This window comes from Paracoccus sp. (in: a-proteobacteria) (assembly GCF_030538655.1).
Lineage (GTDB): Bacteria > Pseudomonadota > Alphaproteobacteria > Rhodobacterales > Rhodobacteraceae > Paracoccus.
Window position 1 is genome coordinate 112,495 of sequence record NZ_JAUNTO010000002.1, and the last position, 53,735, is coordinate 166,229.

The 53,735-nt window shown below is 63.8% G+C and carries 63 protein-coding genes and 1 pseudogene (2 of these 64 only partly in view); 34 read left to right on the plus strand and 30 right to left on the minus strand.

Annotated elements, in window-relative coordinates; all coding sequences use genetic code 11:
• Positions 1-28, plus strand: partial view of a septum formation initiator family protein gene (locus tag Q4G22_RS02260; protein WP_303384268.1) — the 3' end only. The gene continues 266 nt to the left of window position 1, outside the view; only the last 28 of its 294 coding nucleotides appear in the window; the start codon falls outside the window, past its left edge; it ends in the stop codon at positions 26-28.
• Here Q4G22_RS02260 and Q4G22_RS02265 read toward each other — a convergent pair.
• On the minus strand, positions 25-369 hold the full coding sequence (locus tag Q4G22_RS02265) for a TfoX/Sxy family protein (protein WP_303384269.1): 345 nt from the start codon (positions 367-369) through the stop codon (positions 25-27). The genes Q4G22_RS02260 and Q4G22_RS02265 overlap by 4 nt on opposite strands.
• Before the next feature lie 164 nt (positions 370-533).
• Here Q4G22_RS02265 and pdhA point away from each other — a divergent pair, with 164 nt between their 5' ends.
• Genes pdhA through Q4G22_RS02280 form a run of 3 tightly spaced genes read left to right on the plus strand, consistent with a single transcriptional unit; the run spans position 534 to position 4,266 of the window.
• The gene (gene pdhA, locus Q4G22_RS02270; RefSeq protein ID WP_303384270.1) at positions 534-1,568 is read left to right on the plus strand and encodes a pyruvate dehydrogenase (acetyl-transferring) E1 component subunit alpha; all 1,035 of its coding nucleotides are present in this window, start codon (positions 534-536) and stop codon (positions 1,566-1,568) included.
• Positions 1,569-1,584: 16 nt separating this feature from the next.
• Entirely contained in the window at positions 1,585-2,967 is a 1,383-nt protein-coding gene (locus Q4G22_RS02275; RefSeq protein WP_303384271.1) for a pyruvate dehydrogenase complex E1 component subunit beta, read from the plus strand.
• A gap of 12 nt (positions 2,968-2,979) precedes the next feature.
• Positions 2,980-4,266, plus strand: a complete 1,287-nt coding sequence (locus Q4G22_RS02280) for a pyruvate dehydrogenase complex dihydrolipoamide acetyltransferase (RefSeq protein WP_303384272.1) — start codon at positions 2,980-2,982, stop codon at positions 4,264-4,266.
• Positions 4,267-4,447: 181 nt separating this feature from the next.
• On the opposite strand, the gene Q4G22_RS02285 is transcribed toward Q4G22_RS02280, so the two are convergent.
• Complete coding sequence (locus tag Q4G22_RS02285; RefSeq protein ID WP_303384273.1) at positions 4,448-5,218, minus strand: division plane positioning ATPase MipZ; 771 nt, start codon at positions 5,216-5,218, stop codon at positions 4,448-4,450.
• Between the two features lie 127 nt (positions 5,219-5,345).
• On the opposite strand from Q4G22_RS02285, the gene Q4G22_RS02290 reads away from it, so the two are divergent.
• Positions 5,346-5,810, plus strand: coding sequence for an Rrf2 family transcriptional regulator (locus Q4G22_RS02290; RefSeq protein ID WP_303384274.1), 465 nt, complete (start codon positions 5,346-5,348; stop codon positions 5,808-5,810).
• A gap of 127 nt (positions 5,811-5,937) precedes the next feature.
• Here the strand turns inward: Q4G22_RS02290 and Q4G22_RS02295 are convergent, their stop codons facing one another.
• Positions 5,938-6,108, minus strand: coding sequence for a hypothetical protein (locus Q4G22_RS02295; RefSeq protein WP_303384275.1), 171 nt, complete (start codon positions 6,106-6,108; stop codon positions 5,938-5,940).
• Between the two features lie 231 nt (positions 6,109-6,339).
• Between Q4G22_RS02295 and Q4G22_RS02300 the strand changes: the two genes are divergently transcribed.
• Positions 6,340-6,561: a hypothetical protein gene (locus Q4G22_RS02300; RefSeq protein ID WP_303384276.1), complete on the plus strand. Its 222-nt coding sequence runs from the start codon at positions 6,340-6,342 to the stop codon at positions 6,559-6,561.
• Positions 6,562-6,642: 81 nt separating this feature from the next.
• Positions 6,643-6,912 (plus strand): hypothetical protein, encoded by a 270-nt coding sequence (locus Q4G22_RS02305; RefSeq protein WP_303384277.1) that lies wholly within the window; start codon positions 6,643-6,645, stop codon positions 6,910-6,912.
• A 57-nt stretch (positions 6,913-6,969) separates the two neighbouring features.
• On the opposite strand, the pseudogene Q4G22_RS15675 reads toward Q4G22_RS02305, so the two are convergent.
• From Q4G22_RS15675 to Q4G22_RS02375, 13 genes and pseudogenes are all read right to left on the minus strand, one after another.
• Positions 6,970-7,844 (minus strand): annotated as a pseudogene (locus tag Q4G22_RS15675) (ABC transporter six-transmembrane domain-containing protein).
• A gap of 78 nt (positions 7,845-7,922) precedes the next feature.
• Complete coding sequence (rpmE, locus tag Q4G22_RS02320) at positions 7,923-8,144, minus strand: 50S ribosomal protein L31 (protein ID WP_303384280.1); 222 nt, start codon at positions 8,142-8,144, stop codon at positions 7,923-7,925.
• A gap of 11 nt (positions 8,145-8,155) precedes the next feature.
• A complete protein-coding gene (gene rplS, locus Q4G22_RS02325; RefSeq protein ID WP_303384281.1) occupies positions 8,156-8,533 on the minus strand; it encodes a 50S ribosomal protein L19 in 378 nt (125 codons plus the stop codon).
• 11 nt (positions 8,534-8,544) lie between these two features.
• Positions 8,545-9,372 carry a tRNA (guanosine(37)-N1)-methyltransferase TrmD gene (gene trmD, locus Q4G22_RS02330; protein ID WP_303384282.1) on the minus strand — a complete coding sequence of 276 codons (828 nt, stop codon included), beginning with the start codon at positions 9,370-9,372 and terminating at the stop codon, positions 8,545-8,547.
• Positions 9,369-10,166 (minus strand): hypothetical protein, encoded by a 798-nt coding sequence (locus Q4G22_RS02335; RefSeq protein ID WP_303384283.1) that lies wholly within the window; start codon positions 10,164-10,166, stop codon positions 9,369-9,371. Before Q4G22_RS02335 ends, trmD begins: the two co-directional genes overlap by 4 nt.
• Entirely contained in the window at positions 10,163-10,657 is a 495-nt protein-coding gene (gene rimM, locus Q4G22_RS02340) for a ribosome maturation factor RimM (protein WP_303384284.1), read from the minus strand. Before rimM ends, Q4G22_RS02335 begins: the two co-directional genes overlap by 4 nt.
• Positions 10,654-10,791: a hypothetical protein gene (locus Q4G22_RS02345; RefSeq protein WP_303384285.1), complete on the minus strand. Its 138-nt coding sequence runs from the start codon at positions 10,789-10,791 to the stop codon at positions 10,654-10,656. Before Q4G22_RS02345 ends, rimM begins: the two co-directional genes overlap by 4 nt.
• Positions 10,792-10,844: 53 nt before the next feature.
• Positions 10,845-11,207 (minus strand): 30S ribosomal protein S16, encoded by a 363-nt coding sequence (gene rpsP, locus Q4G22_RS02350; protein WP_303384286.1) that lies wholly within the window; start codon positions 11,205-11,207, stop codon positions 10,845-10,847.
• A 40-nt stretch (positions 11,208-11,247) separates the two neighbouring features.
• A complete protein-coding gene (locus tag Q4G22_RS02355) occupies positions 11,248-11,544 on the minus strand; it encodes a chorismate mutase (RefSeq protein ID WP_303384287.1) in 297 nt (98 codons plus the stop codon).
• Positions 11,545-11,626: 82 nt separating this feature from the next.
• Positions 11,627-12,145, minus strand: coding sequence for a GNAT family N-acetyltransferase (locus Q4G22_RS02360; RefSeq protein ID WP_303384288.1), 519 nt, complete (start codon positions 12,143-12,145; stop codon positions 11,627-11,629).
• On the minus strand, positions 12,142-12,663 hold the full coding sequence (locus tag Q4G22_RS02365) for a GNAT family N-acetyltransferase (protein WP_303384289.1): 522 nt from the start codon (positions 12,661-12,663) through the stop codon (positions 12,142-12,144). The genes Q4G22_RS02360 and Q4G22_RS02365 overlap by 4 nt, the downstream gene beginning before the upstream one ends.
• Positions 12,660-14,153 carry a signal recognition particle protein gene (ffh, locus tag Q4G22_RS02370; RefSeq protein WP_303384290.1) on the minus strand — a complete coding sequence of 498 codons (1,494 nt, stop codon included), beginning with the start codon at positions 14,151-14,153 and terminating at the stop codon, positions 12,660-12,662. Before ffh ends, Q4G22_RS02365 begins: the two co-directional genes overlap by 4 nt.
• Positions 14,154-14,327: 174 nt before the next feature.
• Positions 14,328-14,915: an FMN-dependent NADH-azoreductase gene (locus Q4G22_RS02375; RefSeq protein WP_303384291.1), complete on the minus strand. Its 588-nt coding sequence runs from the start codon at positions 14,913-14,915 to the stop codon at positions 14,328-14,330.
• Between the two features lie 93 nt (positions 14,916-15,008).
• Between Q4G22_RS02375 and Q4G22_RS02380 the strand changes: the two genes are divergently transcribed.
• The 3 genes from Q4G22_RS02380 (at position 15,009) to Q4G22_RS02390 (ending at position 16,786) form a co-directional block, all read left to right on the plus strand.
• Positions 15,009-15,839 carry a LysR family transcriptional regulator gene (locus Q4G22_RS02380; RefSeq protein ID WP_303384292.1) on the plus strand — a complete coding sequence of 277 codons (831 nt, stop codon included), beginning with the start codon at positions 15,009-15,011 and terminating at the stop codon, positions 15,837-15,839.
• Between the two features lie 23 nt (positions 15,840-15,862).
• Positions 15,863-16,432 carry a peroxidase-related enzyme gene (locus Q4G22_RS02385; RefSeq protein ID WP_303384293.1) on the plus strand — a complete coding sequence of 190 codons (570 nt, stop codon included), beginning with the start codon at positions 15,863-15,865 and terminating at the stop codon, positions 16,430-16,432.
• A 141-nt stretch (positions 16,433-16,573) separates the two neighbouring features.
• A complete protein-coding gene (locus Q4G22_RS02390) occupies positions 16,574-16,786 on the plus strand; it encodes a hypothetical protein (protein WP_303384294.1) in 213 nt (70 codons plus the stop codon).
• Positions 16,787-16,855: 69 nt separating this feature from the next.
• Here the strand turns inward: Q4G22_RS02390 and Q4G22_RS02395 are convergent, their stop codons facing one another.
• Entirely contained in the window at positions 16,856-18,814 is a 1,959-nt protein-coding gene (locus tag Q4G22_RS02395; RefSeq protein WP_303384295.1) for a protein meaA, read from the minus strand.
• A 183-nt stretch (positions 18,815-18,997) separates the two neighbouring features.
• On the opposite strand from Q4G22_RS02395, the gene Q4G22_RS02400 reads away from it, so the two are divergent.
• From Q4G22_RS02400 to Q4G22_RS02410, 3 genes are all read left to right on the plus strand, one after another.
• Positions 18,998-20,047 (plus strand): acyltransferase family protein, encoded by a 1,050-nt coding sequence (locus Q4G22_RS02400; protein ID WP_303384296.1) that lies wholly within the window; start codon positions 18,998-19,000, stop codon positions 20,045-20,047.
• 127 nt (positions 20,048-20,174) lie between these two features.
• Positions 20,175-21,467: a crotonyl-CoA carboxylase/reductase gene (gene ccrA / locus Q4G22_RS02405; RefSeq protein WP_303384297.1), complete on the plus strand. Its 1,293-nt coding sequence runs from the start codon at positions 20,175-20,177 to the stop codon at positions 21,465-21,467.
• A gap of 115 nt (positions 21,468-21,582) precedes the next feature.
• Entirely contained in the window at positions 21,583-22,488 is a 906-nt protein-coding gene (locus tag Q4G22_RS02410) for an esterase-like activity of phytase family protein (RefSeq protein ID WP_303384298.1), read from the plus strand.
• 93 nt (positions 22,489-22,581) lie between these two features.
• Here Q4G22_RS02410 and Q4G22_RS02415 read toward each other — a convergent pair whose 3' ends face one another.
• On the minus strand, positions 22,582-23,031 hold the full coding sequence (locus Q4G22_RS02415) for a hypothetical protein (RefSeq protein WP_303384299.1): 450 nt from the start codon (positions 23,029-23,031) through the stop codon (positions 22,582-22,584).
• Positions 23,032-23,223: 192 nt separating this feature from the next.
• Entirely contained in the window at positions 23,224-24,477 is a 1,254-nt protein-coding gene (locus Q4G22_RS02420; protein ID WP_303384300.1) for an acetylornithine deacetylase/succinyl-diaminopimelate desuccinylase family protein, read from the minus strand.
• 56 nt (positions 24,478-24,533) lie between these two features.
• Here Q4G22_RS02420 and Q4G22_RS02425 point away from each other — a divergent pair, with 56 nt between their 5' ends.
• The 5 genes from Q4G22_RS02425 to Q4G22_RS02445 all read left to right on the plus strand — a co-directional run bounded on the left by Q4G22_RS02425 (position 24,534) and on the right by Q4G22_RS02445 (position 29,220).
• Positions 24,534-24,821: a hypothetical protein gene (locus Q4G22_RS02425; protein WP_303384301.1), complete on the plus strand. Its 288-nt coding sequence runs from the start codon at positions 24,534-24,536 to the stop codon at positions 24,819-24,821.
• A 191-nt stretch (positions 24,822-25,012) separates the two neighbouring features.
• Positions 25,013-25,294, plus strand: a complete 282-nt coding sequence (locus tag Q4G22_RS02430) for a hypothetical protein (protein WP_303360074.1) — start codon at positions 25,013-25,015, stop codon at positions 25,292-25,294.
• Positions 25,295-25,302: 8 nt separating this feature from the next.
• Positions 25,303-25,923: a DUF1523 family protein gene (locus Q4G22_RS02435; protein ID WP_303384302.1), complete on the plus strand. Its 621-nt coding sequence runs from the start codon at positions 25,303-25,305 to the stop codon at positions 25,921-25,923.
• Complete coding sequence (deoC, locus tag Q4G22_RS02440; protein ID WP_303384303.1) at positions 25,868-26,878, plus strand: deoxyribose-phosphate aldolase; 1,011 nt, start codon at positions 25,868-25,870, stop codon at positions 26,876-26,878. Before Q4G22_RS02435 ends, deoC begins: the two co-directional genes overlap by 56 nt.
• A gap of 8 nt (positions 26,879-26,886) precedes the next feature.
• Entirely contained in the window at positions 26,887-29,220 is a 2,334-nt protein-coding gene (locus tag Q4G22_RS02445; RefSeq protein WP_303384304.1) for an aldehyde dehydrogenase family protein, read from the plus strand.
• A 285-nt stretch (positions 29,221-29,505) separates the two neighbouring features.
• Here the strand turns inward: Q4G22_RS02445 and Q4G22_RS02450 are convergent, their stop codons facing one another.
• Positions 29,506-30,147 carry a ribonuclease T2 gene (locus Q4G22_RS02450; protein ID WP_303384305.1) on the minus strand — a complete coding sequence of 214 codons (642 nt, stop codon included), beginning with the start codon at positions 30,145-30,147 and terminating at the stop codon, positions 29,506-29,508.
• Positions 30,148-30,291: 144 nt separating this feature from the next.
• Between Q4G22_RS02450 and Q4G22_RS02455 the strand changes: the two genes are divergently transcribed.
• The 3 genes from Q4G22_RS02455 to Q4G22_RS02465 are packed head-to-tail and all read left to right on the plus strand — an operon-like array spanning position 30,292 to position 33,181.
• Complete coding sequence (locus Q4G22_RS02455; RefSeq protein ID WP_303384306.1) at positions 30,292-31,206, plus strand: MBL fold metallo-hydrolase; 915 nt, start codon at positions 30,292-30,294, stop codon at positions 31,204-31,206.
• A gap of 14 nt (positions 31,207-31,220) precedes the next feature.
• Positions 31,221-31,964, plus strand: a complete 744-nt coding sequence (locus Q4G22_RS02460; RefSeq protein ID WP_303384307.1) for a DUF1013 domain-containing protein — start codon at positions 31,221-31,223, stop codon at positions 31,962-31,964.
• On the plus strand, positions 31,964-33,181 hold the full coding sequence (locus tag Q4G22_RS02465; protein WP_303384308.1) for a glutathionylspermidine synthase family protein: 1,218 nt from the start codon (positions 31,964-31,966) through the stop codon (positions 33,179-33,181). Before Q4G22_RS02460 ends, Q4G22_RS02465 begins: the two co-directional genes overlap by 1 nt.
• Positions 33,182-33,190: 9 nt before the next feature.
• Here the strand turns inward: Q4G22_RS02465 and Q4G22_RS02470 are convergent, their stop codons facing one another.
• The gene (locus Q4G22_RS02470) at positions 33,191-33,505 is read right to left on the minus strand and encodes a cupin (protein WP_303384309.1); all 315 of its coding nucleotides are present in this window, start codon (positions 33,503-33,505) and stop codon (positions 33,191-33,193) included.
• 97 nt (positions 33,506-33,602) lie between these two features.
• Here Q4G22_RS02470 and Q4G22_RS02475 point away from each other — a divergent pair, with 97 nt between their 5' ends.
• From Q4G22_RS02475 to Q4G22_RS02485, 3 genes are all read left to right on the plus strand, one after another.
• Positions 33,603-34,028, plus strand: coding sequence for an Lrp/AsnC family transcriptional regulator (locus tag Q4G22_RS02475; protein WP_303384310.1), 426 nt, complete (start codon positions 33,603-33,605; stop codon positions 34,026-34,028).
• 79 nt (positions 34,029-34,107) lie between these two features.
• Entirely contained in the window at positions 34,108-34,701 is a 594-nt protein-coding gene (locus Q4G22_RS02480; protein WP_303384311.1) for a DUF1190 domain-containing protein, read from the plus strand.
• A gap of 61 nt (positions 34,702-34,762) precedes the next feature.
• A complete protein-coding gene (locus Q4G22_RS02485) occupies positions 34,763-36,091 on the plus strand; it encodes a metallophosphoesterase (RefSeq protein ID WP_303384312.1) in 1,329 nt (442 codons plus the stop codon).
• Positions 36,092-36,298: 207 nt separating this feature from the next.
• On the opposite strand, the gene Q4G22_RS02490 is transcribed toward Q4G22_RS02485, so the two are convergent.
• Entirely contained in the window at positions 36,299-37,771 is a 1,473-nt protein-coding gene (locus Q4G22_RS02490) for an NAD-dependent succinate-semialdehyde dehydrogenase (protein ID WP_303384313.1), read from the minus strand.
• A gap of 177 nt (positions 37,772-37,948) precedes the next feature.
• Here Q4G22_RS02490 and Q4G22_RS02495 point away from each other — a divergent pair, with 177 nt between their 5' ends.
• Complete coding sequence (locus Q4G22_RS02495) at positions 37,949-38,611, plus strand: DUF1236 domain-containing protein (protein WP_303384314.1); 663 nt, start codon at positions 37,949-37,951, stop codon at positions 38,609-38,611.
• 108 nt (positions 38,612-38,719) lie between these two features.
• Here the strand turns inward: Q4G22_RS02495 and Q4G22_RS02500 are convergent, their stop codons facing one another.
• The 3 genes from Q4G22_RS02500 to Q4G22_RS02510 form a co-directional block, all read right to left on the minus strand.
• Positions 38,720-39,703, minus strand: a complete 984-nt coding sequence (locus Q4G22_RS02500) for a P1 family peptidase (protein ID WP_303384315.1) — start codon at positions 39,701-39,703, stop codon at positions 38,720-38,722.
• Between the two features lie 60 nt (positions 39,704-39,763).
• Positions 39,764-39,895, minus strand: coding sequence for a hypothetical protein (locus tag Q4G22_RS02505; protein WP_303384316.1), 132 nt, complete (start codon positions 39,893-39,895; stop codon positions 39,764-39,766).
• 138 nt (positions 39,896-40,033) lie between these two features.
• Complete coding sequence (locus Q4G22_RS02510; RefSeq protein ID WP_303384317.1) at positions 40,034-41,692, minus strand: thiamine pyrophosphate-binding protein; 1,659 nt, start codon at positions 41,690-41,692, stop codon at positions 40,034-40,036.
• Positions 41,693-41,737: 45 nt separating this feature from the next.
• Here Q4G22_RS02510 and Q4G22_RS02515 point away from each other — a divergent pair, with 45 nt between their 5' ends.
• From Q4G22_RS02515 to Q4G22_RS02530, 4 genes are all read left to right on the plus strand, one after another.
• Positions 41,738-42,514: a MaoC family dehydratase N-terminal domain-containing protein gene (locus Q4G22_RS02515; RefSeq protein ID WP_303384318.1), complete on the plus strand. Its 777-nt coding sequence runs from the start codon at positions 41,738-41,740 to the stop codon at positions 42,512-42,514.
• 117 nt (positions 42,515-42,631) lie between these two features.
• Positions 42,632-43,108: an SsrA-binding protein SmpB gene (smpB, locus tag Q4G22_RS02520; RefSeq protein WP_303359668.1), complete on the plus strand. Its 477-nt coding sequence runs from the start codon at positions 42,632-42,634 to the stop codon at positions 43,106-43,108.
• A gap of 154 nt (positions 43,109-43,262) precedes the next feature.
• Complete coding sequence (locus tag Q4G22_RS02525) at positions 43,263-44,951, plus strand: Pycsar system effector family protein (protein ID WP_303384319.1); 1,689 nt, start codon at positions 43,263-43,265, stop codon at positions 44,949-44,951.
• Positions 44,952-45,003: 52 nt separating this feature from the next.
• Positions 45,004-45,240, plus strand: coding sequence for a DUF1289 domain-containing protein (locus Q4G22_RS02530; RefSeq protein WP_303384320.1), 237 nt, complete (start codon positions 45,004-45,006; stop codon positions 45,238-45,240).
• A gap of 313 nt (positions 45,241-45,553) precedes the next feature.
• Here the strand turns inward: Q4G22_RS02530 and Q4G22_RS02535 are convergent, their stop codons facing one another.
• From Q4G22_RS02535 to ccmI, 5 genes are all read right to left on the minus strand, one after another.
• Positions 45,554-45,889 (minus strand): MerR family transcriptional regulator, encoded by a 336-nt coding sequence (locus Q4G22_RS02535; RefSeq protein ID WP_303384321.1) that lies wholly within the window; start codon positions 45,887-45,889, stop codon positions 45,554-45,556.
• Position 45,890: 1 nt separating this feature from the next.
• Entirely contained in the window at positions 45,891-46,817 is a 927-nt protein-coding gene (locus Q4G22_RS02540) for a DnaJ C-terminal domain-containing protein (protein WP_303384322.1), read from the minus strand.
• A 53-nt stretch (positions 46,818-46,870) separates the two neighbouring features.
• Positions 46,871-47,929: an aldo/keto reductase gene (locus tag Q4G22_RS02545; RefSeq protein WP_303384323.1), complete on the minus strand. Its 1,059-nt coding sequence runs from the start codon at positions 47,927-47,929 to the stop codon at positions 46,871-46,873.
• Positions 47,930-48,089: 160 nt separating this feature from the next.
• The gene (gene ruvX, locus Q4G22_RS02550; RefSeq protein ID WP_303384324.1) at positions 48,090-48,563 is read right to left on the minus strand and encodes a Holliday junction resolvase RuvX; all 474 of its coding nucleotides are present in this window, start codon (positions 48,561-48,563) and stop codon (positions 48,090-48,092) included.
• Positions 48,560-50,113 (minus strand): c-type cytochrome biogenesis protein CcmI, encoded by a 1,554-nt coding sequence (ccmI, locus tag Q4G22_RS02555; protein WP_303384325.1) that lies wholly within the window; start codon positions 50,111-50,113, stop codon positions 48,560-48,562. The genes ruvX and ccmI overlap by 4 nt, the downstream gene beginning before the upstream one ends.
• 178 nt (positions 50,114-50,291) lie before the next feature.
• On the opposite strand from ccmI, the gene Q4G22_RS02560 reads away from it, so the two are divergent.
• The 5 genes from Q4G22_RS02560 to Q4G22_RS02580 form a co-directional block, all read left to right on the plus strand.
• Positions 50,292-51,548 carry a sarcosine oxidase subunit beta family protein gene (locus Q4G22_RS02560; protein WP_303384326.1) on the plus strand — a complete coding sequence of 419 codons (1,257 nt, stop codon included), beginning with the start codon at positions 50,292-50,294 and terminating at the stop codon, positions 51,546-51,548.
• A gap of 93 nt (positions 51,549-51,641) precedes the next feature.
• Positions 51,642-51,863, plus strand: coding sequence for a hypothetical protein (locus Q4G22_RS02565; RefSeq protein ID WP_303384327.1), 222 nt, complete (start codon positions 51,642-51,644; stop codon positions 51,861-51,863).
• Between the two features lie 142 nt (positions 51,864-52,005).
• Positions 52,006-52,284, plus strand: coding sequence for a hypothetical protein (locus Q4G22_RS02570; protein WP_303384328.1), 279 nt, complete (start codon positions 52,006-52,008; stop codon positions 52,282-52,284).
• A complete protein-coding gene (locus tag Q4G22_RS02575) occupies positions 52,278-52,601 on the plus strand; it encodes a sarcosine oxidase subunit delta (protein ID WP_303384329.1) in 324 nt (107 codons plus the stop codon). The genes Q4G22_RS02570 and Q4G22_RS02575 overlap by 7 nt, the downstream gene beginning before the upstream one ends.
• Positions 52,598-53,735: the start of a sarcosine oxidase subunit alpha family protein gene (locus Q4G22_RS02580; protein ID WP_303384330.1), read on the plus strand. The gene runs 1,802 nt beyond the window's last position; only the first 1,138 of its 2,940 coding nucleotides appear in the window; it begins with the start codon at positions 52,598-52,600; the stop codon falls past the right edge of the window. Before Q4G22_RS02575 ends, Q4G22_RS02580 begins: the two co-directional genes overlap by 4 nt.

Here is a 53,735-nt window from a genome sequence, read left to right on the forward strand (position 1 = left end):
ACGCGGCGACGAGGCGGTGATCCGCTAGACCCCGGCGATTGCCGCCTGCCACGCGCGTTCGGCCCAGAGGATCAGCCGCTCGTCATCGTCGGCGATATGGGCGGGAATGGCCCAAAAGGATTTCAGTGCCTGTTCCTTGCCCCGGCTGACATAGTGCAGCGGCTGCGACCCGGCGGCTTCGTAATCGGGCCGCGAGGCATCATCGACCTTGAAATACAACTCGCCCTGCCAAGCAATGGCGAATACATGCGCCCCGCGCCAGATACCGATGCCACCAAACAGCGGGCGGCAGGTCAGGGCGGCCCAATCCGACAGGCGGTCCCTGTATTCATCGGCCAATGCCCGTGCCAGTTGCATCTGTTGTGACATGACCACCTTGCCCCTTGCCCCGTGGATAGGTGATTTGTGCCACCCCGGCCATCCTGGCGCAATGCGACCTTGCGCACGCACAACCCGGATTGCACGAGCTTTTGTGATGCGTTAACCAATGGTTTAACGCTGAACTATTCCGCCAGCCCTAAGGAGGAGCCTGCATGGCCCGGAAACCCGCCGCCGCAAAGACAGCGCAATCCAACACATCCGCAGAAGAATTGCTGACCTATTACCGCGATATGCTTTTGATCCGCCGATTCGAGGAAAAGGCGGGCCAGTTGTATGGCATGGGCCTGATCGGGGGGTTCTGCCATCTGTATATCGGGCAGGAAGCCGTCGTCGTCGGTCTTGAGGCCACCACGAAAGAGGGCGATAAGCGCATTACCAGCTATCGCGACCATGGTCATATGCTGGCCTGTGGCATGTCCGCGCGCGGCGTTATGGCCGAACTGACCGGCCGCGAGGGCGGTTATTCCAAAGGCAAGGGCGGCTCGATGCACATGTTCAGCCGCGAAAAGCATTTCTACGGCGGCCATGGTATCGTTGCCGCTCAGGTGCCACTGGGGGCGGGGCTGGCCTTTGCCGATAAATATCTGGGCAATGACAACGTGACCTTCGCCTATTTCGGCGACGGGGCGGCGAACCAGGGGCAGGTCTATGAAACCTATAACATGGCCGAACTGTGGGATCTGCCGGTGATTTTCGTCATCGAAAACAACCAGTATGCCATGGGCACCAGTGTCAAACGCTCGACCAAATCGACGACGCTGTTCGGTCGCGGCGAGGCGTTCGGCATCCCCGGCGAACAGGTCGATGGCATGGACGTGCTGGCCGTCAAGGCGGCGGGCGAAAAGGCCGTGGCGCACTGCCGCGCGGGCAAGGGGCCGTATATCCTTGAGGTGATGACCTATCGCTATCGCGGGCATTCGATGTCGGACCCGGCGAAATACCGCACCCGCGAAGAGGTGCAAAAGATGCGCGACGAACGCGACGCCATCGAGCATGTGCGCACCATGTTGCTGGACGGTGGCCATGCATCCGAAGATGACCTGAAGGCCATCGATAAGGAAATCAAGGACATCGTGAACGATTCCGCCGAATTCGCCAAGGAAAGCCCGGAACCGGCCGAAAGCGAATTGTGGACTGACATTTATGCCAGCGATCTGCCGCAAGGCAGCGCCGAAGAAAACGCCTGAGGGGAGGGCTGAACACATGGCAACCGAAATCCTGATGCCCGCCCTGTCGCCGACCATGGAGGAAGGCACGCTGGCCAAATGGCTGAAGAAAGAGGGCGACACGATCAAGGCCGGCGACATCATCGCCGAAATCGAAACCGACAAGGCCACGATGGAATTCGAGGCGGTCGATGAAGGTATTCTGGGCAAGATCCTTGTGGCCGAAGGGTCGCAAGGCGTGGCCGTGAATACCCCCATCGCCGTCATGGTCGAAGAAGGCGAGTCGGTGGAAGACGCCGCCCCCCGCGCCAGCGCACCCGCGCAGGCCAAATCCTCGGACGAGGAAAAAAAGGCCGACGATCAGCCTGCGGCTTCGGCGGTCGAGCAGGTGAAAACCCCGCAGCCCGACGACAGCCCCGACTGGCCCGAAGGCACGCCGATGAAAACCATGACCGTCCGCGAAGCCCTGCGCGAGGCGATGGCCGAAGAAATGGAGCGCGATGACACCGTGTTCCTGATGGGCGAGGAAGTGGGCGAATATCAGGGTGCCTACAAAATCTCGCAGGGGCTGCTGGACAAGTTCGGCCCGCGCCGCGTGGTCGATACCCCGATCAGTGAAATCGGCTTTGCCGGGATCGGCACCGGGGCCGCTCTGGCCGGTCTGCGCCCGATTGTCGAGTTCATGACCTTCAACTTTGCCATGCAGGCGATGGACCACATCATCAACTCGGCCGCCAAGACGCTGTATATGTCGGGCGGTCAGATGGGCTGTCCTATCGTGTTCCGTGGCCCGAACGGCGCGGCGGCCCGTGTGGCGGCGCAGCACAGCCAGGATTACGCGGCGTGGTTCGCACAGGTTCCCGGCCTGAAGGTCGTGCAGCCCTATTCCGCGGCCGACGCCAAGGGCCTGCTGAAAACCGCGATCCGCGACCCGAACCCGGTGATCTTCCTTGAGAACGAGATCCTTTACGGACGTTCGTTCGAGGTGCCGGATCTGGAAGATTTCACCATTCCCTTCGGCAAGGCGCGCATCGCCCGCAAGGGCAGCGATGTGACCATCGTCAGCTTTGGCATCGGTATGGCGCACGCGCTGGCCGCCGCCGACAGGCTGGCCGAAGATGGCATCGACGCCGAGGTGATCGATCTGCGCACGCTACGCCCGATCGATTATGACACGGTGATCGCCTCGGTGATGAAAACCAACCGCTGCGTAACCGTGGAGGAAGGCTTCCCGGTGGCCAGTATCGGCAACCATCTGTCGGCCTATATCATGGAAAACGCCTTCGATTACCTTGATGCTCCGGTCATCAACTGCACCGGCAAGGACGTGCCCATGCCCTATGCCGCCAACCTTGAAAAACTGGCGCTGGTGACGGCTGATGAAGTCGTGGCAGCGGTCAAAAAAGTCACCTATCGGTAAGGGGGAACGACCATGGCAACCGAAATCCTGATGCCCGCCTTGTCCCCCACGATGGAGGAAGGCACGCTGGCCAAATGGCTGGTGAAAGAGGGTGATACCGTCAAATCCGGCGATATTCTGGCCGAGATCGAAACCGACAAGGCCACGATGGAATTCGAGGCGGTCGATGAAGGCATCGTCGGCAAAATTCTGGTGGCCGAAGGCTCTGCCGGGGTCAAGGTGAACACCGCCATCGCTGTGCTGATCGAGGAAGGCGAAAGCATGGATGCGGTGCCCGCACCCAAGGCGCAGACCGACGCCCCCGCACCCAAGGCTGAAGCCGCACCCGCTGCTGCCCCTGCGGCGACGCCCGCACCTGCCGCCCCCAGCCGGGACGGCAACCGCGTCTTCGCTTCGCCCCTGGCGCGGCGGATTGCGGCGGAAAAGGGCATCGACCTGTCGGCGTTGAAAGGCACGGGCCCGCATGGCCGGATCGTCAAGGCCGATGTCGAAGGCGCCAAACCCGGCGCTGCCGCACCTGCCCCGGCACAGGCAGTTGCCCCTGCCGCCGCGCCCGCCAAACCGGCGGCTGGTCCCTCGGCTGAAGCCATCCTCAAGATGTATGAAGGCCGCGAGATCGAGGAAGTCGCCCTCGACGGGATGCGCCGCACCATCGCTGCCCGTCTGGGCGAGGCCAAACAGACCATCCCGCATTTCTACCTGCGCCGGTCGGCCAAGCTGGACGAATTGATGAAATTCCGCGCCACGCTGAACAAACAGCTGGAATCGCGCGGGGTGAAACTGTCGGTCAACGACTTCATCATCAAGGCTTGCGCGCTGGCCCTGCAAGAGGTGCCCGACGCCAATGCCATCTGGGCCGGCGACCGGATCGTGAAACTGAAACCCTCGGATGTGGCTGTGGCGGTCGCGGTCGAAGGCGGGTTGTTCACGCCGGTGCTGAAAGATGCACAGCAGAAAACCCTGTCGGCGCTGTCATCAGAGATGAAAGACCTCGCCAACCGCGCCAAGAACAAAAAGCTGGCCCCGCACGAATATCAGGGCGGCAGCTTTGCGATTTCCAACCTTGGCATGTTTGGTATCGAAAACTTCGATGCGGTCATTAACCCGCCGCATGGCGCAATCCTTGCCGTGGGCGCGGGCATCCAGACCCCGGTGGTGGAAAACGGCGAAGTCGTGGTGCGCAATGTCATGTCGATGACGCTGTCGGTCGATCACCGCGTCATCGACGGTGCCCTTGGTGCGCAACTGCTGCAAGCCATCGTCGCCCATCTGGAAAACCCGATGGGAATGCTGGCCTAAGACCCGGACATATAAAACGAAAAGGGGCCTTGCAGCCCCTTTTTTATGCCTTTTTGGTATCTTCTGTCCCTAAATATCCCACGGGGTGAGGAGGATCAGAAAAAGGTCCGGTTGACCTTTTTTCGACGAACGCCCGGCCCCCTTCCTGGACCGGGCTGGGGGGAACCCCCGGCTTTGGGCGTCAAAAATTCACCACCACGCCCGGCAGATTCAGCGTCGTAATCAGGTCGCGCAATTCCTGCCGCCCGGCGATGTTCGACATCGACAACTGTTCGGTCCCGATGTCGCGCAGATCCAGCAGGGTCAGTCCGCGCGGGAACAGTTCGCGGAAAATCACCCGTTCGGAAAAACCCGGCGCGACACGGAAACCAATGCGTTTCGACAGGCTGGCCAGCGCGCCGCCGACCTTGCGCTTGTTATGCATGGCTTGCGTGCCCAGACGGTTGCGCAGCACCAGCCAGTCGATCGCCCCCGCCCCCGCCTGCGCCCGCATCTGCCGTGCTGCCCAGACCATTTCGGCATAGATCGAGGGACCAAGCACTTTGCCCTCGGGCGACATATGTGCCAGCAGGTCAAAGTCGATGAAGCTGTCATTCATCGGCGTTATCAGCGTATCGGCCAGCGTATGGGCCATCTGGCTCAGCTTGGTGTGCGATCCGGGGCAATCCAGCAGGATGAAATCGCAATCCGGCTCAAGTTCGGTCAGCGCCGGGGACAGCGGATCAGGGCCATCGGCCAGCACGCCCAGCCGGGGTGTGGGCAGGTCCAGCCCCTCGCGTTTCAGGAAATGCGCACGGTTTTCCAGATAACGGCCAAAGCTGCGCTGGCGCACGTCCAGATCCAGCGCGCCGATGCGATGCCCCATCCGTGCCAATGCGGTGGCAACATGCATTGAGGTGGTCGATTTCCCCGACCCGCCCTTTTCATTTCCAACGACGATGATATGCGCCAAAGGTCTGCCCCAAATGAACCGGGGCGACCCTAGCGGCCATACCCGTTGTTGAAAAGCCGGGCAGGGCGTGAAAGCTGTGGACAAGCCCGCAACCTGATGCGCAGGATGCGGGACGGCAGGAAAAGTGATGATTACGCAAAAGACAAAATACGCGCTGAAGGCACTGTCGGTGCTGACAGATGAATACGATGGCGACCGTAAACCGTTGCAGATCGAGGAAATCGCCCGCCGATCGGGTGCGCCCAAGCGGTTTTTGGAACATATCCTGCTGGAAATCCGCAACACCGGCATTCTGCGGTCTGTGAGGGGGCGCAATGGCGGCTATGCACTGGCGCGCGATCCGGCGCAGGTGCCGCTGTCTGACCTGCTGCGCCGGATCGACGGGCCGCTGGCACCGCTGCCCTGCCTGTCCACGAAATCCTATCAGCGGTGCGAGGATTGCGCCGACGAAGAAAGCTGCCGCGTCCGCCGCCTGTTCGCCGAAGTGTTCTGGTCTTACCTGCTGCTGCTGGAATCGCTGACACTGGCCGACCTGCGCCGCAGCAAAATCGCCGATCTGCCTGCTTTGCCCGAAGGGCAGCAGGCCGAATGACCGGCGTGGCCCGCCCTTTAGGGGCGCGCCTTGCTCCCCCTCAGACGGCGCGACGCCACTAACCCGCCCAGAGCCGTCACAGGCGGGGTGCCGGTGTGTCGCGTCGTCCGCCCGCCACCCCGTCGCGTCAAACGTGCCGATCATCAGCGCCGGTTCGTCCGTCTGTCTGTATCAGGGTGATGCCCAGATCGGTCCAGAACCCGAGTGAATCGTCCATATTGGGTGGCGCAAAGGCGCGGATGTCAGGCTGCGTCGGGTCGGTGTGCAGCCTGGTCGCCGATGCGATGCCAGTGTCCAAGGCCAGACCTGTCGCGATCGCAAAAGATGCGGTGCAGGTAGGTGTTCGTTATCAAGAGAACGGCGCGGTGGTCTTGATGATCTCGGGTGATGAAGAAACGGGCATGACCCGGCTACCCTTGGGGTGTGTAACAATATCTACCACAGGGGTCGTCTTTTTTCTTGATTAACACGACGAATCATGTCGTAATTAAATCATCGCAAGAGACCACAACCAGAAGGAGGAGATGCGATGACGATGTTTACGCGACTTTCGGCCCTGTTCGTGAACGCGCGTTGTGTCCCGGATATGGTCTCGGTGCGGTTGGTCGATTTGTCCACCGGCCAGCCACACCGGATCAATGGTCTTAGCCTGTCGATGCGCACCGACACCCCGGATGAGGTGATGGCGCAATTGATGCGAGGCCGTGATCCGGCGCGATGGCGGGCAGAGGTGGTCGGCAGTCCGGTCTGACCACGCCCGCGCCCTGAACCGGCTGGCACCCGTGCGGGTGCCAGCACAGATCAACACAATGTTGTCAGCGGAGGAACTGAAATGCACCATTTTGCTATGTCGGGCTTTTCACCTTATGCGATGCCGATCCCTTACGATGAATATGATGATCTGATCCGGCGCGAGGGCGGGGAACTGGCCACCATCACGGTTGCAGGCACGCAAACTGCCCAAGGCACGGTGTTGCGCCGATACTGGGATGGACGTGTCACCATCGACGCCGGTGGTCGCCATCTGACCGGCTATCCGGTCGGGGTTGCCCCTGCGGTTCGGGGCGATGGCTGGCTGGGCCGTCTGCTGGGGCGCGCCTGACCTATGGCCGCGCAAGGGCAGACGCCGCCCGCATATGGGCGGCGTCTGCTGGCAGTGTTAAGCGCTGTTGTCGGATTCCGGCAGGCGGCTGATCCGCTCGGTTATTTCGCGCAGGCGTGTCAACGCCTGTAAAGCCACCGGCAGTTGCACGGCGGATTGCAGGAACTCTTGCGAATAAGCGATAACGGAAAAGATCGTGCCGGGGCTGCCGCCAAGGCGGGTTGCGGCGAACCAGATATTGAAGGCCAGCATCGACAGCAGCACCAGAAAAATCAGCCCATAGACGATGCTTTCGGTGTCGGACAACCGCACCTCTTGCCGACGCAGCCGCAGGAAATGCGCGGCGATCCGGCGCGGGCTGTGGCTGTCCAGCGCGCTGATCTGCCCTTCGGCGGCCTCGTTCAAAGCACCGTTCAGGCGGAAAAGCGTGGTGCGGCGACGGCATAGATCAGCAGCATGACGACCAGCGCCCCGGCGGAACTGGCCGCCAGATAGCCGTGAAAGAACAACAGAACCACCGCCGCGACGATGACCTGCACCAGCGATGTCATGGCCTCGGGCGCGGTGTTTTCCAGAAAGTCCACCAGCTCAAGCCCCATCAGAACCCGTGCGTTTCTGACGCTGACCGGATCGCTGGCCGACCGGGCAGCCTGCACTTTGCCCAGCTCAACCCGGATCGTTCCGTAAACCCGCGTATCATACAGCCGCCGCATGGTCGCAATGGCCAGCAGGCTGAACAGCATCAGCAACAGGTGCCGGAACGAGGTCCAGTCGTTTTTCACCAGCCCGTCAATCGACCAGCCAATAAGCAGGGGCATCAGCGCGAAAAGCGCCGTTTCCAGCAGCGTCAGCACCCATGTGATGCCGACCTGCCACCAGAACACACGAAACAATCTGCCAACCGACAGCCGATCCTGCATTCCCAGTGACATGAGTGCCCCTTTCCGAATGAAAACGCCGCCCCAAGGGGCGACGTTTCCGTGTTCGCGCGTTTTCCGTGCAGGTCGGGATCAGAAGCCCAGACCGGCGTATTTGTTTTTGAACTTGGACACACGGCCGCCGGTGTCCATCAGGCGGGACGAACCGCCCGTCCATGCCGGGTGCGAGGTCGGGTCGATGTCCAGCGCCATGGTGTCGCCTTCCTTGCCCCAGGTCGAACGCACCTGATAGGTGGTGCCATCGGTCATCTTGACTTCGATCAGGTGATAGTCGGGGTGAATATCGTTGCGCATCGCCGATCTCCTTATGCGTCAGCTTTGGGCTTGTAGTTGGTTTTTTCGGCGATCCGGGCCGATTTACCGCGACGGTCGCGCAGGTAATACAGCTTGGCGCGGCGCACACGGCCACGACGCACAACCTCGATCGAGGCGACGTTGGTGGCATAGAGCGGGAACACACGTTCCACACCTTCACCGAACGAGATCTTGCGCACGGTGAACGAGGCGCCGATGCCATTGCCGCCCTTGCGGCTGATGCAGACGCCTTCATAGTTCTGAACGCGGGTGCGGGTGCCCTCGGTCACTTTGTAACCGACGCGGATGGTGTCACCGGCCTTGAAATCGGGGATGTTTTTGCCAAGCTCGGCGATTTGCTCGGCTTCCAGTTGGGCGATCAGGTTCATCGCAATTCCTTTCATGTCTCGCGGCGGTCCCGCGATTGGTCTGATGCGCCCGAGAGCTGTCGGTCCTTTGTCGGGTCCATACGGGTTTCGTATGCCCGCCACAGGTCGGGGCGGCGTTCCTTGGTCAGCCTTTCGGCCTGCGATGCCCGCCAACTGGCAATGGCCGCGTGATTGCCGGACAACAGAACATCCGGTATCGCACGGCCTTCCCATTCAGCGGGCTTCGTATACTGCGGATGCTCAAGCAGACCTTCGGAAAAGGATTCCTCGGTCAGCGACGCCTGATTCCCCAGCACGCGCGGTATAAGCCGAACCGTCGCGTCGATCAAGACCTGAGCGGCCAGTTCGCCGCCGGTCAGAACATAGTCTCCGATGCTGATTTCCTCGATCCGGCGAGCGTCCAGAACGCGCTGGTCCACGCCCTCGAACCGGCCGCAGATCAGCGTCATACCCGGCCCCAGGGCCAGATCGCGCGCGCGGGCCTGCGTGAATGGCGCGCCGCGCGGCGACAGGTAAATCACCGGCAGGCCGGGGTCGGCGCAGTCCAGCGCGGCGGCCATCACATCGGGGCGGATCACCATGCCCGCTCCGCCGCCCGCGGGTGTGTCATCGACATTGCGGTGCCGCCCGATGCCATGGTCGCGCAAGGGGATGGTGCGCAGGTTCCACAGACCTTCGGCCAGCGCGCGTCCGGTCAATGACAGGCCAAGGATGCCGGGAAACGCCTCGGGGAGCAGAGTGACGATGTTCGCCGTCCATGCGCCGCGCACCTGTGGTTCGGCCATCAGGTCGCGCGGGGTGGCGCTGGTGCGGATCGACAGGCGGCCATGGGATTTCATGCGGACATCTTTCCGGTGGGGGACAACAGCGCGCGTTTGGACTGCGCCAGCGCATCGGCGTCAAGCAGCGAGCGGTTCAGTTCCAGCATCCGGTCCGTCAGCGCGTGGTCCGAGCGGTGCAGATGCGGCACCGGCGTCAGTTGGTCCAGTGCGGCGGCAGGCAGGTGCAGGAAATCGACGAAGGGCTGCGCGATACCCCAGCGTTCACCGGCCAGCGTGGCGATGTCGGTTGCCGTGACGGTCGCACCGGGAATGGTCAGTGCCGCCCGCTGCGCCAGCGGCCAGCGGGCCAGTTCAGTGGCCAGATCGGCGGCGCTGGCGGTCATGCGCGGGCCGTTCAGCCGCCTTGCGTGATGGGCGTGGATGCTGCGCGCCCATGCCGTCTGATCGCGCAGCGACAGGTGGATCGTGACCTCGGTTGCGTCGATGGTCTCGCGCAGCGCGGCGACCAGTTCCGTCAGGATCAGGGCGGTGGCGGGGTAGGGCGGGCCGTCGCCGCGCGGCATCGGGCCGATCAGGTTTTCGGCGCTGATGATGACATCGCGCGGTGTCTTGCCGGGACGGGCCAGCGACAGCCCGCCGATGAACTGCCGCATCTCGTCGCCAAGGGCGGCCAGATTGTGGGGCGAAGGTGCGCGGGTCTGGGCAAAGGCCAGCCGCGTCAGTTCAGTGATGCGGGCAGGCAGGATCAGCGCCGTATGGGGCCAGATCAGCGGGCCATTGGCCCACAGGAACTGCTGCACGCTTTTGGTGCCGGTCTTGTGAAAACCGGGGTGCAGCAGGACGCGGCTCATTCGTCGCTGTCCGGTGGGTCGGCAACGATGCGGCGCGCGGTCAGATCGACGGTTGGCACGGCGGCACGGGTGAAGGGGATCAGCATCGGATATGGGCCGTGAATGTCCAGAATGTCGCCTGCGCCATGGTCAAAGATGGCGCGCACGCGGCCCAGAACGCGTCCGCCGGTGTCCACCACCTCTAGCCCGATCAGGTCGGTATGATAGAATTCGTCGTCAGGCAGGCTGGGCAGCGCATCGCGCGCGGCCCACAGCGTCACACCCTTTAGCCGTTCGGCGTCCTCGCGGGTCGTAACGCCCGACAGCCGTGCACCAAGCCCGCCGGTGACGGGGCGCGTCAGCCGCACGGTAAAGGACCGCGCGCCATCCTCGGTCGTCAGAGGGCCATAGGTGGCGATGTCGGGCGGGTTGGCGCAGAAACTTTTCAACCGCACCTCGCCCTTGACGCCAAAGGCCCCCGCGATGGCGCCGATACAGATGCGATCACTCATGACAGCCCCCGGCACAGGTTGCCCCGTATCGCGCCACCCGCGTCAAGGCAGGCGTCCTTGGCCAGCCAGCGTTCGGCACCACGTCCGGCGATAAAACCAGCGGTAAAGATGATGGCCAATAACAGCACGCGCATGGGGCTTTCGTCCGATAAGGAAAGGCCCGCCCGATGGGGGCGGGCCAGAGCATTTATTCCGAGGCTGCCTCGGCCGGGGCGGCGTTACGCTCGGCCTTTTTGGCGGCGCGTTCCTGGGCGGCTTTGCCCGGCTCGCCTTTTTTCAGATTCTTGCGCTCGGCCTTGGGGCGGGCGCCGGCGGCTTCGAGAAAGCGGGCCACGCGGTCAGTCGGCTGCGCGCCCTGATCCAGCCAGTGCTGAACGCGCGTCATGTCCATTTTCACGCGCTCTTCGCTGTCTTTAGGCAGCAAGGGGTTATAGGTGCCCAGCTTTTCGATGAAACGACCGTCGCGCGGCATCCGGCTGTCGGTTGCGACGATGGCGTAGTGCGGGCGTTTCTTGCTGCCACCACGGGCAAGACGGATCTTCATGGCCATTGGTTTTCTCCTTTGAATGGCGGTGTGGGGCGTGGCCCCGTCAGGATTGGAAGCTTTCGTGATGGCGGATCACCTCGGCGATCACGAAGTTCAGGAATTTGCGCGCGAATTCCGGGTCCAGGTCGGCCTCGCGCGCGAGGCGTTCCAGCCGTGCGATCTGGGTTGCCTCGCGGGCGGGATCGGACGGCGGAAGATCATGTTCGGCCTTGAGATGGCCGACGGATTGGGTGTGCTTGAACCGCTCGGCCAGCGTATAAACCAGAATGGCATCCAGCCGGTCGATGCTGGCGCGGTGTTCGGCCAGCAGCGTGGCGGCGCGGGTGGTGTCATCGGTCATCGGACGGCCTTTGCGGTGAGGGCAGGAGCGGGGGCTGTCTGCCCCCGCACCCCCGAGGATATTTGCAAACGAAAGACAGACATCACGCGGTTTCCTGCGGATGACGCCAGACGTTCAGGATACCAAAGGGGCTTTCCCATGTGCCCTGATGCTGGCAACCGATGCGTTGCGCCAGCATGGCCGAGCGGTCGTTGGGTATCGGCACAAAGGACACCAGCGGTGCCATGCCTTGCGCGGCGGCCCATTTGCGGGCCGCGATGGCGGCCTCGGTGGCGTAGCCGTGCCCTTCAAAGCCTTCGAACAGTTGCCAGCCCAGTTCCGGTTCGGGCCAGTCCAGATGCTGGATGATGCCCGCGCTGCCGATGACCTGGCCGGTTTCGCGCAGTTCGATCATCCAGTAGCCAAAGCCCATCAGCGCCCAATGGCCGGGCAGGGCCAGAAAGGTAAACCAGTTTTCGAACCGGGTGCGCGGGCCGCCGACAAAGATGCTGCGCACATCGGAATAGAAGGCGTCATAGGCATCGAAATCTTCGCGCCGGGGGGCGCGCAGGATCAGGCGTTCGGTTTCTACGGTGGGGATGATCGAAGGGGCAGGGGTCATGCGACAACCTCGTGGCGAAAGCGCAACATCAGACCATAGGGCGTTTGCCAGTCGCCATCGGGCCGCGCGCCCATGCGTTCGGCCAGCCGGATCGAGCGGTGGTTGCCCGTCTCGATCGACGAGATCGGGCGGGTGATGCCGAACAGGCGGGCGGCGGCGTTGCGGGCGGCGGTTGCCGCTTCTTGGGCGATGCCGCGCCCCTCTTGACCGTTGCCATACAGCATCCAGCCCAATTCCGGTTCGGGCCAGTTGTCGGAGTGATAGATACCCGCGCGGCCGATGGTCTGGCCGGTTTCGCGGTGTTCGATTTCCCAAAAGCCATAGCCGCGCAGCAGCCATTGCCCGGCATTTGCGGCAAATTCCGACCACGCCTGATCGCGCTTCATCGGTCCGCCGACGGGTTTGCTGCGCGGATCGGCATAGAACGCCGCCACGGCATCGAAATCCGCCAGGCGCGGGCCGCGCAGGATTAGTCGTTCCGTTTCCAGAACCGGAATATGATCGACCAGCGCGATCATTTCTTGCCAAACATCCCCGACAGGCCGCCCGGCAGGCCCATGCCGCCAAGCTGCCCGCCCAAGCCCCGCGGGTCTTGCAGCATCTTGGCCGCCTCGGCCATTTTCGCCGGATCGGCGCTGGCCATGTCGGGCAGGCCGCCGTCCTTGCCCATCATCGCGCGCATGGCCTGTCGCATCATGCCGCCCTTCATCTTGCCCAGCTTTTTCATCGTATCGCCCATCTGCCGCTGCATCTTCAGCAGACGGTTCAGGTCTTGCACGTCAAGGCCAGCCCCGGTGGCGATGCGTTTCTTGCGGCTGGCTTGCAGCAGGTCGGGGTTCGCCCGTTCCTTTTTCGTCATCGAGTTGATCAGCGCGATCTGGCGGCGGATCATCACGTCGTTCATGCCCGCGTCTTCGGCCTGTTTGGCCATTTTCGCCATGCCGGGCATCATCGACATGATCGACTGCATCCCGCCCATCTTTTGCATCTGTTCCAATTGGCTGCGCATGTCATTCATGTTGAACAGCCCCTTCTGGAACCGTTTCACCATGCGTTCGGCCTGTTCGGCCTCCAGCACCTGCTGGGCCTTTTCGACCAAGGCCACGATGTCGCCCATGCCGAGGATGCGGCCCGCGACACGCTGCGCATCGAACGATTCCAGTGCGTCCATCTTTTCGCCAAGGCCGACAAAGCGGATCGGCTTGCCGGTCACGGCGCGCATCGACAGGGCGGCACCGCCGCGTCCGTCGCCGTCCATCCGGGTCAGCACGACGCCGCTGATCCCGACCTTGCCGTCAAATTCGGTGGCGACGTTCACCGCGTCCTGACCCGTCAGGCCATCGACAACCAACAGGGTTTCGCGCGGCTGTGCGATGTCGCGCACGGCCTGCACCTCGTCCATCAGCTGCTGGTCGATGTGCAGACGGCCAGCGGTGTCCAGCATGAACACGTCATAACCGCCCAGGGTGGCCTGCTGTTTCGCCCGCCGCGCGATCTGCACCGCCGATTCGCCCGGCACGATGGGCAGGGTATCGACGCCGATCTGCTGGCCCAGAATGGCCAACTGCTCCATCGCGGCGGGGCGGTTGGTGTCCAAGGACGCCATCAACACGCGCTTTTTCTCGCGTTCCTTCAACCGGCGGGCCAGTTTGGCGGTGGTGGTGGTTTTGCCCGAACCTTGCAGGCCCACCATCAGGATCGGCGCGGGCGGGTTGTCGATGCGCAGGGCGTCGTCGCCCTCATCCCCCGCCAGAACCTTGATCAGCTCGTCATGGACGATCTTGACCACCTGCTGGCCGGGGGTGATGGATTTCGTCACTGCCGCGCCCGTGGCCTTGGCCGTGACCGATTTCACGAAAGACCGCGCGACGGGCAGCGACACGTCCGCCTCAAGCAAGGCGGTGCGCACCTCACGCATGGCGGCGGTGACGTCATCTTCGGTCAGCGCGCCCTGTTTGGTCAGCCGGTCGAAGACGCCGCCAAGGCGGTCGGAGAGGTTCTCGAACATGGCGGGCCTCCTGCGGTCCAAAACACGAATTGCCCCCGTGGGCGCAGCCGCGCTGACGGGGGGCGATCCCCGCATGTGACGGGGACCGGAAGGGGTATCCTTCCGGGAATCTTGGTTCAGATAGGCAAAAACGGCCCGCGAGTCAACGCCGGGCCGTTTTCCATACCGCGCGGATCAGGCGGCAATCTGATCCAGCGCGGCCTGTGCGCGGGCCAGACCGGCCTCGCGGTCCATGGCCAGGCCGTCGGCGGGCACGAAGGTCACATCGCTGATGCCAAGGAAGCCCAGCATATGCCGCAGATAACCCGAGGCGTAGTCCAGGTCCGACCCGATGGGGGTGCCAGCGGCGGTATAGGCGATGATCGCGCGCTTGCCCTTCAGCAGACCTTCGGGGCCAGCCTCGGTATAGCGAAAGCTGATTCCGGCGCGGGCGATCTGGTCCAGCCAGTTTTTCAGCTGCGCGGTGATGGTGAAATTGTAAACCGGCACGCCGATGACCAGAACGTCCGCGTCCTGCACCTCTTTCAGAAACGCGTCCGAGGTGTCGATCAGCGCCTGCTGCGCGGCCGTGGGGTTCGCGGGGGCCAGACGCACGGCCTTGAACCAGTCGGTGTCGATGGCGGGCACGCCTTGGTTCAGATCGCGATAGGTGACGGTCGCGCCGGGGTTTTGCGCGGTCAGGCGGGCAACGGCGTCGGCGGTCAGCTTGCGCGAGACCGAGGCTTCGCCGGTGATCGCGCTGTCGAGGTGAAGGATGTGCATATGAGGCTCCTGTGTTCGTTGAGGATGAGATAGCCCTATGCGAGCGCGAACAAAACAGCGATAATCGCGCAGTTTCTGTTCGGATTTGCACAGATGGATAATTGGGACGACATCCGCGTGGCGCTGGCCGTTGCGCGTGAAGGCACGATCAGCGGCGCAGCCACGGTGCTGGGGGTTCACCATGCCACGGTGATCCGCCGCATCGACGCGCTTGAGGCGGCCTTGGGGGTGCGTCTGTTTCAGCGCGGCGCGCGCGGCTATACCCCCACCGAGGAAGGGCAGGTTCTGCTGGAATCCGGCAGCGGGATCGAAGAGCGCGTCGCCCAGATGCACACCCGTATCCGGGGCGGCGGAGCCATCGAAGGGGTGCTGACGGTCACGGCGCTGCCCGATATGCACTGGCTGATCCTGCCGCGCCTTGCGCCCATGCTGGCCGCCCATCCGGGCCTGCGGCTGGATTATCAGACCGACGCCCGGCTGTTCCGCCTTGGCGCGGGCGAGGCACATGTGGCGATTCGCGGTGCGACAGTGCGTCCGTCGGAACCCGACTATGTGGTGCAGCCGTTCTTGCGGTTGCGGATGGCGCTGTTCGCCGCCCCTGATCTGCCGCTGGCCGATGATCTGGCGCGCAACCGCTTTGTGCTGCCAGGTGATATAGCGCGCAGGGCACCCTATATGCCTTGGGTTCAGGCGAATGTGCGGTCTGATGCGCAGGTGTTGACGGCGAATGAGCCATCGGCACTGCGCGCGGCAATCGGGATGGGGCTGGGCGTCGGCTTTCTGTATGCCGATCTGGCCACCGGGTTGGTGGAAATCGCGCATAACCCGGAATGGGACAGCATTCTGTGGCTGGTCACGCATGTCGATCTGCACCGCAGCCCCAAGGTGCAGGCGGCGCTGGCGGCGCTGAAATCGGGGCGCTAGTCTGCCGGGAAAAGGAGGCCACCATGACCCAAGCCATCAGCCGTTTCCCCGTCCCCGATCTGGACAGCCTGCCCGATGATATGCGCGAGGCGATCCTGGCGGTCGCCGAGAAATCCGGCTTTATCCCCAATGTCTTTCTGGCGCTGGCCCACCGCCCCGCCGAATTCCGCGCCTTTTTCGCCTACCACGACGCGCTGATGGACAAGGACGAGGGGCTGACCAAGGCCGAACGCGAATTGATCGTGGTGGCGATTTCCGGCCTGAACCGCTGTCAATATTGCGTGGTCGCCCATGGCGCGATCCTGCGCATCCGGGCGAAAAATCCGCAGATCGCCGATCAGGTCGCGGTCAACTGGCGCAAGGCCGATCTGTCGGCGCGCGAATTCGCGATGCTGGATTACGCCGAAAAGGTCACGCTGGACGCGGGGAGGATCGGGCAGGCCGACCATGATGCGCTGGCCAAGGCGGGCTTCACCCCCGATGAGGTCTGGGACATCGGTGCGATTGCCGCCTTTTTCGGCATGTCGAACCGGCTGGTAAACGCGGGCGACATCCCGCCCAACCCGGAATTTTACATGCTTGGCCGGGGCTGAGCGCTGTCGCCCTCTGCCATCGCGCCAGCCGTGCTATCATCCAAGGCGTTGATTTCGCTGCACTGTGCATGATCGAGGGAATGCAGTCTGAAACAGGCACCAGCCAGCTCGGCGCCGCGCTGTTGACCAAGATCGCCACTTTTGTCGATAGGCGAAGCCAGCGGCATCGTGTTGCTGACACAGGGTTTGGTCGATGCGGTCCATGCGCCGGGTCTGCCGTTCCATGGCTATATACTGGGCTTGCTGACACAGGCCGAATTCGCCGCGCCGATGAACTTCGGTTACGATGGCTTTTTACCGATTACACTGACCGCAGCCGAGCCAGCCTTGATGTGTCGTCACAAGGCCGCCTGACGCATCTTCTGTCTGTAAGTATCCCACGGGGGTCCGGGGGTGTGAAACCCCCGGTCCTCCCTCTCGCCCTCAGGCCGCCTTTTCCCCCGGCTGAACCAGCGTCACAATATCCATCATGATCCGGTTCAGCTCAAAATCCTTGGGCGTATAGACCCGCGCCACGCCCATCGCCGTCAGCCGTGCCGCATCCTCATCGGGGATAATTCCGCCCACGACGACCGGCGTGCCGCCAAGACCCGCCGCGCGCATCCGGTCCATCAATTCCTCGATCAGCGGCAGATGGCTGCCCGACAGGATCGACAGGCCGACGACATGCGCGTCTTGTTCCTGTGCCGCCGCGACGATCTGTTCGGGGGTCAGGCGGATGCCCTCATAGGTGATGTCCATGCCGCAGTCGCGGGCGCGAAAGGCGATCTGTTCGGCGCCGTTGGAATGGCCATCAAGGCCCGGCTTGCCGACCAGAAACTTCAGCCGCCGGCCCAGACGGGCGCTGACGGCATCGACGGCCTCGCGGATCGGCTCCAGCCCCTCGGTGCGGTTCGAGGGGCTGGCCGACACGCCCGTAGGCCCGCGGTATTCGCCATGCACCGACCGCATGATCCCGGCCCATTCGCCCGTCGTTGCCCCCGCCTTCGCCGCCGCGATGGAATAGGGCATGATGTTCTTGCCCGCGCGTGCCGCATCACGCAGCGCGCCAAGCGCCAACTGCACCGCGCCTTCGTCCCGGCCCGCGCGCCATGCCTCCAGCCGCGCGACCTGATCGGCCTCGACTGCCGGATCAACCACCATGATCGTCCCGTCGCCCGAGGTCAGCGGCGAGGCCTCACCCTGCTGCCAGCGGTTGACGCCAACGACGATGGTTTCATTCGCCTCGATCCGGTTCAGCCGTTCCGCATTCGATTCGACCAGGCGCCCCTTCATATAGTCAATCGCCGCGATCGCACCGCCCATCGCGTCCAGCGTGGCCAGTTCATCCCGCGCGCCCTGTTTCAACTCCTCGACCTTGGCCGCAATCACCGGGTTGCCGTCGAACAGATCGCCATATTCCAGAAGGTCGGTTTCATAGGCCAAAATCTGCTGCATCCGCAGCGACCATTGCTGATCCCACGGGCGCGGCAGGCCAAGTGCCTCGTTCCACGCCGGCAGTTGCACCGCCCGCGCCCGCGCATTCTTGGACAGCGTAACCGCCAGAGTTTCCAGCAAGATGCGATAGACGTTGTTTTCCGGCTGCTGTTCGGTCAGGCCAAGGCTGTTCACCTGCACGCCGTAACGGAAGCGGCGGTATTTCTCATCCTCGATCCCATAGCGATCCCGGCAAATCTCGTCCCACAGTTCGGTAAAGGCGCGCATCTTGCACAGTTCGGTCACAAACCGGATGCCGGCGTTCACAAAGAACGAAATCCGCCCGACCATCGCCGGAAACTCCGCCTGAGGCACCTTGCGCTTCAGATCGTCCAAGACCGCGATGCCGGTCGCCAGCGCATAGGCCAGTTCCTGCTGCGGCGTCGCCCCGGCCTCTTGCAGGTGATAGGAACAGACGTTCATCGGGTTCCATTTCGGCAGATGCTCGCGCGTATAGGCGGCGACATCGGTAATCATCGCCAGCGACGGTTTCGGTGGGCAGATATAGGTGCCGCGCGACAGGTATTCCTTGATCAGATCGTTCTGCACCGTGCCTTGCAGGGCGGAAATATCGGCACCCTGTTCCTCGGCGACGGCGATATACAGCGACAACAGCCACGGCGCGGTGGCGTTGATCGTCATCGAGGTGTTCATCTGTTCCAGCGGGATCTGATCGAACAGCGCCCGCATATCGCCCAGATGACAGACCGGCACGCCGACCTTGCCCACCTCGCCCCGCGCCAGCGTGTGATCGCTGTCATATCCGGTCTGCGTCGGCAGATCGAAGGCCACCGACAGGCCGGTCTGCCCCTTGGCCAGATTGCTGCGATACAGCGCATTGGATTTCGCGGCGGTCGAGTGCCCGGCATAGGTGCGGAACAGCCAGGGTTTGTCTTTCTGGGTCATCGTCACGACTCGCAACAATATTACTGTTGATTGTCGAATACCGAAACAAAGCTGCGCCGTCAATTCGCTGCGGCGCGGCATTGCCGATGCGCCAAGCTGCGACTGTGCGAAAACGGAGAAACCGTATACAAGGCACCAGCACCCAGGGTGATTCGGGTGCATTTAATGATTCCGAGGTATGCCATGTTGCCGCAGTCAAGGCCTGATCCCGGTCGGGCCGTCTTTCCGATCGAGACCGCACGCGCGCTGGCCGTGCTGCTGCTTGTCAGCTATCATGTGATCGGTGCCTCGCCCGAGAATGGGCTGGAACTGGATTACCCCTCGGGATACCGGATTTTTGCCGGGCTTTTCGCCGATCTGCGGATGCCATTGTTCGCCTTTATCGCCGGCATGGTGTTTGCGATCCGCCCGCCGCAACGCGGACAAGTCGCGGGGTTCTTGACCGGCAAGCTGCGGCGGCTGGCGGTTCCCGGTGCCATCGCGATCCTTGCCTTTGCGATTCTGGCCGATCTTAGCCACACCAGTTTCAGCCTGAACGGGGCTTATTGGTGGCCCTTCGTGACCGGCTATGCGCATTTCTGGTTTCTTCAGGCGATCCTGCTGATTTTCTGGTTTTATGCCCCTGTCGATGCGTTTTTGGGCGGCAGGGGAACGGCGGTTCTGACAGTCTTGGCCTTTGCGCTGTGGTTGAGCGGGTTCCACCTGTCAGAGAATCCGCTTTCGGTGAATGGCGCGATTCTGCTGCTGCCCTATTTCCTGCTGGGCGCGGCGGTTTTTCGACACCGTGCGGCGATCATGCGGCACCGCAAGGTGCTGGCAGCGGTGGCTTGCGTAACCTTTGCCGCGGGCGTGGCGATGAACCTGTCGATTCTGGATCAGACCGGCAGGCTGTCAGAGAATGCGCGAGATCTGCAAAGCATGCTGGTCGGCACCGGCGGCTGTCTGGCGGCGATGCTGGCGCTGCCTCATATCAGGCTGCTGGAAAAGATCGGGCCTGCGTCGTTCACGATCTATCTGTATCATGTGTTCGCAACCTCGGGGATGCGGCGGTTTCTGGAGGGGATGGAGATCACGTCGCTGCCGGTCAATCTGTTGGCCGGGGTGGCGGCAGGTATCCTGCTGCCGGTGGCGCTGCATACGATCTGCCGCCAGAATCCTGTGACACGGCAGTTGGTGCTTGGCGAAAAGACGGCACCGCGCCAGCCGCTGATCCTTGCCGGGGGCAAGACGTAACGCTGCGGCGCGGCGGACACATTATTACAAATCTAGCCGCCCGCCTGTTGCAATGTTGCGCATCCACCATTATCGCTAGCCCAATCCCGCCCCGATTCTGCGGTGCGGCAAGTTGTTGGAGGAAATGATGGCTCTGGACGCCCCGACCCCGATCGCACCCTATGATGCGCCGCAAAAGGATCTGTATGAAATCGGCGAGATGCCGCCCTTGGGCCATGTGCCCAAACAGATGTATGCATGGGCGATCCGCCGCGAACGGCACGGCGAACCCGATCAGGCCATGCAGGTCGAGGTGGTCGAAACGCCCAGCATCGACAGCCACGAAGTGCTGGTTCTGGTGATGGCGGCGGGTGTCAACTATAACGGTATCTGGGCCGGTCTGGGCCAGCCGATCAGCCCGTTTGATGGCCACAAGGCCCCCTATCACATCGCCGGTTCTGATGCCTCGGGTATCGTCTGGGCCGTGGGTGACAAGGTGAAAAACTGGAAGGTCGGCGATGAGGTGGTGATCCACTGCAATCAGGACGACGGCGACGACGAGGAATGCAACGGCGGCGATCCGATGTATTCGCCCAGCCAGCGTATCTGGGGCTATGAAACCCCTGACGGATCATTCGCACAATTCACCCGCGTTCAGGCGCAGCAGTTGATGCGCCGCCCGCAGCACCTGACATGGGAAGAATCGGCCTGCTATACGCTGACGCTGGCCACCGCTTATCGGATGCTGTTCGGCCATGAACCGCATGAACTGAAACCCGGCATGAACGTGCTGGTCTGGGGCGCGTCGGGCGGCCTTGGGTCGTTCGCGATCCAGCTGATTAACGCGGCGGGCGGCAATGCCATCGGCGTCATCAGTGAGGAAGACAAGCGCGATTTCGTCATGGCCCTTGGCGCGAAAGGCGTCATCAATCGCAAGGATTTCAACTGCTGGGGCGCGCTGCCCAAGGTCAATTCCGAGGAATACAAGCAGTGGTTCAACGAGGTGCGCAAATTCGGCAAGGCCATCTGGGACATCACCGGCAAGGGCAACAATGTTGACATCGTGTTTGAACACCCCGGCGAGGCGACCTTCCCCGTATCGACCTTCGTCTGCAAAAAGGGCGGTATGGTGGTGATCTGCGCCGGGACCACCGGGTTCAACTGCACCTTTGACGTGCGCTATATGTGGATGCACCAGAAACGCCTGCAAGGCAGCCATTTCGCGCATCTGAAACAGGCATCCGCCGCAAACAAGCTGATGCTGGAACGCCGCATCGACCCCTGCATGTCCGAGGTGTTCCCTTGGGCCGAAATCCCGCAGGCGCATATGAAGATGTATCGCAACCAGCACAAACCGGGGAACATGGCCGTTCTGGTCCAGTCCCCCCGCACCGGCCTGCGCACCTTTGAAGACGCGTTGGAGGCCGGGCCAAAGGGCTGATCGCCCGCCGCATTGACAACAGGCCGCGTCCTTGGGCGCGGCCTGTGCATTTTTTATGGAAACATCTGATGCCTGCTGCGTTTACCCCCTATTCCAACGCAGAACAGGACATTCCATGACCCGCTTTATTGCTGCCGCCGTCGCCGCGATACTGGCCGCTCCGGTTTGGGCCGATACCCCCACCGCCACCGTGCTGGATACGCTGATCCTGCCCGAAACCCCGGTGGACGGTGAAGCCTTGGCCGAGCTGTCCGGGCTGGCCCATGACCCGCAATCCGGTGTGCTTTACGGCGTGTCCGACCGGGGCATCCTGTTCACCTTTGATCTGACGACCGAGGGCGACCGGCTGTCACTGACCCCGACAGGCGCGGCGCGGCTGATTGATGCGAATGGCGATACGCTGAAATCCAAGGCATTCGACCCGGAAGGTCTGGCCCTGATGCCCGCCGAGGGCAGTGAGGCGCGGCTGATGATCCTCAGCGAAACCGGCCCGCAAGCGGGGATCTTTGACGCGCAGGGGCAGATGGTTGCCGAATATCCGCTGCCCGAGACGCTGGCCCCCGCACTGGATGAAAGGCGCGGCAAGCACGGGCCGGAATCGCTGGCCTTGCTGACAACGGGCGAAGTGGTCACAGCGCCCGAGGTCGCGGCAGAAGCCCCCGATGGCAGTTTCCGCCACAACCTGCTGACCAGCGAGGGGCGCGACCTGTTCTATACCCAGCCGAATGAAACCCGTCTCAAGGCCATGGCCACTCTGCGCGATGGTCGCCTGCTGTTGCTGGAACGGCAGGGCAAGGGCAAAGACCTGCGCCCCAACCTGCGCCTGCTTGATCCCGCAGCCTGCACCGACGACGGCACCTGCCCGACCGCCGCCATCCCCATCGAGGTGCCTGCCATCACCGATGCCGATTACGAAGGGCTGACGCAGGTGGCCGACGACCTGTTCCTGATGGTCAGCGACGACCGGATCAAGAAAGAGGAACGCTCGGTCTTTGTGTTGATGCGCGTGGGCGGGCTGTAACGGGCGCACTGCGTGCTGTTTGCCCAAATACGCGGCTTGGAGCGGGGCCGAAAAGCCACGGCCCGGTCTCAATCCTGATACGGGCCGGCGACGCTAGTCGATTTCCGTCAGAATAGCGTTGATCGCATCTTCACAGGCTTGACCGCGCAGGCTGGTCGGGCCGCAGGCGCTGTCCTGAATCGTCAACTGCTTGGCCAGACCGATCAGTTCGCCACTCCACTCACTCCCCATGCCGATGATCGCCAGCAGCGCCACATAGATGTAGATGGCCAGCGCGGTTGCCACCCCCGATGCCACGATCCGCCAGAAACCCTTGCTGCCCTCAAGGTGCCGGAACAGCGGCAGGATGACCGACAATGCGGAGGCAAAGGCAAGCGGTGTCATCACCACCGCCAGCCCCAGCAAGATCCAGACAACCCACATCTGCGATGTCAGTTCGGGAAGTTCATAGGTCCATACGGCCTTGCACAACTCGGGGGCTAGCCGAAACAGCGGATACCACGCCACAATGATGATCGCCGAAGCGCCAAACCGCGTCGCCATCCGGTCGATGGTCTGGCTCCAGTCAGGGAGCGGTGGGGATGTTGCGGTGGGCGGCGCATCCTGCGGGGGCGTTGATCCGGGGCTGCCCTGCCTGCCCGATCACGCGCGTGCGGCGATGCGATCTGTGCCAGACCGATCAGGGTCGCCGCGCCGATCAGGGTCAGAAAACGTCTCATCCCGCCGTCTTTCCGATCACCCCAACAAATCCTCCAGCACCAGCGCCATTACCGTGGCGCTGTCCAGCATGTCCTGAATGCCGATCCACTCATCCGGCTGATGCGCCAGATCCAGAACGCCCGGACCGTAGGCGATGCAGTTTTGCAGCTTGCCGATCCGGTCGATATGTTTCTGATCATAGGTGCCGGGGCTGACGACATAGCCCGCCTGCCGCCCCAGCACCCGCTGAATCGCGGCGGCGGTGGATCGCGCCACCGGGGCGTCGCGGTCGGTCATGCTGGGCTGGACCTCGAACAGATCGCGGATTTCATAGCGAAAGCTGGGACGGGCGGCGCGCACCCGTTCCAGCAGCGCCGTCATCTCGGCCTTGACCTCGGCGATGTCTTCTTCGATCAGAAAGCGGCGGTCGATGATGATGCGGCAGCGGTCGGGCACACAGGGCGCGGGCAGGCCCGCGTGGCCTTCGCCCTCGCCGCCGTGGATGCTGTTGATGTTCAGCGTCGATGACCGCGCGCCTTCGGGGATGACTGGCATTTCGGTGCGTTTGCCCGCCAGCAGGGGAAACAGCGTCGCCTCCATTTCCGCGATCACCGCGCCCATGTGGCGGATGGCGCAGTCGCCCAGAAACGGCATCGAGCCATGGGCGATGCGGCCCTGCGTTTCGATTTCCGCCCACCAGACGCCGCGATGGCCCAGACAGATACGGTCTTTGTGCAGCGGTTCGGGGATGATGACGTGGTTTACGTGGGCAAACGCCCCCTGCTGTGCCAGATAGGCCACGCCGCCATATCCGCCCGATTCCTCGTCGGCGGTGGCGCTGATCTCGATACTGCCCGCGTGGTCGGGGTGGGTGGCGACAAAGGCTTCGGCGGCGATGATGCTGGCGGCCAGCCCACCCTTCATGTCGCAGGCGCCCCGGCCATAGATGCGGTCGCCATCCTGTTCGCCGCCAAAGGGATCGCGCGTCCAGCCGTGGCCGACCTCGACCACATCGTGATGGCTGTTGAAATGCACACAATCGCCGGGCCGCGTTCCGGTATGGCGGGCGACGATGTTCCAGCGGGGAAATTCCGCGCAATCGCCCGGCGTGCCCTGCGCGCGAATCAGGCGGCAATCCCACCCCTGCGGGGCCAGCCGCGATTCCAGAAAGGCGCAGATGTCATGATAGTGCCGTCCCGGCGGGTTCAGCGTCGGAATACGGATCAGGTCTTGTGTCAGCGCGATCAGATCGTTGCGGCGCGCGGCGATGGCATCGGATAAGTGGGTCATACGGCGCAGGCTAGGGGCGCTTGGCCGCGCGGGCAATGGCGATTTCGGGGGGCGTGATGGTGGGAGCAGTGGCAGCGATGGCGCTGTGGTTCATCGGTCTTGCTGTGGTCGCGATGGCGACGCATTTGTGGCTGCGACAGTTGCGCATCCGGCGCGGCTGGCTGGCCGATGGTTTGCGGCTGGCGTTGGGCAGTGCGGCGGTGCTGATGGCCGCGCTGTTGCTGATGATTGTCGCCATGCGCTTTGGCGAGACAGTTTTTTCGTTGCCGTCCGAAGTGCTGGTTGTGATGCTGCTGTGGCCCGTTGTGGCGGCGGTGGCGGGTTGGGCGGCGCGCGGCTGGTGATACCGTTGGCTGCCGCCCTGCTGGTCGGATTGCTGTCGGGTGCCGCAACGTCGGGGGTGTTCCTGCCGCATATGCTTGTGTGTATGGTGGCTGCGGGTGCGGGGGGGTCTGCTTGGCCGGTTGTTGCGGCTGGTCGTCAGGGCGTCCCGTCCTGACACCGCCACTGACGCCTGAACCGTGAAAGATCGCCCATGGCCGCGCTGCTTCGCCTGATTGCCGTCGTCATCGCCATCGAGGCGCTGTTTTATGTGCTGCTGTCGCTTTACATCCGGTCGCTGCGGCGTGAAAAGCTGGAAGAAGAATGGGATCGTCGCCACCCCGACCGCGCGGGCGACAGCAGGGAACGGAAAGATTTCGTGCGGCGTTCCATGGTCGGCTTTGAAAAGACGCTCAAGGCGCGGCTGGTCGGGCTGGTCTTTGTGGTGCCGACGCTGGCCATCATGGCGATCATCTATTACGTCAACAACAGGTAGGGGCGGATATGTATTGGGTCAGGGTCGTTCTGGGCGTCACCTTCGGGCTGATCGTCTTTGCTTTTCTGGATTACGCGCTGCCGTCGCAGAACACCGTGCGGATCACCAACACCTATAGCCGGCTGACTGCGATCACGCCCTCGAACCAGATGTTTTATGCAGGCGAGGATGCCGGCACGGTCGAGAACCAGCAGGGGCTGCGCGATGTGCGGTTCATCGACACGGTGCGCCCCAATGGCCGTGTGTTCGTGTATCGTAACGAAGACACCGGCTGGCTGTGGCCGCCCTATTTCAAATACGACAGCTCTAACCTGCATGGGCAGGCGACCGATCTGCGCTCGACCTCGGATCATCCGCGCTGGGTTTCGGTGACGGGCTATGGTTGGCGGATACCGTGGCTGTCCACCTATCCCAATGCCATTTCGATCCGCCCGGTGGCCGGACCCGAGGTGCGGGCGACCAACTGGCCCGCCATGATCGTGCTGGGTGTGATGATGGTGCTGCTGCTGACCTTGTGGCGGATGTGGGCGCAGTTCCGCGAACGCACCATTGATCCGGCGGTGCAGCGGGTGGATGCCCGCGCTGATCGGGCGCGCGGGCGGCTGTCGCGCTGGCTGGGGCGCGGTTAAGGTGACGGCCCCGGCACAGCGGAACCCTGGCACGGCGCTGAACCTTGATGCGCTGGCGCAGGTGCGCATCAACACCCCGGCGGTGGAACGCCGCGCGGCGACCTTGCCCGCGCGGCGCAGCCTGAAAAAAGACCATCAGGCGGCGTGGCTGCTGAACGCGGTGCGCTGTATCGACCTGACCACGCTGTCCGGTGACGACACGCCCGACCGCGTAACCCGTTTGTGCGCCAAGGCACGCCAGCCGATTGCCGCAGATCTGCTGGCGGCGATGGGGGTGGATGACCTGACCACCGGCGCGGTCTGCGTTTATCCGACGATGGTGGCCCCGGCCAAGGCTGCACTGGCGGGCAGTGCCATTCCCGTGGCCAGCGTCGCCACCGGCTTTCCGGCCGGGCTGATGCCCTTGGACCTGCGGCTGGCCGAAATACGCTATGCCGTCGATCAGGGCGCGGATGAGATCGACATCGTGATCACCCGCGCCCATGTGCTGCGCGGCGAATGGGCTGCGTTGTATGACGAATTGCGCGCCATGCGCGAGGCGTGCGGCGCGGCGCGGACGAAGGCGATTCTGGCGACCGGCGATTTGAAATCGCTGGAAAACGTCGCCCGTGCCAGCCACATCGCAATGCAGGCCGGGGCCGACTGGATCAAGACCTCGACCGGCAAGGAAGGCGTGAACGCCACCCTGCCGGTGTCGTTGGTCATGGCCCGCGCAATTCGCGATTACCATGCCCAGACCGGCCATCGCGTCGGTTTTAAACCCGCAGGCGGGCTGCGCACGGCCAAGGACGCGCTGAACTGGCAAGTCCTGATGTTCGAGGAACTGGGTCGCGACTGGCTGTCGCCGGGGCTGTTCCGCATCGGGGCCTCGTCTCTGCTGGGCGACATCGAACGGCAGATCAGCCATCACGTGACCGGGCGCTATGCCAGCGCCCACCGCTTTGCCATCGCCTGAGGGGGAACATGTCCAGCGTGAGCGAGATCATGGAACATCTGGATTACGGCCCCTCGTCCGAGGATGCGGGCGCGGTGCGTGACTGGCTGTCGGGCCGTGCCTTTGGCCATTTCATCGGCGGGGCGTGGACCGCGCCGGGTGCGCTGTTTGACACCCGTGACCCGTTCACGGGTCAGGTTCTGGCGCAGATTACGCAGGGCACGGCGGATGACGTTGCGGCGGCGGTCAAGGCCGCGCGCAAGGCGGCCAAGGGCTGGGCGGCGCTGCCCGGCCATGCCCGCGCCCGGCATCTGTATGCGCTGGCCCGGCATATCCAGAAACGCGAACGGTTCCTCTCGGTGCTTGAGGTGCTGGACAACGGCAAACCCATTCGCGAGGCGCGCGACATCGACATCCCCCTTGCCGCACGGCATTTCTATCACCATGCGGGTTGGGCCGAGTTGCGTGACACCGCCTTTCCGGGGCACGCTCCCTTGGGCGTGGTCGGTGCGATCATCCCGTGGAACTTTCCGCTGCTGATGCTGGCGTGGAAGATTGCCCCCGCGCTGGCCGCCGGGAATGCCGTCGTGCTGAAACCGGCCGAATACACGCCGCTGACCGCGCTGGCCTTTGCCGAAATCTGCGCCGAGGCTGGCCTGCCGCCCGGCGTGGTGAACATCGTCACCGGCGATGGTGCGACCGGCGCGGCGCTGGTGGGGGCGGATGTGGACAAGATCGCCTTCACCGGATCGACTGAGGTGGGGCGCCAGATTGCTGAAACACTGGCCGGAACCGGGCGGGCGCTGACGCTGGAGCTGGGCGGGAAATCGCCCTTTGTTGTGATGCCCGACGCCGATCTGGATGCGGCGGTGGAAGGCGTGGTCGATTCCATCTGGTTCAATCAGGGTCAGGTCTGTTGTGCCGGGTCGCGGCTGCTGGTCGCCGAATCCATCGCCGAGCGGTTTGAAACGCTGCTGCGCGCCCGCATGGGCCGCTTGCGTGTTGGTCCGCCCCTGGACAAATCCACCGACATCGGCGCGATCGTGGACCCGGTGCAAAAGGACCGTATCCTGATGCTATGTCGTGCCGGTGTGGATGCCGGAGCCGAGATGATCGGCGGCGCGCCCGGCGAGGGGTGCTTTATCGCCCCTGGATATTTGCGCGGCGTGACGCCCGCCAATCCTGCGTTCGGCACGGAAATCTTTGGCCCCATCGCCACCCTGACCACCTTCCGCACCGCAGACGAGGCCGTGGAGCTGGCCAATAACACCCGCTATGGGCTGGCGGCCTCTGTCTGGTCGGAAAGCGCGGCGGTGGCGACCGATCTGGCCGCGCGGATCAGGGCGGGTGTGGTCTGGATCAACGCCGCCAACCTGTTCGACGCGGCGGCACCCTTTGGCGGAATGCGGGAAAGCGGCTTTGGGCGCGAGGGCGGCTTTGCCGGGATGCAGGATTACCTGACCGTGTCTCTGAGAAAAACGGAAAAGATTTCCACGCCCGCAGCCCCGGTTGTGGTGCCGGGGGCAGGGCAGGGCGCCGCTTCCATCGACCGCACGGCCAAACTGTATATTGGCGGTGCCCAGAAACGCCCGGACAGCGGGCAGATGTATGCCGTGCCCGGCGGGCTGGCCCCGCTGGCTGGGCGCAAAGACGTGCGAAATGCCGTTGAAGCAGCAGCCAAAACCGCGCCGAAATGGGCCGCTATGGGTGGCCACGCCCGCGCGCAGGTGCTGTATTTTCTGGCCGAAAACATGGCGCAGCGCCGCGACGCGCTGGCCGCCCGCACCTCGGGGGCCGAGGCTGACGTCGCCATCGCCCGCGTCTTTCACTATGCCGCATGGGCCGATAAATACGATGGCCGCAATGTCCAGACCAGGCCCGGCCATCTGGTCAACGTGATCCCCGAACCCTTTGGCGTGATGGGGGTGATCTGTCCCAACACAGCGCCTTTGGCCGGGCTCGTGTCGCTGGTCTTGCCCGCCATCGCTATGGGTAACGCCGTGGTCGCCGTGGCGGCGCAAGACGATCCGATGGCGCTGTTCGATCTGGCGCAGATCATGGACACATCCGATCTGCCTGGTGGCGCGGTGAACATCCTGACCGGCCCGCGTGAAGATCTGGCGGTGGCTCTGGCTGCCCATGACGAAGTGGCGGCGCTGTGGTATCATGGCGCGGCCGATGGTCTGCGATCCGCCGAGCGCGCCGCTTGCGGCAATCTAAAACCTGTCTGGCCCGTTCCTGCGCTGCGCTGGAGCGACCCCGACACGCAGGGCGAGCCGTTCCTGCGTCGCGCGGTGCAGATCAAAACCGTCTGGCTGCCCTATGGCACCCTGCCTGCGGGTGCTGGCGGCGCGGCTTATTGATAATTGCAACCGGCGGTGCCTGCTGCCTTGCCGGAGCCTCCGGCGGGGATATTTACAGGACAGAAGATGCAGGGCGCGGTGTGGAATGCGCGCGCACCCGAACCGGGCTTTGGGCCAGGGCGCGGGTGCGGCATCTCCTGTCACGGTCATCGGCGTCCCCGCCTGTACCGTGATGCCATCCTTGCATGATACGCTTTAAGATCGGGTTAAGCGCCGCATCTTCTGTCCTTAAATATCCCACGGGATGAGGAGGGGCAGGAAAAGGGGGTGCCCCCCGGCCCTGACCTATCGCGGGGGTGCCATCGTCACTGCGGGCAACGGGCAGTCGCGTCTTGTATCCGGGGCGCAATCACGCGGCTGAAAATTGCGGGTCAGGCAGATGCGGACTTCTTGCAGCGCGGCGTCGCGGCAGGTGACGGTGATGCCGTCGCGGCCTAAGGCGGGGTTGGCCTCGATGAAGGCGTCTTCGACAATGGCAGGGGGCAGGCGGATGTCGCGATTCAGGCGCGTGAAGACCTCGGGGATCGCCACCACGTCCAGCGCCTGCCGGGTTGCGGCGTAATATCCCCGCGCCGACAGGCCCGAGCAACGGCCATGCTTTTGCCATTGATACCATGCCAGCCCGCCCGATCCCATGATGTCGGCCATCGCCTGACTTTCGCGGCGCGAGGGATCGCGTTCGGCGGTGGCGCAGCGTTCCGGCCAGCCGCGTTCGTATTGCGGCCACAACCCATGCACGACAAAGCCGATGCGTTGCCCCACCGCGCATTGATCGGCGCCGCGATTATCGCCGGTGCTGGCGCACCAGCTGGGCGACCATGACAGTGCCAGCACATAGTAATCAAACTGTCCTGCCACATCGCGCGCAGCCGCAGGCCCCGCCAGCACCCCGGCAAAGGCTAGTGCCACCATCCAATTTCCTGCCATGCCGCCCCCTGTGGGAAAGATTTTTCTCTTTTCCCTCGCCTGTCCTTGCGATACAAGACCTGCAAATTTTCCTGAAAACGCGAAGCCGGGCCAATGCCCACGCCGTTTTCCCGGCGCGAAATGTCATGGATAAAGGACAGGAGGATGGGCAAGATGATGCTGAACCGTCGTGGTCTGATCGCTATGGCTGGTGCGCTGCCAGTGCTGGCCGCTGTTCCTGCGGGTGCGCAGGTGGACACCGTTGCGCCGGGCCGGGCGTATGGGTTTCGATTGGGCGCGTTTCAGGTTTACACCCTGCTGGGCGGTTCGGGGATGCGGGACAATCCCATTGCCACCTTTGGCCTGAACGCCAACCCGGCCGAGTTTGAACAGATCAGTTACGACAATTTCATCCCCTCGGACCGGACCGGCAGTTCCTTTACCATGACACTGGTCAAAACGCCGGATGCGTTGGTGCTGTTCGATGCCGGGATCGAGTCGGCAATGACCGTGGCTGCGTTGGCTGCCGCTGGGGTTGCGCCGGGCGATGTCACCCATGTCGTGCTGACCCATATGCACGGCGATCATGTGGGCGGGTTGATGGATGGCGATGCGCCGACCTTTCCGAATGCCGAACTGATCGTGCCGCGTCTGGAAAACGACCATTGGGCCGCAAACCCCAATGACGCCTATACCGCCAAGGTTGCCCCGCTGATTGATGCGGCACGGCAGATCGGCGATGGCGAAGAAATTCTGCCCGGCATCACGGCCGAGGGCGCCTATGGCCACACGCCCGGCCATACCACCTATCTGCTGGACAGCGCCGGTCAGCGCCTGCTGATCACCGGCGACAGTTTTAACCATTACGTCTATTCCGTGCAGCGCCCCGACTGGCATGTGCGGTTCGATCTCGACAAAGACGCGGGCGCCGCCACGCGGCAGCGGGTTCTGGCCCGTCTGGCCGACGAACGCCTGCCTTTTGTCGGTTATCATATGCCGTTCCCGGCTTTGGGCTTTATTGCCCGCACCGGGGACATTACCTTCCGCTTTGTTCCCGCCAGCTATCAGTTCGATGGCTGATTAAGGAGATAATCATGAACAAGCCGCTTATGGCCAAAGCCACTGCTGTCTGGCTGGTCGATAACACCACGCTCAGCTTCAAACAGATCGGGGATTTCTGCGGTCTGCACGAACTTGAGGTGCAGGGCATCGCCGATGGCGATGTGGCCACCGGGGTCAAGGGCTATGACCCGATCGCCTCGAACCAGCTGGACCCCGAAGAAATCAAACGCGGCGAGGCCAACCCCGCCTACAAGCTGAAGTTGAAACACAACCCTGCGGCCGAGGGCGAGGAAAAGCGGCGCGGGCCGCGCTACACGCCGCTGTCAAAACGGCAGGATCGTCCGGCGGCGATTCTGTGGCTGGTCAAGTTTCACCCCGAACTGGCTGATGCGCAGATCGCCAAGCTGGTCGGCACCACCAAACCGACCATTCAGGCGATCCGTGATCGCACGCATTGGAACATCGCCAATATCCAGCCTATCGACCCGGTGGCACTGGGCCTGTGCCGTCAGACCGAACTGGATGCGGCTGTCCAAAAGGCCGCGCAGAAAAAGGCTGCCGAAGGCGGCGTGATGACCGATGACGAACGGCGCAAGCTGGTCAGCACTGAAACCTCGCTGGCCATGGGGGGCGAGGCGCGCTTGCCGACTGCCATCGCCGGACTGGAAAACTTCCGCCTGTCGGACGAATCCGAAGAACAGCAGCCGGAACGTGAACTGGATGCCGACAGCTTCTTCAACCTGCCCGCTGACGATGACGAGGACGACGAAGACTGATGCGCAAGCTGGCCCTGCCTGAACGCCCCGACTGGCGCGCCGAGGCCGAAAGGCTGGGCTTTACCTTCGCCGATATGCACGGTGAACCCTATTGGGATGAAACCTCGGCCTATGAATTTTCGCTGGCCGAGGTGGAAACCCGCATCGAAGACCCCGCGACCGAACTGCACGCGCTCTGCCGCGAGGCGGTGGCCCGGATCATCAACAGCGAAGACTTGATGTCGCGCATGGGCATCCCGCGCGCGCATTGGGATCTGGTCGCCGACAGCTGGGACGCCGCCCAGCCCGAGGTTTATGGCCGCATGGACCTTGCCTATGACGGCAATGGCCCGGCCAAGCTGCTGGAATACAACGCCGACACGCCGACCTCGCTGTATGAATCGGCGTCGTTTCAGTGGCTGTGGCTGGAACAGCAGATCGCCGCCGGGGTGCTGCATTCCGGGGACGATCAGTTCAACGGCATTCACGAAGCTTTGGTCGAACGCTGGGGCGCGATCCTGCCCGCTGATACCGACGTGCATTTCGCCGCGATGAAAGACACGCCCGAGGATTACGCCACCGTCGAGGCAATGGCATGGGCCGCGCGCGAGGCCGGGCTTGGCGCGCATTACACCGATCTGGAAAGCATCGGCCTGTCGGATCGCGGCCAGTTCACCGACGGCGAAGATCGCGTCATCGGCACGCTGTTCAAGCTGTATCCGTGGGAAGACCTGCTGCGCGACCCCTTTGCCGACCATATCGCCGGCGCGCAGGTGCAGATGATCGAACCCGCGTGGAAGGCGCTGGTGTCGAACAAAGCCATCCTGCCCGTATTGTGGCAGATCGCGCCGGGCCACCCGAACCTGCTGCCCGCGTTTTTCCTGGGCGATGTGGCCGACGCCCTGACCGGACGCGGCGCCGCTCGCGCCGAAGGTTTCGCAGACGTCGCAGGCCGCCTGAAGCGCGGCCATGTCGTCAAACCCATCTTCTCGCGCGAAGGTGCCTCGGTCCAGATCATCGAAAACGGCAAACCCACGGAAACCGCCCCCAACCGCGATTACGACGACCAGCCGATGATCGTGCAGGAATACTGCCCGCTGCCGGTTTTCGACGGCTTCCGCCCGATCATCGGCGCATGGATCGTGGGCGAGACCTGCACCGGCATGGGCATCCGCGAGGACGCCAGCCGCATCACGCAGGACCTGTCCCGGTTCAAGCCGCATTTTATTCGGGGTTAGGCGATGGGGCTAAACGCTCCCCTCGCGCTCGATGACCAGAACCCTTGCTATGCCACAAGGATGGGCGACATGCTCGCCCCCTTCCTCTGCATGGAAAATATCGCCGGAGAGCAGGCGGTGAATGGTAACAGTGCCGTTTTCCCTTGCATGCATATCAACCGTGCCATCCAGAACGACGAAAACTTCGGGACCATCGTTGATATGCCACTTATATGGCTGATCGGTCCAATGAAGCCGCACCGTCGTGGCGCCGGTGATGCGTTCGATGTCCATCGCGCCCCAAGCGCGGCTAGCGGTGAAATTTCGAGGTGAAATCATACGCATGGCTGTCTCCTTCGTGCTATTGCCGACAAGACATCATTCTCCGCGCTACGTCACCTTGCACAGCGTCGGGATTGGGTTGCGTTATGCTTGAATCGCTATGCAGATAGATAGAACCAACCGGCGCATCCTTGCCCTACTGCGCAAGGACGCGCGGATCAGCGCCGCAGCCATCGGGCGCGAAATCGGCCTGTCACGCCCCGCGGTTCAGGCTCGTGTCGCGGCGCTGGAGCAGGCCGGCGTTATCACCGGCTATCATGCCGCGATCACCGATCAGCCTGCACAGGTCCATGCGCTGCTATTTGTTCAGATCGCTGTGCGCCCTTGCGATAGGGCATTGAACTGGCTGATGACGCTGCAAGGTGTGGAGTCGGTCGTGTCGCTGGCAGGCGACATTGATGCTGTCATGTCGGTCCGGTTGCCGGGGACGGCTGAACTGTCAGCCCTGAACGATCTTCTTGCGGCATCCGGCCTGATCGCCGGGCACAAAAGTCAGGTGGTCTTGCGTCGCTATGGCGCGCCATGACAGTCAGATAGGCACGGGGCGGGGTGACATTCCCTGCCAAAACCCCCTATATATCCCCGACCAACCGCCGGAGGCCCCCATGCGCAAACGTTCCCGCACCGTCGCCCTTGCCATCATGGGCAGCACCGCTTTCGCCCTTGCCGGGTGCCGCGATGAACAGACCGCCGCCGAGGCCTTCCCGTCCGAGGCCGCCTGCATCGCATCCGCCCAGCAGGGCAACCTGTTCTATACCGAGGCCGACTGCCGCACCGCCTTTGCCAGCGCGGCGCAGGATCATCTGGAAACCGCCCCCCGCTATGAAAGCCTTGAGCTGTGCGAACAGGAACACGGTCAGGGCAACTGCGGCGGCGATCCGGCGCAGACCGCGCAGGGCGGCGGGGCCGGGTCGATTTTCATGCCGCTGATGATGGGCTATCTGATCGGGTCGATGATGGGCGGGCGCGGCGTCGCCAGCCAACCTTTGGCGCGAACGGCGGACGGGCGCTTTTCCACGCCGGGTGGCACCAGCGTCGCCAACAATCGCGGCGCAGGCCAGATGCAGCCGGGCGCGTTCAACAAGGCCCCCACCACGATGGGCCAGCCGCCGATGACCCGCGCGCAGGTCGCCCAACGCGGCGGCTTTGGCCAGACGGCAACCACGCGCAGCACCGGCAGCCGCAGCGTCGGGGGGTGATGTAACGCTTGTGTCATCAGACGCGCGCATGATCGCCGTGCCGATGACACAAGGACAGCCCATGCACCGCCGCACCCTGATCGCCCTTTTGGCCGCCAGCGCCGCCCTGCCCATTGCCGCCCGCGCCGCGCCCGGCTTTGCGATCACCGTGATTGCGATGGCTGATCTGCATTCGGCCTATGACCGCACCGGCCCGCTTTTGGCAGAAATCGCGGCGCAGGCGGCGGGGCCGCACCCGCTGATCGTGCTGAACGGCGATCTGTTCGAGACGGGCAACAGCGTCACCACCGCGTCAAAGGGCGAAATCGACTGGGCCTTTCTGGCCGAGCTGCCGAAACTGGCCCCCACCGTCATCAATATCGGCAATCACGAACCCGACCTTGACCCCGATCTGGCGCAGTTCGTGACGCGTGCGACCGATCTGGGCATTACCGTTATCTCGAACATCATCGACGCCCGCAGCGGCCAGCCCTATGCCCCGGCCAGTATCACGCTGACCATCGCAGACCAGCCCGTCACGCTGACCGGCATCGCCACCGACGCGCTGTTTACCTATCCCGAGTCGACCCGCGCGCTGATCGAGGTGCCGCCGCCCGTCGAATGGGTGCGCGACCATCTGCCGGGCCTGATGGGTGATGGCCTGAACATCGTGCTCAGCCACGCGGGCGTTCTGGCCGATCGCGACATCCTGCCGCTGCTGCCTGATGGCACCGTGCTGATTGGCGGCCATGACCACCTGACCCTGCTGGCCGAACAGGGTGCGACGCGATACCTGCACACCGGCAGCTGGTCCGCCCAGATCGCCGTGGCAACCCTGATCCCAGGCCAGCCCGCCCGGATCACCCGCATCGACATCGACCCCGGTGCTACCCCACATCCTGCGTTGGCCGCGCTGATCCCGACAACGCTGAACGCGCATCTGACCCCGGACGACCGCCAGATCGTTGCCACCAGCCCCAAGGCGATGCCGGTGCGCGATCTGGCCCTGTTCACTGCCGCCGCCATGGCCCGCGACGCCGGGGGCGATGTCGGTTTTATCGGTCACACGACATTCGGCGCGGGCCTGCCCGCCGGGCCGGTCAGCCGTCATGATTTTCATTCCGCGATCCGGTTTGACGGCAAGCTGATGCAGGCAAAGGTGACGGCGGATGTGCTGGCCGATATTCTGACCCGCATCAATCAGTTCGGTGATTATCCGCTGCACCGCCGCACGGGCGATTTTCTTTACGCCGCCCCAGATACCCCGGCCAAAGACAGCTATCTGCTGATCACCAATGGCTGGTCCGTGATGAACGCCGCCAGCTATTTCGGTCGCGACGATCTGACCTTTACTGAGGTGCCGGGGGGTGAGGTTCGCGCCGCTGTCCTGTCCGCCCTTGGCGCACCATAACGCGCGCAACGCCCGCAGCCTGTGTACAGGTTGTGCATCAGTTGTGCGCGCGCTGTGCATCGACTGTGCCACGAAAAACCTAGGAATTACGGGTGTTTTCGGGCGCCCGGTCCGCACGCGCCACAACGACACCGCACGCCCCGTTGCGCGCTGGACATAAAAGAGGCGTGTCCCGAAAGACACGCCCAGCTTTGCGCGAATCGCCGCTCAGATCGACAGACAGACGTATTTCAGTTCCAGATAATCGTCGATGCCGTGATGCGAACCTTCACGGCCCAGACCGGATTGCTTGATGCCGCCAAAGGGGGCCACCTCGGTCGAGATGATGCCGGTGTTCACGCCGACGATGCCATATTCCAGCGCCTCTTGCACGCGGGTGATGCGGCCCACGTCGCGGGCATAGAAATACGACGCCAGGCCAAAGATGGTCGCATTGGCCTTTTCGACCACCTCATCTTCGGTCTCGAACCGGAACAGCGGGGCCAGCGGGCCAAAGGTTTCCTCGGTCGCGACCTTCATGTCGTCGGTGACGCCGGTGACGACCGTGGGATCAAAGAACAGCCCCTCGCGCCGCGATCCGCCGGTCAGCACCGCGCCGCCGCCGTCCAGAACGTCCTGAATATGTTCCTCGACCTTTTCGACGGCATCCTTGTTGATCAGTGGCCCGGTGGTGGTGCCCTCGGCCAGCCCGTCGCCGACTTGCAGCCTGTCGACTGCTTTGGCCAGTCGCTGCGCGAAATCGTCGTATACCCCGGCCTGCACATAGATCCGGTTGGCGCAGACACAGGTCTGGCCGTTGTTACGGAATTTCGACGCCATCGCGCCGTCGACGGCGGCATCCAGATCGGCGTCGTCAAAGACGATGAACGGCGCGTTGCCGCCCAGTTCCATGCTGCATTTCAGCACCTGATCGGCGGCCTGGCGCAGCAGGATGCGCCCCACCTCGGTCGAGCCGGTAAAGGTCAGCTTTCGTACCAGCGGGTTTTCGCAGAACTCTTTGCCAATGTCGCTGCTGCGCGACGAGGTGACGACCGAGAGGATACCCGCAGGCAGACCGGCACGTTCCCCCAGCACTGCCAACGCCAGCGCCGACAGCGGCGTTTCCGCCGCGGGCCGGGCGACAAAACCACAGCCAACCGCCAGCGCCGGGCCGCATTTGCGGGTAATCATCGCGTTGGGAAAGTTCCACGGCGTGATCGAGCCAACCACACCAATGGGCTGGCGCAGCACGGTCAGCCGCTTGTCAGGCTGATGACCGGGGATGGTTTCGCCGTAAACCCGCTTGGCCTCTTCGCCGAACCATTCGATGAATGACGCGCCATAGGCGATCTCACCCTTGGCCTCGGCCAGCGGCTTGCCCTGTTCGGCGGTCAGGATGGTGGCCAGATCGTCCTGATTGGCCATCATCAGGTCGAACCATTTGCGCATCACCTGCGCACGTTCCTTGGCGGTTTTCGCCTGCCAGCCCTTCATCGCCTGATGCGCGGCCTTGATGGCGCGGGCGGCATCGTCGCGCGACATATCGGCCACCTCGGCGATCACATCGCCGCGCGCCGGGTTCCTGACGGGAAAGGTCGCGCCATCCGCCGCCGACACCCATTTGCCCGCGATAAAGGCGCGGGTTTCCAGCAGCGAGGGGTCTTTCAGAAGCGATTTCAGGTCGGTGGTGTTTTGGGTCATAACGGTTCCTTCCCGGATGTCGGGGCCACATCATCACGCGGCCAGTCGGATGTCAAAGGATCGGGTTCCCGCCGATGCCGCAAATTTATTGTGATGGCGGTGGGGGAACGATCAACGGCGCGGCGGGGTTGGCTGCCCGATGGTCCGAACCCGGACCGATAGGAAAGGATACTTGTGATGCGTAAACTGTTTGCTGCCACCGCCCTTGCCGCCGCCACCGTCTCGGGCGCGGCCTTTGCCCAGACCGCCGCCACGGCGGCCGCCGACCTGAACCTGCGGTCCGGCCCCGGCAACTGGCACGAGGTGATCGGCGTCATTGCCAATGGCGATGAGGTCAGCGTGGCAGGCTGCATCGAATCGGCCAACTGGTGTCAGGTGACGTATGACGACACCGAAGGCTGGGCCTATGGCGATTATCTGGCCGTCGGCGAAGGCGATACGATCCAGCCGCTTTACCCGAACCGCACGCAGATCGGCGTGACGGTGATCGAACAGCCCGCCGATATGCAGCCGCAGAACACGGCGGTCGCCGGTGCCTTGGGTGCCTCGATGGGGGCGATCATCGCTGGGCCGTTCGGTGCCGTGGCCGGTGCCGCCCTTGGCGGTGCAACCGGGGCGACAGTCCCGCAGGAACCTGCGCCCGAGGTCCGCACCTATATCACCGAACATCCGGTCGATCCGGTGGTTCTGGACGGTGAAGTGGTCGTGGGTGCGGGTCTTCCCGAAACTGTGACTCTGCACGAGGTTCCCGGTCATGACGATTACCGTTATGTAACGGTCAACGGTCAGACTGTGCTGGTCGGTCCTCAGGATCGCCGCATCGTCTATATCTATCGCTAAGCTGTTCCCTCTTGGCGATCTCTGGGGGCGGGGTTTGCGGACCTCGCCCTTTTTTATCGAAACGCCCCGGTTTCCTGTTGGCCCAAATACGCAGCTTTGGGCGCGGCCTTACAAATCCGCCCAGCAAGGTTGCAGATCGCCGGGCGCGGCCCGTGCTGCATGAATGCCGCGTGCAATGGCGCGGGCCAGACAGCAGGCCGCCGCATGGCCGATCTGGAACGGATCGCGCAGCGGGTCGGCCAAGGGGCGTGCGCCGGTCGAGACCGCGAACACCAGATCCCCGTCCAGCGGCGTGTGCGCGGGCACCAGCGCGCGGGCCATGCCGTCATGCGCCGCCGTGGCTATGCGCTGTAACGCCGCCTTGTCCAGAGTGGCATCGGTGGCGACGATGGCGATGGTCGTGGCCTCGCCCTGCCGTTTCATCGGTTGCGGCTCTGCCGCCGCCGGAAAGCTGCCCGGCAGGCCAAGCGTGCCGAATTCGCCCTCCAGTTCCCACGGTGCCGCCCAGAAATGGCGGCTGTCGCCCACGGTGGGCGAGCCGAGCGCGTTGACCACCACCAGCGCCCCCACGGTCACGCCGCTGTCCAGCACGGCCGAGGCCGACCCCAGCCCGCCCTTGATCCAGCCGGTCATTGCGCCGGTGCCCGCCCCGGCGGTGCCGATGTCAAAATCCGGTTGTGCTGCCGCTAACGCAGCCCGCCCAAGCGCCGGATAGGGGGTGTCGCGCCAGCCCTTGTCACCGCCGTTCAGCAGGTCAAAGACGATGGCCCCCGGCACGATCGGCACACGTGCCGCGCCCACGGCAAAGCCGCGCCCGGCGGCCAGCAGCCCGGCCATCACCCCGTCGCAAGCCGCCAGCCCGAATGCCGAGCCGCCCGACAGCACCAGCGCATCGACCGCAGGCACCAGCTTGTCCGGGGCCAGCAGATCGGTTTCCCGCGTGCCGGGCGCGCCGCCCATGACATGCACGGCGGCGGCAAAGGGCGCATCCGCCGTCAGCACTGTCACACCGGATTTCAGCGCGGGGTCGTGGGCATTGCCAACCCGCAGCCCGGCGACATCGGTTATCAGGTTTCGGGGGCCGGGCTTCATATCTGCTCCTTCAAGGCGACCGTGGCGGGATCACCCGTATTGGGGTGTCGGCTGTCCCGATCAATAGCATATGGGTTTTGACCGTGGCACCGGGACGATGGGCCATGCCGCACGCAGCACGTAAAGCTGGTCGGGGTTCAGTGTATCCGACGCGCCGTCGGGCAGGTTGATCCCCAACTGCCCGTGCAGCACCAGAAACAGGTCGTCTGTATCGGCATGATCGTGCGACGAATTTGTCCGGCAGCTTGCCCATTATGAGGCCATGGCCGCTAAAGGCGCTGACGATCCGGGGCGAGCAGGGGTTATCGAAAACGGCCAGATCGTCGGGCGTCATCGCGGTTGATCCTTTTGCGCCGCCGCGCGGATCTGGGTCAGGGTGGCGGCGGTGGTCAGCGCCTCGGGGTCCAGTTGCAGCTCGATCACGGCCAATGTGCCGGCCTGTTGCGCGCGCCCGAATGCGGCGGGGAAATCGTTGCCATCCGTCACCACCTCGCCATGGCCGCCATAGGCGCGGGCCAGCGCGGCATAATCGGGGTTGAACAGATCGGTGCCCGACACCCGCGCGGGATAGTGTTTTTCCTGATGCATCCTGATCGTGCCATAGCGCCCGTTATTCGCCACGATGACAATCGGCGTGGCGCCATACTGCCGGGCGGTGGACATCTCGTTCAGGGTCATCTGGAAACAGCCGTCGCCTGCCATGCATACGACAACCCGCCCCGGATGCTGCAAGCTGGCCGCCACCGCCGCCGGAAAGCCGTAACCCATCGACCCCGAGGTGGGGGCGATCTGCGTCCGCGCGCGCTTGAACCGGAAATAGCGGTGCAGGAAAGAGGCATAGTTGCCCGCGCCGTTGGTGATGATCGCGTCTTCGGGCAGATGGGCCGACAGCCAGCAGATCACCTGTTCCATTTTGACGGCACCGGGGGTGTCGCGCGGGGTCTGCCAATCCTCGTAATGCGCACGCAGGGCGGCGGTCCAATCGTCCCAGCGGCGCGGCGCGGGGGTATTGGCCAGAGCGGCCAGCGCGGCGCGGGGGCAGGCGGCGATGCCAGGGTCGGCCCGCCACAGGTGCCCGATCTCGTCCGGGTCGGGATAGACATGCACAATGCGCCGCCCCTGCGCGCGGGGGTTCATCAGCTCATACCCCGCGGTCAGCGTGTCACCCAGACGCGACCCAAGCGCCAGGATACAATCCACCTCGCGCAGCGCCGCGCCCAGACGACCGTTCATGCCCACACCCAGATCGCCGGCATAGTTGGGCAGGCGGTTGTCCATGTAATCCTGCCGCCGGAACGGCACCGCCACCGGCAGCCCCCAGTGTTCGGCAAAGCGCGCCAGATTGTCGGCATCGGTCTGCGTCCAGATCGTGCCGCCGGGCACCACCAGCGGACGTTCCGCCGCCGCCAGCGCATCGGTGATCGCCGTCACCTGCGCCGCCGACAGGCCCGCCACCGGACGCGGGGCCGGGGTAAGGTCGGGCGCATCGGTGCTGGCCGACAACATGTCTTCGGGCAGGGCCAGCACCACCGGGCCGGGGCGGCCCGACATGGCCAGATCAAAGGCGCGGGCGATATATTCGGGGATACGTTCGGTCTGGTCGATCTCGGCCACCCATTTTGCCAGCCCGCCGAACATCTGCCGGTAATCGACCTCTTGAAACGCCTCGCGGTCGCGGTCGGACCGGGCGATCTGGCCGATGAACAGAATCATCGGCGTGCTGTCCTGTTTCGCCACATGCACACCGGCACTGGCATTCGTGGCCCCCGGTCCGCGGGTGACAAAGCAGATACCGGGCCGCCCGGTCAGCTTGCCCGCTGCCTCGGCCATCATGGCGGCACCGCCTTCGTGGCGGCAGACGATGTTCTGGATGCCGCTGTCATGCAGCCCGTCCAATACCGCCAGAAACGATTCGCCGGGAACCGAGAAAACCCGCCCCACCCCCTGCGCCTTGAGTGCGTTGACCAGAACCTGCCCGCCGTGCCGCATGGATTTTCCTTTCCTGTGCCTGCCTGTCGCACTAGCCTAGCGGCTATGAGCCAGCCCGTCACCCTAAGCGATCACATGGACCCCGCGCGAATGACGGCACTGGCCGTCACGCTGGGGCTGAGCTGGACAACCGATGCGCCGCTGCCGCCTTTTGCGCATCAGATCTATTTCTGGGATGCCCGCCCGGCGGATCAGCTGGGCCGTGATGGACATCCGGCGGTGGGGCAGGGCGGGCTGATCCCCGATATGGGGTTGCCACGCCGGATGTGGGCCGGGGGGCGGCTGCACTTTGTTGCGCCGCTGTTTGCCGGACAACCGGCACAAAAGACCTCGACCGTCGAATCGACCGCCCGCAAACAGGGCCGGTCGGGTCCGCTGGCCTTTGTCACTCTGCGCCACGAAATCAGCCAGAACGGCCGGCTTTGCGTCACCGAATGGCAAGATCTGGTTTATCGCCCCGAGGCACGGGCCAGCGCCGCCCCCCGATACCCCGCCGCGCCCACCGATGCCGACGACCGGCAGGGCCGGGTGTTCACCAGCACCGAACTGTTCCGTTATTCCGCACTGACCATGAACGGTCACCGTATCCACTACGACGCCGATTATACCCGCGACATCGAAGGCTATGCCGGGTTGGTCGTTCATGGCCCGCTGCTGGCACAGCATCTGATGCTGATGGCCGGGCCGGGGCTGGAACGGTTTTCCTTTCGCGGTGTGTCGCCGCTGATCGCTGGCGAAGCGGTGGTCTTGTGCCGTCGGGGCGATGATCTGTGGGTGGCGGGCGGCGACGGGCGCCTGTGTATGCAGGCAACACGCGGCTGACCTGTCTTTCGTTTGATAAATATCCCGACGAACGCCCGACCCGGTGGACCGGGCTGGGGGCGCGGTCCCCCGGTCCACCCTTTACACCCGGCCCGCGTGCACCTATCTGCAAGCGTCATGGCCAAGGAACCCGAAAACAAGAACTACAAGGTGATCGCCGAAAACCGGCGGGCACGATTCGATTACTTTATCGAATCCGATCTCGAGGTCGGCATCGTCCTGACTGGCTCCGAGGTGAAGTCCCTGCGCACCGGCCGGTCGAACATCGCCGAATCCTATGCCAGCGTGGAAAATGGCGAATTGTGGCTGATTAACGGCTATATCGCTGCGCTGCCCCATGCGGGCGTGTTCGGGCACGAAGAACGTCGCCGCCGCAAGCTGCTGGTCAGTCGCCGTGAACTGGCGCGGTTGTGGCAGGCCATCGGGCGCGAAGGCATGACGCTGGTGCCGCTGGTGATGTATTTCAACCATCGCGGACGGGTAAAGCTGAAAATCGGCATCGCCAAGGGTAAGAAGGTCGCAGACAAGCGCGAAACCAGCGCGAAACGCGACTGGGGCCGCCAGAAACAGCGGCTGCTGAAGCAAAACACCTGATCCGTCGCCGCTTTTTCATCGGTTTGTCATCAGAGGGGGAACCCGCCGCCCTCTGACGGGCGTTTGTCATCATAAAATGACATGTGGCGGAATAAGCACGGTCGCCACGCGTAAGTCTGACAACTTACGATGGTAACTGCTGAGGGCGGGGGTGATGGCAAAGAACAGGAAAAAGAAACTGTCCGATCTTGCAGACGAATTCGACACGCTGTCGGCGGCTGCGGGTTTCGAGACCGATGACGGTTTTGACGACAAGAACGACAAAGATGACAAGGCCGACAAGCAAAAGCCCCTTGGCACCGCCAAGGCCGTCGAGACCATGTTCCGCAACGCTGTGCGTTCGGAAATGGATATGATCGCCCTGGCGGCGACCAAGGCGAACATCATGATCTCGCTGAACGGGCTGATTATCTCGGCGCTGATGATCTCGGGTGCGTTCATCTTTGCCAATTCCGCCGCCTTTCTGCTGCCGGCAGGGGTCTTTATGGCGACGGCGGCCTGTTCGATCATCTTTGCCCTGCTGGCGGCATCGCCCGAACGGGTGCATTATCTGCGCGGGCTGGCTGATTGGGTCCGCGCCCTGCGCCGGGGCGAGGCAGGTTTGCGCGATCTGCGCACCTATATGGACCGGGCCAATCAGATGCACGAGGATCACGATCTGAACCTGCTGATCTACGAAGACCGCGTGCGCATGACGCCCGATGATTACTGGGACCGGATGCAGGCCCTGCTGCGTGACCGCGACGACATCTATCGCAAGATGAGCGATCAGCTGTATTGGCTGGGCCTGATGGCGGACCGCAAGTTCAAGATGCTGAACGTGTCCTATACCGTCTTCCGCTGGGGGCTGTTGCTGTCCGTCATCGCCTTTGTCGGCATCAAATCCGCTTTTGGTCTGTTTCCCGGCCTGACTGGCCAACAACAATTGCCGCAACTGCGTAACCTTGGCATTTCGGAATTTCGCGACATCTATGAACCTTCCGCCGTGCAGCAGCTTCCTGATGGCCGCATCCTGGTGGTCGAGGACGAGGCAGCCCGCGCGCTCAACCTGATGAGCATCGGAACCGACGGCACATTGGTCGAAGACCCGGCTGCCGATGTGCGCCTGACCCGTGCCTTTGGCCGCCGCCTGAACGATCTGGAAGGGCTGTCGGTTGATGACCACGGCTTTATCTATGCGATCACCTCGCACGGGGTAAATGCCGATGGGCAGCGCAAGGCCGACCGCGAACAGATGCTGCGGTTTCGGATCGAAGGCAATCATGTCGGCCAGATCACCAGCTATACCAACCTGCGCGACGCGCTGGATGAGGCGGCGGAACTCAAGGCCAAGATTCAGGATATGACCGGCGAGGCGATCGACTTTGCCAATCTCAATATCGAGGGTCTGGCCTTTCACCGCCAGACCCAGAACCTGATGCTGGGTCTGCGTGAACCATTGATCGCGGAACGGTCGCTGATCGTGACCATCCGTAACCCGAACGAGGTGTTTGCCGGGACCGCCGCCCCGGTCTTTGGCGATCCCATCGTGCTGGATCTGCAAGGTGGCGGTATCCGTGCGCTCAGCTTTGATCCGGTGATCGGGGCGTTTCTGATCGTAAATGAAATCCGGGGCGAGGATGGCAAGAACCATTCGCGGCTCTGGTCCTGGAGCGGCGATCCGGCGGATGAACCAACGATGGTCGAACTGCCCGACATCATCAATCTGAACAATGTCGAATCCATTGATTCGATCACCATAAACGGCGAATCCCGCCTGTTGCTGATGAGCGATGAGGGCAATGAAAAGAAAGGCCGCCCGGCGAAATACATGATGCTGGATTACGCCCAGATCGGTCACTGACACAGCCCGGCGCGGGCCTTGCAACCCGCGCTGCTGCGGCTATGGTCCGCGCATGGATGACCGCGCCCCGATCTGGACCAAAGACGAACCGCAAAGCCCCTGCGTCAACATCTGCGTGATCCACCCGCAGGAAGGCATCTGCGTCGGCTGCTATCGCACATTGGATGAAATCGCCACATGGGGCGGTATGTCCGCCGATGGCCGCCGCGCGGTGCTGGCCGAATTGCCCGCGCGCAAACCGCTGCTGAAAAAACGCCGGGGCGGTCGCAACGGACGTCGCGATCCCTGATCCGGGCCACGCCCCGACATCTTTGGTGTTGAAAATATCCTCTGGGGTGAGGCGGATGACGGAAAAGGTCCAGTGGCCCTTTTTTCCGCCGAACGGGGGGCGAAGCGCCGTCGGCCTTTGGGCATGGCTTTGGTTCTGAACCCATTAATGCCCCATCGCAGCGGAATATCGCGGACAAAGCGCCTGCACTCTCTCGCCCTTCGGGGACCCCTGAGCAGCCAAATGGGGGCGCATGGGGCGTCTGATCGTGGGGCCACCACGCCTTGCGCGCGCCCCGCCCTCTTGGGCGCGGTCATGCAATGGGGGGCAGAACCTAGCGCAGCCGCCGCACCGTGCCGTGAATACGCGTCCGCACCTCGTCAGGTTCCGCCGCCACCGCCTGCATCAGGGCGCGCATGTCGCCGCGCATGGTGTTCAACTGGTCGATCAGCGACATTACCATATCCAGCGCATCTTCGGGCAGGTCATAGTTTTCGGCCAGATCGCTGACCAATTGCAGCCGTGCCAGATCGGCTTCGCGATACATCCGTGCGCCGCTGTCGTTTTGCACGGGCTGCACCAGGCGCGCGCGGCAAAAGGCCACCAGCCGGGTTTCGGTCAGGTCGGTGATGGCGGCGATGACTTCGGATTCGGAATAGATGCGGGCCATCTTATGCCTCCTTCCTTGGGTCATAGGCATGGGTCTTGCGCCAGTTCTCCATGAAATCGCGCAGCTCGTCATCGACCTGCGGCGGCATGACCACCTTCAGTTCCACATGTTGATCGCCGCCATTGATGCCACGTCCGCGCAGGCGCAGGCGGCGGCCGGTGGATGATCCGGCGGGCACGGTCAGGTTCACCGGGCCGTCGATGGTCGGCGCGGGCACCTTGGCGCCCAGAACCGCCTCGTCCAGCGCAATGGGCAGGGTGACGAAAATGTCATTCCCCTCGCGGCGGAAGGTCGGGTCGGGCAGCACGGTCAGCGTCAGATAGGCATCGCCCGCCTCGCCCTGGCCCATCCCTGCACCACCCTTGCCGCGCAGGCGGATGGTCTGGCCATCCTCGGCCCCTTTGGGAATCGTCACTTCAAGGTCAGCGCCATCGGGCAGGGTGATCCGGGTCTTGCCGCCCCGTGCAGCGGTCAGAAAGTCGATCTGCAACTGAAACCGCAGATCCTGCCCGCGCATGTGGAACTGTCGTTGATCGCGCCCCCCGCCGCCCATATCACCAAACCCGCCAAAGCCCCGCGTTCCGCGCCCGAACAGATCGTCGAACACGCCGGACAGATCGGGATCGCCGCTGAACCCATAGTCGCGGGCATAGGGATTGCCCGCCGCCTCGGCATGTTCGCGGTAAGTGCGGCGCTGCGGGCGCTCCTGCCCCTGATCGTCGATCTCGCCCGCGTCAAAGCGACGGCGCTGTTCGGGGTCTTTCAGCAGGTCATAGGCGGCAGAGGCGGCCTTGAACCGCTCGGTCGCCTTGGGGTCGGGGTTCAGGTCGGGGTGATCGGTTTTGGCGATCTTGCGATACGCCTTTTTGATCTCGGCATCCGAGGCCGATTTTGTCAGGCCAAGGGCCGCATATGGATCGCCAGCCATCATTCCCCCGTTTGTCGCGTCACCTCAGACAGATAGGCCGCGCGCGGCCCCGGTCAATAGGGCATCGCGGTTGCCTTGTGAAACTGTGCGATGGCTGCCAGCGTGGTGTCATCGGGCACCCGGCCAAGCCCCTCGATCAGATGCGCGAGCTGCGTATCGGTGGTGGTTCCGATGATCGGCACCACCTTGAACGGGCGCGTCAATTGCCAGTTGATCGCCAGATGCACCGGGTCCCAGCCATGTTCGGCGCATAGTTTCAGCCACAGATCGACCGCCTGATGGGCGCGTTCGGTGCGGCGGCCACCCAGATTGCCTTGCCCGCCATGCGCCTTGTCCACAGCGGCACGGCTGCCTTGGGGCAGGGTGCCACCCTGATATTTTCCGGTCAGCAGGCCAGCAGCCAGCGGGGAATAGGACAACAGCGTGACATCTTCGTTCACGGCCGCTTCGGCCAGATCGGTGTCGAAGGGACGATACAGCAGCGAATATTCGTTCTGAATCGCCGCCATGCGCGGTGCGCCTATCTGTTCGGCCACGTCGATCCAGCGGGTCAGCCCCCAGGCGCTTTCGTTCGACAGGCCCGCCGCGCGGATCTTGCCCGCCGCCTGCGCGGCCTTCAGCGCGGCCAGCACATCCTGCATATGCGCGATGGTTGCCGCGCGGTCCTGTTTCGAGGGATCATAGGTCCAGGTTTGGCGGAAGGCATAGGAACCGCGCACCGGCCAGTGAAGCTGATAAAGGTCGATCCTTTCAACCTGCAAACGCCGCAAAGATGCCTCGATACAGGCCGTTACCGTCGCCCCGTCAAAGGGTGCACCGTCGCGCACCATCTGGCTGGGGCCAGTGATCTTGGTGGCGATCTGCATCCGGTCGCCGGGGCGGCGTGCGGCGACCCATTCGCCGATGATCTGCTCAGACCGGCCTACGGTTTCGGCGCGGACCGGGTTCACCGGATACATCTCGGCGCAGTCGAAAAAGGTCATGCCCGCATCCATCGCCCGGTCCATCTGGGCAAAGGCATCTTCGGGCGCGGTCTGGTTGCCGAAGGTCATCGTTCCCAGACAGATTTCGCTGACCTCGACATCGCTGCCGCCCAGATTAACCCGTTTCATGTGTCACCTCTTGTCTGTTTGCGGCGCAAGCTAAAGGCGAAGGCGGTGGGATGAAAGGGGCTGACCGGGCTGCCTGTTTGCTGAAATGCGTGAATTCCGACCGTGCCGAGCGTTGCAACACGGCAATTCGAGTATTTAGGCAAACGGAACGCAGGGTGCGTCAGTTTCGGGTCAGATAGCGCAGCCGATCCAGCGCGCCTTGCAGAATATATCCGGCGGCGACCTGATCTATTACTTCGGCCCGGCGTTTGCGCGATGTGTCGGCCTCAAGCAAGGCCCGCTCGGCGGCGACGGTGGACAGGCGTTCGTCCCAAAAGCTGATTGGCAGATCGGTCAGCCGTCCCAGATTGCGGGCAAAGGCGCGGGTGGATTGCGCGCGCGGGCCTTCGCTGCCGTCCATATTGCGCGGCAGGCCCAGCACGATCCCGGCCAGCCCACGATCCGCCACGATTTTCAGCAGTTCCGCTGCATCTGCGGTGAATTTCGTGCGCCGGATCACCGACAGGGGCGAGGCCACCTGTCGCAGCCCGTCGCTGACCGCGACGCCGATGGTCTTGGTGCCAAGGTCCAGCCCGGCGATGGCGCCGGTGCGGGGCAGGGCTGCGGCGAAATCCTCGACCGTTTCGCAGATCATTCGGTGATCCCGGCGCTTTGGGCGGCGGCGTCGATCACGGCCAGTGATTCAGGATGGTCGGCAAAACGCTGCCGCGCCTCGGCCAGAATGTCGCGGGCGTGAGCTTCGTTGCCAACCACCATCAGAGCCGAGATCAGCCGCGCCCATTCATCCGCCGTGCCGCCCTGCGTGGCCAGCCGCGATTCCAGCCGTTGCACCATATCCTGCACCATCCGCTGACGCTGTTCCGCTGTCATGTCGCCAGCGGCCTGAATATCCTCGGCACTCGGGCCGGGGGCATCGCCTGCCATCGGCGCAGTCATTGGCGCGCCATCTGCCGGGGGCTGCGCGCTGGCCGCTGCCTCGATCTGGGTCAAGGCGTCGGGCTGGTCGGCATAGGCCGCGCGGGCGAGGTCGGCCATCTGGGCTGCCCTGTCATCCTGCCCGATCACCTTCAGCGAGGAAATCAACCGCACCCATTCCTGCGCTGTGCCGCCTTGCGTCGTCAGACGGGCCTCCAGCCCCTCGACCATGCCGGCGATCATCTGCTGGCGTTCCTCGGGCGTCATCATCTGCGCGTCGGCCATCTGTCCAGCGGTCGGGCCGGATAGCCCCATGGCCGCCCCCATGGTCGGGGGCTGATAATTCGGCTCGCCCGCGATCCATGCCAGATCCTCGATGGATTCGCGGATCGGGCCGATCCATGGCGCGTCAGCCGGTCCCTGTTCCAGCAGCCCGGCCCAGATGCGGAAGGTCAGGTCGGGGCGGGCGTTCTGCGCATACAGGATGCCCTGCACATAGCGCGCCTGCGGATAATGCGGATCGGCGGCCAGCGCACGGTCGATCAGCGCCTCGGCCTCGGGCGAGACGATGCCGCCGGTCGCCTGCACCATCAGCGCGGCCAGTTGCGTCAGTTCGGCAGCATTGGCCTGATCGCCGCGCAGGGTGATCAGCTTTTCCTGGGCCTCGCGGGCGGCGGTCAGATTGCCCAGCCGGGCTTCGTTCTGGGCCAGCAGGGTCAGCCCCTGCGGATCTTCGGGGTTGCGGGCCACGGCCTGCCGAAGCTGTTCGATCAGCTGTGCGAATTGCGGGTCAACGGGGGCGGCTTCGGGTGGCGTGGGGGCAACTGTTTCCAGTTCGGCCTGCGACGGGCGGTTTGTGTGCAGTTGCTCGGCCTCGGCCAGACGCGCCGACAGCGGCAGATCGCGCAGCCCCGGCACGCCTTCGCGCCAGTAAATCCCGAACGCCCCGCCCGCCAGCAGCAGCGCGATCAGCGCCGCCCCGACCAGTGCACCACCCTTGCGCGGGCCTTTGGCCGCCTCAAGCGTCAGCTTGCGGTCGGCCTCCAGCACCTTGCGGCCGATTTCGGCGCGCAGCCGGTCGGCGTCATCGGCGGCGATGATGCCGCGCGCCAGATCACGGTCCACCTCGCGCAGTTGATCGCGATAGACTTGCAGGTCATAGGCTGCGGGGGAATCGGGGATCACTGTGCCCTCCTGCCGCCGGAACGGCAGCAGGATCGCCCCCACGACCAGAATCGTCAGAGCCGCGCAGATGATCCAGAACAGCATCGCCTTCCCCTTTATTTTGCCGCCAAAGGGTTAGCCCGTTTCCCCCCGGATCAAAAGCCGAAAGCGTCGCACAAGGGCGCGATCCACTGTCGCATCCTGCACAGCCATGCCGCATTCAGGCTTGTCGCTGCGGCGGGGCAGAGGCATCTTTGACAGCGATTCACCCAAAGGGGATACCATGACCAAATCGGGCCGTTATTCCGTCTTTGCCATCGCACGCGAGGCGATGCGCCTGCACACCGGCTGGAAACGCGCATGGGCCAGCCCTGAACCGAAATCCTCCTACAAGGTGATCGTCGTCGGTGCGGGGGGGCACGGTCTGGCCACAGCCTATTATCTGGGCAAGAACTTTGGCATCACCGATGTGGCGGTGCTGGAAAAGGGCTGGCTGGGTGGCGGCAATACCGGGCGGAACACCACGATCATCCGGTCGAATTACCTGCAAGACCCCTCGGCGGCGATCTTTGACAAGGCGCTGCAACTGTATGAGGGGCTGTCGCAGGATCTGAACTATAACGTCATGTTCAGCCCGCGCGGCCTGATTATGCTGGCGCAGTCGGAACATGAGGTGCGCGGATACAAGCGCACCGTCTATGCCAACAACCTGCAAGGCGTATCCACCGAGTGGATCGAGCCTGCGCGCCTGAAAAAACTGGTGCCGATCATCAATATCGACGGGCCGCGCTATCCTGTGCTGGGCGGCTTGTATCAGGAACGCGGCGGCACGGCGCGGCATGATGCCGTGGCCTGGGGCTATGCCCGCGCGTGCAGCGATATGGGGATGCACATCATCCAGAACTGCGAGGTGCAGGGGATTGAAACGGCCAACGGTCAGGTGACGGCGGTCAACACATCCAAAGGCCGCATCGGCTGCGACAAGCTGGCGCTGGTTGTGGCCGGGCATTCATCGCATCTGGCCGAAATGGCCGGTTTCCGCCTGCCGATCGAAAGCGTCGCCTTGCAGGCGCTGGTGTCGGAACCGATCAAGCCCTGCATCGACGTGGTGGTGATGGCCAATCTTGTGCATGGCTATATGTCGCAATCCGACAAGGGCGAACTGGTCATCGGTGGTGGCACCGACGGGTTCAACAACTTTACCCAACGCGGCAGTTGGCAGCATGTCGAGGAAACCGTCCGCGCCCTGATCGAGACCTTTCCCATCATCTCGCGGCTGAAAATGCTGCGGCAATGGGGGGGCATCGTGGATATGACCGGCGACCGTTCGCCGATCCTGTCCACCACGCCGGTGGGTGGCATCTTTGTGAACTGCGGCTGGGGCACCGGCGGGTTCAAGGCGATCCCCGGTTCCGGCTGGGCGATGGCGGAACTGGTGGCCAATGGCACGCCCGGCCCGCTGGCGGCGGAATTCGGCCTGAACCGTTTCCGCGAAGGCCGGTTCATCGACGAATCCGTGGCCGCCGGTGTGGCGCACTGACCGGGGCGGATTGATGAAGATCAGTTTTCAGGGAACCAATGCGGCGACTTGCGGATTGTGCAACCACATTCCGAACGCGAGAAAGGTTTTCGTATGGCTGAACAACAAAACAACTCGGGCCTTTATTTCATCGTGGGTGCTGTCGTCGTCGCAGTTATCGCGATCATCTGGTTCATGTCTTCGGGCGGCACGCCCGAGCCGACCGCAAGCACCGGCGACACCACGACGATCACCGTCGAAACCCCTGCCGTTGAGGCTCCGGCGGTCGAGGCCCCTGCCGTTACCGTCGAGGAAGCCCCGGCCCCGTCGAACTGATCTGATTGCGGCTGGCGGGGCGGTTCCCGCCGGTCGGTTCCTGACGCGGCCTTGGCCGCAGGGCTGTCGTGATGCGGCCCCGGCGCTGCAATCCGCCTTTTGTCTTGATCCGGGGCATCCCGTCGGGCTGACCGGCTGGCCCATGACCGACGGATATGCCTTTTTGCGGCATGGACAGATGATTGGCGCGGCCCGTGATGGTCGCGCCATGTGTTGTGCGGGCTGCGCTGTGCAGCCTGCGGTGCTGGACCTGCCCGGCACAGAACCCACAGTCCAGAATTGCGACCGCGCCATGCCGGGCGATGTCTGGCTGTCCCGTTCGTCTTTGCCCGATCCCGTCATCCGCCGCCGTCTGGTCGCCATGGCGCCGGATCATGCCGCCACCCTGCCGCCAAAATCCAAGGAGCCTGAGGGATGCTGACCCTGACCTGTCCCTATTGCGGTGTTGCCGCCGAGGAAACCGAACTCGCCCCCGGCGGCGAGGCGCATCTGAAACGGGTCGGCCCCGATGGCGGTGACGACGATTTCGAAGCCTATCTGTTCGCGCGCAAGAATCCCAAGGGCGTGCATCTGGAACGCTGGCGCCACGCTTATGGCTGCGGCAAGTGGTTTCTGGCGGCGCGCGACACCATGACCTTGCAGGTCTTTGGCACCTACAAGGCGCAGACCCCTGCGCCCACCGAAGAGATCACCGCGGAAATCCGCAAATACCGCCCCGACTGGAGCTATCAGCCATGAGCGACGCCCCCCAAGAACACGGCCCGTTCCGTCTGGCCCACGGCGGTCGGCTGATCGACCGCGCCTATTCCACCCCCTTCCGGTTCGACGGGCGGCATCTGCGCGGGCTGGCGGGCGATACGCTGGCTTCGGCGTTGCTGGCGTCGGGGATCTCGCTGCTGGGGCGGTCGTTCAAATATCATCGCCCGCGCGGGGTGATTTCCTCGGGGGCCGAGGAACCGAACGCGCTGTTCGGGCTGGGGCAGGGTGGTCGGTTCGAACCGAACCAGCGCGCCACCACCACGCCCCTGATGCCCGGCATGGTGTTGCGCAGCCAGAACGCCTGGCCCTCGCTGAACGTGGACATCGGTGCGGTGAACAACTGGCTGTATCGGTTCTTTCCCGCCGGGTTTTACTACAAGACCTTCATCCATCCGCGCGCGGCGTGGAAGCATCTGTTCGAACCCGTCATCCGTCAAAGCGCGGGTCTGGGCGCGGTGCCTGATCAGCCCGACCCGGACCGCTATGAGCAAGCCTACGATTTCGCCGATGTCGTGGTGGTCGGCGGCGGTATCGCCGGGCTGACCGCCGCGCGCGATGCGGCAGAGACCGGCGCACGCGTTGTCGTGCTGGAACAGACGTCGCATTGGGGCGGGCGCACGCCGACCGACCATGCAGGCGGGCAGGCGGCGGTCGGTGCGCTGCTGGCCGATCTGCGCGGGCGGGCCAATGTGGTGCTGCGGCGCAATACCATGGCGACGGGGTTGTATGACCATGGCTATCTGATCGCGCGCGAGGCTTTGGCCGATCATGACCCGAATGCGGGCATTCCGCGTCAGCGGCTGTGGCGCATCCGCGCGGGGCGTGTTGTGACCGCGACCGGCGCGCTGGAACGTCCGCTGTCCTTTGCCTGCAATGATGTGCCGGGCGTGATGCTGGCCAGTGCGGTGCGCGACTATATCGACCTTTACGCGGTTGCGCCGGGGCGGCGCATCGTCGTGGTGACGAACAACGATGACGCCTATCGCACGGCTTTGGCGGCGCTTGATGCGGGGCTTGAGGTTCCGGTGATCATCGACGCCCGCGCCAAACCGGCGGGCGCGCTGATCGAGGCCGCGCGCCAACGCGGCATCCGCATTCTGCCTGGCAGCGGTA

Excerpts from the sequence above, each read along its gene's own strand:
- Q4G22_RS02570 (WP_303384328.1), top strand. The coding sequence starts at position 52,006 with ATGACCGACGGATATGCCTTTTTGCGGCATGGACAGATGATTGGCGCG.
- Q4G22_RS02530 (WP_303384320.1), top strand. The coding sequence starts at position 45,004 with ATGGATGACCGCGCCCCGATCTGGACCAAAGACGAACCGCAAAGCCCC.
- trmD (WP_303384282.1), bottom strand. The coding sequence starts at position 9,372 with ATGAAATCCCATGGCCGCCTGTCGATCCGCACCAGCGCCACCCCGCGC.
- Q4G22_RS02420 (WP_303384300.1), bottom strand. The coding sequence starts at position 24,477 with ATGACCCACTTATCCGATGCCATCGCCGCGCGCCGCAACGATCTGATC.
- Q4G22_RS02410 (WP_303384298.1), top strand. The coding sequence starts at position 21,583 with ATGACCCGCTTTATTGCTGCCGCCGTCGCCGCGATACTGGCCGCTCCG.
- rimM (WP_303384284.1), bottom strand. The coding sequence starts at position 10,657 with ATGAGTGATCGCATCTGTATCGGCGCCATCGCGGGGGCCTTTGGCGTC.
- Q4G22_RS02515 (WP_303384318.1), top strand. The coding sequence starts at position 41,738 with ATGAGCCAGCCCGTCACCCTAAGCGATCACATGGACCCCGCGCGAATG.
- Q4G22_RS02495 (WP_303384314.1), top strand. The coding sequence starts at position 37,949 with ATGCGTAAACTGTTTGCTGCCACCGCCCTTGCCGCCGCCACCGTCTCG.
- Q4G22_RS02415 (WP_303384299.1), bottom strand. The coding sequence starts at position 23,031 with ATGGCGACGCGGTTTGGCGCTTCGGCGATCATCATTGTGGCGTGGTAT.
- Q4G22_RS02565 (WP_303384327.1), top strand. The coding sequence starts at position 51,642 with ATGGCTGAACAACAAAACAACTCGGGCCTTTATTTCATCGTGGGTGCT.
- rpmE (WP_303384280.1), bottom strand. The coding sequence starts at position 8,144 with ATGCGCAACGATATTCACCCCGACTATCACCTGATCGAAGTCAAGATG.
- smpB (WP_303359668.1), top strand. The coding sequence starts at position 42,632 with ATGGCCAAGGAACCCGAAAACAAGAACTACAAGGTGATCGCCGAAAAC.
- Q4G22_RS02575 (WP_303384329.1), top strand. The coding sequence starts at position 52,278 with ATGCTGACCCTGACCTGTCCCTATTGCGGTGTTGCCGCCGAGGAAACC.
- ffh (WP_303384290.1), bottom strand. The coding sequence starts at position 14,153 with ATGTTCGAGAACCTCTCCGACCGCCTTGGCGGCGTCTTCGACCGGCTG.
- Q4G22_RS02510 (WP_303384317.1), bottom strand. The coding sequence starts at position 41,692 with ATGCGGCACGGCGGGCAGGTTCTGGTCAACGCACTCAAGGCGCAGGGG.
- Q4G22_RS02455 (WP_303384306.1), top strand. The coding sequence starts at position 30,292 with ATGGGCAAGATGATGCTGAACCGTCGTGGTCTGATCGCTATGGCTGGT.
- Q4G22_RS02345 (WP_303384285.1), bottom strand. The coding sequence starts at position 10,791 with ATGCGCGTGCTGTTATTGGCCATCATCTTTACCGCTGGTTTTATCGCC.
- Q4G22_RS02375 (WP_303384291.1), bottom strand. The coding sequence starts at position 14,915 with ATGCACATCCTTCACCTCGACAGCGCGATCACCGGCGAAGCCTCGGTC.
- ccmI (WP_303384325.1), bottom strand. The coding sequence starts at position 50,113 with ATGCTGTTCTGGATCATCTGCGCGGCTCTGACGATTCTGGTCGTGGGG.
- Q4G22_RS02395 (WP_303384295.1), bottom strand. The coding sequence starts at position 18,814 with ATGACCCAGAAAGACAAACCCTGGCTGTTCCGCACCTATGCCGGGCAC.
- Q4G22_RS02500 (WP_303384315.1), bottom strand. The coding sequence starts at position 39,703 with ATGAAGCCCGGCCCCCGAAACCTGATAACCGATGTCGCCGGGCTGCGG.
- ccrA (WP_303384297.1), top strand. The coding sequence starts at position 20,175 with ATGGCTCTGGACGCCCCGACCCCGATCGCACCCTATGATGCGCCGCAA.
- Q4G22_RS02545 (WP_303384323.1), bottom strand. The coding sequence starts at position 47,929 with ATGAAACGGGTTAATCTGGGCGGCAGCGATGTCGAGGTCAGCGAAATC.
- Q4G22_RS02425 (WP_303384301.1), top strand. The coding sequence starts at position 24,534 with ATGGTGGGAGCAGTGGCAGCGATGGCGCTGTGGTTCATCGGTCTTGCT.
- Q4G22_RS02360 (WP_303384288.1), bottom strand. The coding sequence starts at position 12,145 with ATGACCCCTGCCCCTTCGATCATCCCCACCGTAGAAACCGAACGCCTG.
- Q4G22_RS02525 (WP_303384319.1), top strand. The coding sequence starts at position 43,263 with ATGGCAAAGAACAGGAAAAAGAAACTGTCCGATCTTGCAGACGAATTC.
- Q4G22_RS02275 (WP_303384271.1), top strand. The coding sequence starts at position 1,585 with ATGGCAACCGAAATCCTGATGCCCGCCCTGTCGCCGACCATGGAGGAA.
- Q4G22_RS02365 (WP_303384289.1), bottom strand. The coding sequence starts at position 12,663 with ATGATCGCGCTGGTCGATCATATTCCGGTTCTGGAAACGGAACGACTA.
- Q4G22_RS02435 (WP_303384302.1), top strand. The coding sequence starts at position 25,303 with ATGTATTGGGTCAGGGTCGTTCTGGGCGTCACCTTCGGGCTGATCGTC.
- Q4G22_RS02460 (WP_303384307.1), top strand. The coding sequence starts at position 31,221 with ATGAACAAGCCGCTTATGGCCAAAGCCACTGCTGTCTGGCTGGTCGAT.
- Q4G22_RS02385 (WP_303384293.1), top strand. The coding sequence starts at position 15,863 with ATGACCCAAGCCATCAGCCGTTTCCCCGTCCCCGATCTGGACAGCCTG.
- Q4G22_RS02480 (WP_303384311.1), top strand. The coding sequence starts at position 34,108 with ATGCGCAAACGTTCCCGCACCGTCGCCCTTGCCATCATGGGCAGCACC.
- Q4G22_RS02335 (WP_303384283.1), bottom strand. The coding sequence starts at position 10,166 with ATGAGCCGCGTCCTGCTGCACCCCGGTTTTCACAAGACCGGCACCAAA.
- Q4G22_RS02475 (WP_303384310.1), top strand. The coding sequence starts at position 33,603 with ATGCAGATAGATAGAACCAACCGGCGCATCCTTGCCCTACTGCGCAAG.
- Q4G22_RS02490 (WP_303384313.1), bottom strand. The coding sequence starts at position 37,771 with ATGACCCAAAACACCACCGACCTGAAATCGCTTCTGAAAGACCCCTCG.
- Q4G22_RS02400 (WP_303384296.1), top strand. The coding sequence starts at position 18,998 with ATGTTGCCGCAGTCAAGGCCTGATCCCGGTCGGGCCGTCTTTCCGATC.
- pdhA (WP_303384270.1), top strand. The coding sequence starts at position 534 with ATGGCCCGGAAACCCGCCGCCGCAAAGACAGCGCAATCCAACACATCC.
- Q4G22_RS02470 (WP_303384309.1), bottom strand. The coding sequence starts at position 33,505 with ATGCGTATGATTTCACCTCGAAATTTCACCGCTAGCCGCGCTTGGGGC.
- Q4G22_RS02540 (WP_303384322.1), bottom strand. The coding sequence starts at position 46,817 with ATGGCTGGCGATCCATATGCGGCCCTTGGCCTGACAAAATCGGCCTCG.
- rplS (WP_303384281.1), bottom strand. The coding sequence starts at position 8,533 with ATGAACCTGATCGCCCAACTGGAAGCCGAGCAAATCGCCGAGCTTGGC.
- Q4G22_RS02355 (WP_303384287.1), bottom strand. The coding sequence starts at position 11,544 with ATGACCGATGACACCACCCGCGCCGCCACGCTGCTGGCCGAACACCGC.
- Q4G22_RS02465 (WP_303384308.1), top strand. The coding sequence starts at position 31,964 with ATGCGCAAGCTGGCCCTGCCTGAACGCCCCGACTGGCGCGCCGAGGCC.
- Q4G22_RS02535 (WP_303384321.1), bottom strand. The coding sequence starts at position 45,889 with ATGGCCCGCATCTATTCCGAATCCGAAGTCATCGCCGCCATCACCGAC.
- Q4G22_RS02380 (WP_303384292.1), top strand. The coding sequence starts at position 15,009 with ATGGATAATTGGGACGACATCCGCGTGGCGCTGGCCGTTGCGCGTGAA.
- Q4G22_RS02290 (WP_303384274.1), top strand. The coding sequence starts at position 5,346 with ATGATTACGCAAAAGACAAAATACGCGCTGAAGGCACTGTCGGTGCTG.
- Q4G22_RS02265 (WP_303384269.1), bottom strand. The coding sequence starts at position 369 with ATGTCACAACAGATGCAACTGGCACGGGCATTGGCCGATGAATACAGG.
- deoC (WP_303384303.1), top strand. The coding sequence starts at position 25,868 with ATGCCCGCGCTGATCGGGCGCGCGGGCGGCTGTCGCGCTGGCTGGGGC.
- rpsP (WP_303384286.1), bottom strand. The coding sequence starts at position 11,207 with ATGGCCATGAAGATCCGTCTTGCCCGTGGTGGCAGCAAGAAACGCCCG.
- Q4G22_RS02430 (WP_303360074.1), top strand. The coding sequence starts at position 25,013 with ATGGCCGCGCTGCTTCGCCTGATTGCCGTCGTCATCGCCATCGAGGCG.
- ruvX (WP_303384324.1), bottom strand. The coding sequence starts at position 48,563 with ATGATCTGCGAAACGGTCGAGGATTTCGCCGCAGCCCTGCCCCGCACC.
- Q4G22_RS02305 (WP_303384277.1), top strand. The coding sequence starts at position 6,643 with ATGCACCATTTTGCTATGTCGGGCTTTTCACCTTATGCGATGCCGATC.
- Q4G22_RS02445 (WP_303384304.1), top strand. The coding sequence starts at position 26,887 with ATGTCCAGCGTGAGCGAGATCATGGAACATCTGGATTACGGCCCCTCG.
- Q4G22_RS02560 (WP_303384326.1), top strand. The coding sequence starts at position 50,292 with ATGACCAAATCGGGCCGTTATTCCGTCTTTGCCATCGCACGCGAGGCG.
- Q4G22_RS02485 (WP_303384312.1), top strand. The coding sequence starts at position 34,763 with ATGCACCGCCGCACCCTGATCGCCCTTTTGGCCGCCAGCGCCGCCCTG.
- Q4G22_RS02450 (WP_303384305.1), bottom strand. The coding sequence starts at position 30,147 with ATGGCAGGAAATTGGATGGTGGCACTAGCCTTTGCCGGGGTGCTGGCG.
- Q4G22_RS02300 (WP_303384276.1), top strand. The coding sequence starts at position 6,340 with ATGACGATGTTTACGCGACTTTCGGCCCTGTTCGTGAACGCGCGTTGT.
- Q4G22_RS02280 (WP_303384272.1), top strand. The coding sequence starts at position 2,980 with ATGGCAACCGAAATCCTGATGCCCGCCTTGTCCCCCACGATGGAGGAA.